This is a genomic window from Synechococcus sp. CS-1329, assembly GCF_025128055.1.
Classification (GTDB): Bacteria; Cyanobacteriota; Cyanobacteriia; order PCC-6307; family Cyanobiaceae; genus Regnicoccus_A.
Map to the genome: position 1 here is coordinate 1 of NZ_JAHLYS010000012.1, position 53,874 is coordinate 53,874.

54 protein-coding genes, 2 tRNA genes, 1 other RNA gene and 1 riboswitch are annotated in these 53,874 nt (G+C 67.9%); of the genes, 35 read left to right on the top strand and 22 right to left on the bottom strand.

Annotated elements, in window-relative coordinates; translation table 11 throughout:
* Window positions 1–115: 115 nt before the first annotated feature.
* From urtA to KQ304_RS01495, 4 genes are all read right to left on the bottom strand, one after another.
* Window positions 116–1,417, bottom strand: a complete 1,302-nt coding sequence (urtA, locus tag KQ304_RS01480; protein ID WP_259735439.1) for an urea ABC transporter substrate-binding protein — start codon at window positions 1,415–1,417, stop codon at window positions 116–118.
* Between the two features lie 148 nt (window positions 1,418–1,565).
* Window positions 1,566–2,174, bottom strand: a complete 609-nt coding sequence (gene ureG, locus KQ304_RS01485; protein WP_259735358.1) for an urease accessory protein UreG — start codon at window positions 2,172–2,174, stop codon at window positions 1,566–1,568.
* Window positions 2,175–2,195: 21 nt separating this feature from the next.
* Entirely contained in the window at window positions 2,196–2,909 is a 714-nt protein-coding gene (locus KQ304_RS01490; protein WP_259735359.1) for an urease accessory protein UreF, read from the bottom strand.
* Window positions 2,906–3,436, bottom strand: coding sequence for an urease accessory protein UreE (locus KQ304_RS01495; RefSeq protein WP_259735360.1), 531 nt, complete (start codon window positions 3,434–3,436; stop codon window positions 2,906–2,908). Before KQ304_RS01495 ends, KQ304_RS01490 begins: the two co-directional genes overlap by 4 nt.
* A gap of 113 nt (window positions 3,437–3,549) precedes the next feature.
* Here KQ304_RS01495 and KQ304_RS01500 point away from each other — a divergent pair, with 113 nt between their 5' ends.
* The 11 genes from KQ304_RS01500 (at window position 3,550) to selD (ending at window position 18,212) form a co-directional block, all read left to right on the top strand.
* Window positions 3,550–4,437 carry an urease accessory protein UreD gene (locus tag KQ304_RS01500; protein ID WP_259735361.1) on the top strand — a complete coding sequence of 296 codons (888 nt, stop codon included), beginning with the start codon at window positions 3,550–3,552 and terminating at the stop codon, window positions 4,435–4,437.
* 52 nt (window positions 4,438–4,489) lie between these two features.
* The gene (locus KQ304_RS01505) at window positions 4,490–4,792 is read left to right on the top strand and encodes an urease subunit gamma (RefSeq protein WP_255111454.1); all 303 of its coding nucleotides are present in this window, start codon (window positions 4,490–4,492) and stop codon (window positions 4,790–4,792) included.
* The gene (locus KQ304_RS01510) at window positions 4,789–5,097 is read left to right on the top strand and encodes an urease subunit beta (protein WP_259735362.1); all 309 of its coding nucleotides are present in this window, start codon (window positions 4,789–4,791) and stop codon (window positions 5,095–5,097) included. The genes KQ304_RS01505 and KQ304_RS01510 overlap by 4 nt, the downstream gene beginning before the upstream one ends.
* Before the next feature lie 51 nt (window positions 5,098–5,148).
* A complete protein-coding gene (gene ureC, locus KQ304_RS01515) occupies window positions 5,149–6,873 on the top strand; it encodes an urease subunit alpha (RefSeq protein ID WP_259735363.1) in 1,725 nt (574 codons plus the stop codon).
* Between the two features lie 134 nt (window positions 6,874–7,007).
* On the top strand, window positions 7,008–8,447 hold the full coding sequence (locus KQ304_RS01520) for a circularly permuted type 2 ATP-grasp protein (protein ID WP_259735440.1): 1,440 nt from the start codon (window positions 7,008–7,010) through the stop codon (window positions 8,445–8,447).
* Window positions 8,441–9,481: an alpha-E domain-containing protein gene (locus KQ304_RS01525; RefSeq protein ID WP_259735364.1), complete on the top strand. Its 1,041-nt coding sequence runs from the start codon at window positions 8,441–8,443 to the stop codon at window positions 9,479–9,481. Before KQ304_RS01520 ends, KQ304_RS01525 begins: the two co-directional genes overlap by 7 nt.
* On the top strand, window positions 9,466–10,356 hold the full coding sequence (locus KQ304_RS01530) for a transglutaminase family protein (RefSeq protein WP_259735365.1): 891 nt from the start codon (window positions 9,466–9,468) through the stop codon (window positions 10,354–10,356). Before KQ304_RS01525 ends, KQ304_RS01530 begins: the two co-directional genes overlap by 16 nt.
* A gap of 106 nt (window positions 10,357–10,462) precedes the next feature.
* Window positions 10,463–12,916 (top strand): glycogen/starch/alpha-glucan phosphorylase, encoded by a 2,454-nt coding sequence (locus tag KQ304_RS01535; protein ID WP_259735366.1) that lies wholly within the window; start codon window positions 10,463–10,465, stop codon window positions 12,914–12,916.
* Between the two features lie 4 nt (window positions 12,917–12,920).
* Window positions 12,921–15,056, top strand: coding sequence for a transglutaminase family protein (locus KQ304_RS01540; protein ID WP_259735367.1), 2,136 nt, complete (start codon window positions 12,921–12,923; stop codon window positions 15,054–15,056).
* Entirely contained in the window at window positions 15,053–16,093 is a 1,041-nt protein-coding gene (gene galE / locus KQ304_RS01545) for a UDP-glucose 4-epimerase GalE (RefSeq protein ID WP_259735368.1), read from the top strand. Before KQ304_RS01540 ends, galE begins: the two co-directional genes overlap by 4 nt.
* Window positions 16,074–18,212: a selenide, water dikinase SelD gene (gene selD, locus KQ304_RS01550; protein ID WP_259735369.1), complete on the top strand. Its 2,139-nt coding sequence runs from the start codon at window positions 16,074–16,076 to the stop codon at window positions 18,210–18,212. Before galE ends, selD begins: the two co-directional genes overlap by 20 nt.
* On the opposite strand, the gene KQ304_RS01555 is transcribed toward selD, so the two are convergent.
* Together KQ304_RS01555 and rimM are read right to left on the bottom strand one after the other, a co-directional pair.
* The gene (locus KQ304_RS01555) at window positions 18,176–19,660 is read right to left on the bottom strand and encodes a mannose-1-phosphate guanylyltransferase/mannose-6-phosphate isomerase (RefSeq protein WP_259735370.1); all 1,485 of its coding nucleotides are present in this window, start codon (window positions 19,658–19,660) and stop codon (window positions 18,176–18,178) included. The genes selD and KQ304_RS01555 overlap by 37 nt on opposite strands.
* 81 nt (window positions 19,661–19,741) lie before the next feature.
* Entirely contained in the window at window positions 19,742–20,290 is a 549-nt protein-coding gene (gene rimM / locus KQ304_RS01560; RefSeq protein WP_259735371.1) for a ribosome maturation factor RimM, read from the bottom strand.
* A 116-nt stretch (window positions 20,291–20,406) separates the two neighbouring features.
* On the opposite strand from rimM, the gene KQ304_RS01565 reads away from it, so the two are divergent.
* A complete protein-coding gene (locus tag KQ304_RS01565; protein ID WP_255111489.1) occupies window positions 20,407–20,610 on the top strand; it encodes an NAD(P)H dehydrogenase subunit NdhS in 204 nt (67 codons plus the stop codon).
* Here the strand turns inward: KQ304_RS01565 and rnc are convergent.
* On the bottom strand, window positions 20,576–21,304 hold the full coding sequence (gene rnc / locus KQ304_RS01570) for a ribonuclease III (RefSeq protein WP_259735441.1): 729 nt from the start codon (window positions 21,302–21,304) through the stop codon (window positions 20,576–20,578). The genes KQ304_RS01565 and rnc overlap by 35 nt on opposite strands.
* A gap of 52 nt (window positions 21,305–21,356) precedes the next feature.
* Window positions 21,357–21,765, bottom strand: an RNA gene (gene rnpB, locus KQ304_RS01575) — RNase P RNA component class A.
* A gap of 50 nt (window positions 21,766–21,815) precedes the next feature.
* Here rnpB and KQ304_RS01580 point away from each other — a divergent pair.
* The 3 genes from KQ304_RS01580 to KQ304_RS01590 all read left to right on the top strand — a co-directional run bounded on the left by KQ304_RS01580 (window position 21,816) and on the right by KQ304_RS01590 (window position 22,870).
* Window positions 21,816–21,889, top strand: a tRNA-Arg gene (locus tag KQ304_RS01580).
* An 86-nt stretch (window positions 21,890–21,975) separates the two neighbouring features.
* Window positions 21,976–22,323 carry a hypothetical protein gene (locus tag KQ304_RS01585; protein ID WP_197161259.1) on the top strand — a complete coding sequence of 116 codons (348 nt, stop codon included), beginning with the start codon at window positions 21,976–21,978 and terminating at the stop codon, window positions 22,321–22,323.
* 73 nt (window positions 22,324–22,396) lie between these two features.
* Window positions 22,397–22,870: a hypothetical protein gene (locus KQ304_RS01590; RefSeq protein WP_259735372.1), complete on the top strand. Its 474-nt coding sequence runs from the start codon at window positions 22,397–22,399 to the stop codon at window positions 22,868–22,870.
* A gap of 15 nt (window positions 22,871–22,885) precedes the next feature.
* Here the strand turns inward: KQ304_RS01590 and KQ304_RS01595 are convergent, their stop codons facing one another.
* Window positions 22,886–25,408, bottom strand: coding sequence for a glycogen/starch/alpha-glucan phosphorylase (locus KQ304_RS01595; RefSeq protein ID WP_259735373.1), 2,523 nt, complete (start codon window positions 25,406–25,408; stop codon window positions 22,886–22,888).
* Between the two features lie 275 nt (window positions 25,409–25,683).
* Between KQ304_RS01595 and KQ304_RS01600 the strand changes: the two genes are divergently transcribed.
* Window positions 25,684–27,024, top strand: a complete 1,341-nt coding sequence (locus KQ304_RS01600) for a cation:proton antiporter (RefSeq protein ID WP_259735374.1) — start codon at window positions 25,684–25,686, stop codon at window positions 27,022–27,024.
* Window positions 27,025–27,030: 6 nt separating this feature from the next.
* On the opposite strand, the gene KQ304_RS01605 is transcribed toward KQ304_RS01600, so the two are convergent.
* Window positions 27,031–27,333: a hypothetical protein gene (locus KQ304_RS01605; RefSeq protein WP_259735375.1), complete on the bottom strand. Its 303-nt coding sequence runs from the start codon at window positions 27,331–27,333 to the stop codon at window positions 27,031–27,033.
* A 53-nt stretch (window positions 27,334–27,386) separates the two neighbouring features.
* On the opposite strand from KQ304_RS01605, the gene KQ304_RS01610 reads away from it, so the two are divergent.
* A complete protein-coding gene (locus KQ304_RS01610; RefSeq protein WP_399228102.1) occupies window positions 27,387–28,268 on the top strand; it encodes an alpha/beta fold hydrolase in 882 nt (293 codons plus the stop codon).
* A gap of 6 nt (window positions 28,269–28,274) precedes the next feature.
* Window positions 28,275–29,156, top strand: coding sequence for a galactose mutarotase (locus KQ304_RS01615; protein ID WP_259735376.1), 882 nt, complete (start codon window positions 28,275–28,277; stop codon window positions 29,154–29,156).
* Here the strand turns inward: KQ304_RS01615 and KQ304_RS01620 are convergent.
* Window positions 29,134–30,114, bottom strand: a complete 981-nt coding sequence (locus tag KQ304_RS01620) for an NAD(P)-dependent alcohol dehydrogenase (protein ID WP_259735377.1) — start codon at window positions 30,112–30,114, stop codon at window positions 29,134–29,136. The genes KQ304_RS01615 and KQ304_RS01620 overlap by 23 nt on opposite strands.
* A 217-nt stretch (window positions 30,115–30,331) precedes the next feature.
* A riboswitch (guanidine-I (ykkC/yxkD leader) is annotated at window positions 30,332–30,453 on the top strand.
* 26 nt (window positions 30,454–30,479) lie between these two features.
* On the opposite strand from KQ304_RS01620, the gene speB reads away from it, so the two are divergent.
* The 8 genes from speB (at window position 30,480) to KQ304_RS01660 (ending at window position 37,976) form a co-directional block, all read left to right on the top strand.
* Window positions 30,480–31,685 (top strand): agmatinase, encoded by a 1,206-nt coding sequence (speB, locus tag KQ304_RS01625; protein WP_259735378.1) that lies wholly within the window; start codon window positions 30,480–30,482, stop codon window positions 31,683–31,685.
* Between the two features lie 4 nt (window positions 31,686–31,689).
* Window positions 31,690–32,082 carry a hydrogenase maturation nickel metallochaperone HypA gene (locus KQ304_RS01630; RefSeq protein WP_259735379.1) on the top strand — a complete coding sequence of 131 codons (393 nt, stop codon included), beginning with the start codon at window positions 31,690–31,692 and terminating at the stop codon, window positions 32,080–32,082.
* A gap of 4 nt (window positions 32,083–32,086) precedes the next feature.
* A complete protein-coding gene (hypB, locus tag KQ304_RS01635; protein WP_259735380.1) occupies window positions 32,087–32,791 on the top strand; it encodes a hydrogenase nickel incorporation protein HypB in 705 nt (234 codons plus the stop codon).
* The gene (gene glnT, locus KQ304_RS01640; RefSeq protein ID WP_259735381.1) at window positions 32,788–34,173 is read left to right on the top strand and encodes a type III glutamate--ammonia ligase; all 1,386 of its coding nucleotides are present in this window, start codon (window positions 32,788–32,790) and stop codon (window positions 34,171–34,173) included. Before hypB ends, glnT begins: the two co-directional genes overlap by 4 nt.
* Window positions 34,174–34,366: 193 nt before the next feature.
* Window positions 34,367–35,344: an ABC transporter substrate-binding protein gene (locus KQ304_RS01645; protein WP_259735382.1), complete on the top strand. Its 978-nt coding sequence runs from the start codon at window positions 34,367–34,369 to the stop codon at window positions 35,342–35,344.
* Window positions 35,344–36,114 (top strand): ABC transporter permease, encoded by a 771-nt coding sequence (locus KQ304_RS01650; protein ID WP_259735383.1) that lies wholly within the window; start codon window positions 35,344–35,346, stop codon window positions 36,112–36,114. Before KQ304_RS01645 ends, KQ304_RS01650 begins: the two co-directional genes overlap by 1 nt.
* A 1-nt stretch (window position 36,115) precedes the next feature.
* Window positions 36,116–36,883 carry an ABC transporter ATP-binding protein gene (locus tag KQ304_RS01655; protein WP_259735384.1) on the top strand — a complete coding sequence of 256 codons (768 nt, stop codon included), beginning with the start codon at window positions 36,116–36,118 and terminating at the stop codon, window positions 36,881–36,883.
* A gap of 34 nt (window positions 36,884–36,917) precedes the next feature.
* Window positions 36,918–37,976 (top strand): aromatic ring-hydroxylating dioxygenase subunit alpha, encoded by a 1,059-nt coding sequence (locus KQ304_RS01660; RefSeq protein WP_259735385.1) that lies wholly within the window; start codon window positions 36,918–36,920, stop codon window positions 37,974–37,976.
* On the opposite strand, the gene KQ304_RS01665 is transcribed toward KQ304_RS01660, so the two are convergent.
* Both KQ304_RS01665 and KQ304_RS01670 read right to left on the bottom strand, forming a co-directional pair.
* The gene (locus KQ304_RS01665; RefSeq protein WP_259735386.1) at window positions 37,933–38,793 is read right to left on the bottom strand and encodes a sugar phosphate isomerase/epimerase; all 861 of its coding nucleotides are present in this window, start codon (window positions 38,791–38,793) and stop codon (window positions 37,933–37,935) included. The genes KQ304_RS01660 and KQ304_RS01665 overlap by 44 nt on opposite strands.
* A 33-nt stretch (window positions 38,794–38,826) precedes the next feature.
* On the bottom strand, window positions 38,827–39,036 hold the full coding sequence (locus tag KQ304_RS01670; RefSeq protein WP_259735387.1) for a hypothetical protein: 210 nt from the start codon (window positions 39,034–39,036) through the stop codon (window positions 38,827–38,829).
* A 71-nt stretch (window positions 39,037–39,107) separates the two neighbouring features.
* Between KQ304_RS01670 and mgtA the strand changes: the two genes are divergently transcribed.
* The 5 genes from mgtA (at window position 39,108) to KQ304_RS01695 (ending at window position 45,733) form a co-directional block, all read left to right on the top strand.
* Entirely contained in the window at window positions 39,108–41,678 is a 2,571-nt protein-coding gene (gene mgtA, locus KQ304_RS01675; RefSeq protein ID WP_259735388.1) for a magnesium-translocating P-type ATPase, read from the top strand.
* Window positions 41,679–41,800: 122 nt separating this feature from the next.
* Entirely contained in the window at window positions 41,801–43,078 is a 1,278-nt protein-coding gene (locus KQ304_RS01680; RefSeq protein WP_259735389.1) for an ABC transporter substrate-binding protein, read from the top strand.
* Window positions 43,075–43,932 carry a carbohydrate ABC transporter permease gene (locus KQ304_RS01685; RefSeq protein WP_259735390.1) on the top strand — a complete coding sequence of 286 codons (858 nt, stop codon included), beginning with the start codon at window positions 43,075–43,077 and terminating at the stop codon, window positions 43,930–43,932. Before KQ304_RS01680 ends, KQ304_RS01685 begins: the two co-directional genes overlap by 4 nt.
* On the top strand, window positions 43,932–44,741 hold the full coding sequence (locus KQ304_RS01690) for a carbohydrate ABC transporter permease (protein ID WP_259735391.1): 810 nt from the start codon (window positions 43,932–43,934) through the stop codon (window positions 44,739–44,741). The genes KQ304_RS01685 and KQ304_RS01690 overlap by 1 nt, the downstream gene beginning before the upstream one ends.
* The gene (locus KQ304_RS01695; protein ID WP_259735392.1) at window positions 44,738–45,733 is read left to right on the top strand and encodes an ABC transporter ATP-binding protein; all 996 of its coding nucleotides are present in this window, start codon (window positions 44,738–44,740) and stop codon (window positions 45,731–45,733) included. Before KQ304_RS01690 ends, KQ304_RS01695 begins: the two co-directional genes overlap by 4 nt.
* A gap of 1 nt (window position 45,734) precedes the next feature.
* On the opposite strand, the gene KQ304_RS01700 is transcribed toward KQ304_RS01695, so the two are convergent.
* Genes KQ304_RS01700 through KQ304_RS01720 form a run of 5 tightly spaced genes read right to left on the bottom strand, consistent with a single transcriptional unit; the run spans window position 45,735 to window position 49,299 of the window.
* Window positions 45,735–46,577, bottom strand: a complete 843-nt coding sequence (locus KQ304_RS01700; protein WP_259735393.1) for a gamma-glutamylcyclotransferase — start codon at window positions 46,575–46,577, stop codon at window positions 45,735–45,737.
* 24 nt (window positions 46,578–46,601) lie between these two features.
* On the bottom strand, window positions 46,602–47,051 hold the full coding sequence (locus KQ304_RS01705) for a hypothetical protein (RefSeq protein WP_259735394.1): 450 nt from the start codon (window positions 47,049–47,051) through the stop codon (window positions 46,602–46,604).
* Between the two features lie 19 nt (window positions 47,052–47,070).
* A complete protein-coding gene (locus KQ304_RS01710; protein ID WP_259735395.1) occupies window positions 47,071–47,529 on the bottom strand; it encodes a DUF393 domain-containing protein in 459 nt (152 codons plus the stop codon).
* Window positions 47,468–48,379: an ion channel gene (locus tag KQ304_RS01715; protein WP_259735396.1), complete on the bottom strand. Its 912-nt coding sequence runs from the start codon at window positions 48,377–48,379 to the stop codon at window positions 47,468–47,470. Before KQ304_RS01715 ends, KQ304_RS01710 begins: the two co-directional genes overlap by 62 nt.
* A 41-nt stretch (window positions 48,380–48,420) precedes the next feature.
* Complete coding sequence (locus KQ304_RS01720; protein ID WP_259735397.1) at window positions 48,421–49,299, bottom strand: GNAT family N-acetyltransferase; 879 nt, start codon at window positions 49,297–49,299, stop codon at window positions 48,421–48,423.
* Between the two features lie 338 nt (window positions 49,300–49,637).
* Here KQ304_RS01720 and KQ304_RS01725 point away from each other — a divergent pair, with 338 nt between their 5' ends.
* Entirely contained in the window at window positions 49,638–50,006 is a 369-nt protein-coding gene (locus KQ304_RS01725; RefSeq protein WP_255110672.1) for an AbrB family transcriptional regulator, read from the top strand.
* 116 nt (window positions 50,007–50,122) lie between these two features.
* Here the strand turns inward: KQ304_RS01725 and KQ304_RS01730 are convergent, their stop codons facing one another.
* The gene (locus KQ304_RS01730) at window positions 50,123–50,749 is read right to left on the bottom strand and encodes a TPMT family class I SAM-dependent methyltransferase (RefSeq protein ID WP_259735398.1); all 627 of its coding nucleotides are present in this window, start codon (window positions 50,747–50,749) and stop codon (window positions 50,123–50,125) included.
* 3 nt (window positions 50,750–50,752) lie between these two features.
* On the opposite strand from KQ304_RS01730, the gene KQ304_RS01735 reads away from it, so the two are divergent.
* Window positions 50,753–51,172 carry a thiol-disulfide oxidoreductase DCC family protein gene (locus KQ304_RS01735; RefSeq protein WP_259735399.1) on the top strand — a complete coding sequence of 140 codons (420 nt, stop codon included), beginning with the start codon at window positions 50,753–50,755 and terminating at the stop codon, window positions 51,170–51,172.
* Between the two features lie 39 nt (window positions 51,173–51,211).
* On the opposite strand, the gene KQ304_RS01740 is transcribed toward KQ304_RS01735, so the two are convergent.
* On the bottom strand, window positions 51,212–51,517 hold the full coding sequence (locus tag KQ304_RS01740) for a hypothetical protein (RefSeq protein WP_259735400.1): 306 nt from the start codon (window positions 51,515–51,517) through the stop codon (window positions 51,212–51,214).
* 399 nt (window positions 51,518–51,916) lie between these two features.
* Window positions 51,917–51,988, bottom strand: a tRNA-Val gene (locus KQ304_RS01745).
* Window positions 51,989–52,029: 41 nt separating this feature from the next.
* Between KQ304_RS01745 and KQ304_RS01750 the strand changes: the two genes are divergently transcribed.
* Complete coding sequence (locus KQ304_RS01750) at window positions 52,030–52,533, top strand: metal-binding protein (protein ID WP_259735401.1); 504 nt, start codon at window positions 52,030–52,032, stop codon at window positions 52,531–52,533.
* A gap of 27 nt (window positions 52,534–52,560) precedes the next feature.
* On the top strand, window positions 52,561–53,475 hold the full coding sequence (gene mazG / locus KQ304_RS01755; protein WP_399228113.1) for a nucleoside triphosphate pyrophosphohydrolase: 915 nt from the start codon (window positions 52,561–52,563) through the stop codon (window positions 53,473–53,475).
* On the opposite strand, the gene arfB is transcribed toward mazG, so the two are convergent.
* On the bottom strand, window positions 53,432–53,866 hold the full coding sequence (gene arfB / locus KQ304_RS01760) for an alternative ribosome rescue aminoacyl-tRNA hydrolase ArfB (protein ID WP_259735402.1): 435 nt from the start codon (window positions 53,864–53,866) through the stop codon (window positions 53,432–53,434). The two genes, mazG and arfB, sit on opposite strands and share 44 nt — an antisense overlap.
* Between the last annotated feature and the right edge of the window lie 8 nt (window positions 53,867–53,874).

A 53,874-nucleotide genomic window follows, 5' to 3' on the forward strand; every position in this document is an offset into this window, starting at 1 on the left:
CCAGCGTCGCGTCAGCGACGCTGGACCAAGTGGAACGTGGTGATATATCGATCTGGATGGCGGTGGTTCCTGGAGGAACCACCGATCCTTCATCGCCTTCCAGGGATGGCTCTGATCACATCTTGAACTTGCCGGCATCAGGACGATCCTGAGTCCAGTCGCAGGTGAAGCCCTTGGTTTCGGGTACGAACTGGTTCCAGGGGAGAGGCGGAATGGCCGTCTTGCTGTCCTCGAGGATCTTGAACTGACCGTCGGCCTCAGCCTCACCGATCAACACACGCTCGGAGGTGTGGTGGTTGGGGAACATTTCGATCTCGCCCTGGGGCGCATCGAATTTGATGCCAATCATGGTCTTGCGGACCTTGTCAAGATCTTCGAAGGTGCCGGCCTTCTCAACGGCCTTCTTCCAGAGGTACACCATGTTGTAGGCCGATTCAGCCGGGTCACCGGTGACCCGATCTGCGCCATACATGGCCTGGAAGTCGGAGGTGAACTTCTTCGAAGCCGGGGTGTCCAGGCTCATGAAGAAGTTCCAGGCAGCGTAGGTGCCAGTGGTGTACTCAGGTCCGATCTGGCGAATTTCCTCCTCGGCGATCGAGAAGGACATGATCGGGTATTTGGCCGGGTCAATACCGGCGGCCTTGAACTGCTTGAAGAGGGCAACGTTGGAGTCACCGTTCAAGGTGTTGATGATGATGCCACCATCAGGGAAGGCCTTCTTGATCTTGGCGATGATCGGGGCCACCTCGGTGTTGCCGAGAGGGATGTAGTCTTCACCAACGGTTTCACCACCAAGGGCCTTCATCTGCTCCTTGATGATGGTGTTAGCGGTCCGAGGATAGACGTAGTCAGAGCCGACTAGGTAAACCTTCTTGCCTAGTTTGTCGCCGTAGGTCTTCATCAGCCACTCAACGGCCGGTTCGGCCTGCTGGTTGGGAACAGCGCCCGTGTAGAAGATGTTCCTGGAGCACTCCTGCCCTTCATATTGAATCGGGTAGAAGAGCATATGATTCTTGGCCTCATACACCGGCAACATGGCTTTGCGGCTGGCGGAGGTCCAGCCTCCGAAGACCACAGCCACTTTGTCGGAGTCGATCAGCTTCTGTGATTTCTCAGCAAAGGTGGGCCAATCTGAGGCACCATCTTCGGCAACGGCGACGATTTTGTACGATTTGCCGTCAACCTTGACGCCGCCGGCGTCGTTGATCTCCTTGATCGCCATCTCTTCGACCTCTTTGAGGGTCGTTTCCGAGATGGCCATTGTGCCACTCAGAGAGTGAAGAATACCGACCTTCACCTCGCCATCGAAGTTGCCGGCGGAGTCTCCGCCGCCACCGCCGCCGCAGGACACCAGAGTGATGCTGACGGCGGAAGCAGCGAGTCCAGCAAACAGCCGCCGAGAGAGATTCTGAACCATTGGTGCTTTGTCAAGGTGAAGGTATGCCGCGACGCTGACGGCAGCTTGGAACCTAGGGACGGTGCCCATGGCGGCATGTATCGGATCACACGAAACGTCTGTTGCTGCTGAGCCTGTGTGGATCTGCTGGCGAGTCCCGTTTTCTGAGTCAGGCCTTTGGGCTAGGCAGTTGTTCGCGCAGAAAGGATTCCACCCGATCCAGGCCTTCTCCGCTGCGCAGGTTGGTGAAGCACCATGGGCGGCCTGAGCGCATTCGTTCCGTGTCCCGCTGCATCACCCCCAGATCGGCCCCCACCATCGCCGCCAGATCAATCTTGTTGATCACCAGCAGGTCGGAGCGGGTGATGCCTGGGCCCCCCTTCCTGGGGATCTTGTCTCCTGCGGCCACGTCGATCACGTAGATGCAGAGGTCAACCAGTTCAGGGCTGAAGCTGGCCGCGAGATTGTCACCACCGCTCTCCACCAGCACCAGATCGAGGTTGGGAAACTGATTCTCCAGCTCTTCGACGGCGGCGCGATTGATCGAGCAGTCTTCGCGGATGGCTGTGTGGGGGCAGCCTCCCGTCTCCACGCCGCGGATGCGCTCGGGTTCCAGGGCTCCGGCGCGGGTCAGGAACTGGGCATCTTCCTGGGTGTAGATGTCATTGGTGACCACCGCCAGCTCCAGCTCCTGGCGCAGACGCCGGCAGAGGGCTTCCACCAGGGCCGTCTTGCCGGACCCCACGGGCCCCGCCACTCCAACGCGCAATTTGCTCATGGCGGTGGCCTGCTCTGGTGATCAACTTCGAAACAGCCTGGAGTACAACTCGGCGTGGTGGAGCTGGCTGAGGCCAGAGCCGATGCCGCCGCTCCATTGCTCGCGAGGATCCGTCAGCACCAGCTCCCGGCTGCGCTCCACCAGCAGCGGTGCCAGAGACAGCTGAAGCCGTTGCCCCTGGGTGGGTCCCAGCGGCACCAGGCGCACGGCGGCACTGATCTGGTTGGCGCACCAGCCATAGAGGTAGGCCTCCACCAGCTCCCCGAGGGGTAGCCCCAGGCAAAGCCCCGCCCAGGCCCAGGCTGCCGGCCAGGCCAGCTCAACGGCGGGCTGCAGCGGCCAGCCCAGTTGGGCCAGCAGCTGCAGCAACGACCGTCCCATCTGCCGTTGCTGGGCCCGCAGCTCGGCGGCTTCGCGCTGGGCCAGCAGCCAGCCGTCGAGATCCACCAAGGCGGCCCTGGCCTGCTGCAACGCTTCACGCCCGCAGGCGTCTCCGTGGTCTGTTGCAGCCCTGAGCTGATGCTGACGCAGCGCCTCCTGCAGCGGACCCAGGGCTGCGGCCTCGATGCCGATGCCGCCGCGCCTCAGCTCGGCCTCGAGCCACTGCTGCAGGGCCTCCGCCGTGGTGATGGCTCCGCGCTGCACGAGCACCTCGAGCCCCTCCGAGTAACTGAAGGCTCCCACCGGCAGAGCGGGGCTCACCAGTTGCAGCAGGTGCAGGCCGGCCACACTCATCGCGGCTGGGGGCTGGCCTGACCGTGGGAGTGGCCGTGGGAGTGATGGGCCGTGGCATAGGCCCCCGGCTCCGGCAGAAATGGCGCCATCTGGTGCTCGATCATCAGGCCCCTCTGGCGCATCAATCCCTCCAGCACGCCATCTTCCAGCAGCCGCAGCTCCCCTGGGCGCAGCTCCAGTGACACGTGGCGGTTGCCCAGGTGGTAGGCGGCCTGAAGCAACACCAGCGCATCCGGGCTGCGCACCACCAACACCCGCTCGGGTGCGGGCTCAACCATCACCAGCACGCTGCCATCGGCCGGCATCAGCCCCTCGCCTGGCTCCAGGGCCGGTCCCCGAGGCAGCAGCAGTTGCAGCTCGCGGCCGCAGGAGCTGCGCCGCCGCCCGCGCAGGCTGGTGCGCTCCTGGGCACTCAGGGGCAGATGCAGCAAGGGCAGACCCGTCCCCATCGCCTGACCTGGGCCCTGGCCGCGCCACTCCAGTTGCAGCGGCGGTGCAGCAGCTGGTGGGCCGGAGCTCGCGGGCATGGACACAGAAGCGTCAATCTCAGCATCAGAGTGCACCCTCTCCAGGCCACGGAGCATTCCCTGTGACCATGGCTACCAAATCAGGCCTGGTGTCCTGGGCCAGGATCCCCCAGATGGTGTCGACCCCCCCCAAGCCCTGGTGCGCCGAAGCCCAGCTGCGCTTCCATCGAGCGGCGGATCGCGGCACCCAGCACCAGGGTGGCGCCACGGCTCCCCTCAAGATCCAGCGGGCCTTCGCCCGCGCCGATGGCCGCTGCGAGCTGCCATTGCTGCACACCGGCGGTGGCCTGGTGGGGGGCGATGAGCTGAACATCGGCGCTGAGCTCGGACCCCACAGCCGTGTGCTGCTCACCAGCGTCGCCGCCCAGAAGGTGTATGGGTCCGTGGGCCGCTCCCGCCTGGCTCCCCAGGGCAGCTGGAGCCGCCAGCGGCTGAGCTTCGAGCTGCAGGCGGGGGCGGATCTGGAATGGCTGCCCCAGGAGGTGGTGGTGTTCGCCGGGGGGCTGATCGAGCAGAACTGCCGGGTGGAGCTGGCCGAGGGGGCCAGCTGGCTCGGGGCCGATGTGGTGCGCCTGGGCCGCAGTGCCGATGCCGAAACCCTGGAGGAGGGCTGCTGGCGCTCGCGCCTGGAGGTGCGCCGACAGGGGCGCTGGAGTGTGGTCGATCAACTGGAGCTGGCGGGGGAGACCCTGCGCTCCCCCCACGGGCTGGCGGGGATGCCCGTGTTCGGCAGCCTGGTGTGGGCGGCGCCGGTGCCGGTGCCCGACGCCCTGTTGGAGCTCTGTCGCGCCGATCGGGCCGGGCTGGAGGGGGAAATGGCCTGCGGTCGGCTGGATCAGGGGCTGGTGGCCCGTTACCGGGGCGGCTCCACCCAGGCGGCCCGCTGGTGGTTCACCCGCATCTGGGCGCGTATCCGCGCCGAGCGCGGCCTGGCCCCGCCGCAGCTGCCGCGGGTCTGGCCCTTTCAGGAGACGCCCCTGGTGGGCGAACGTTCCTGTTGAACCTGCCCATCGCCGCCGCCACTGCCACAGTGGAGCCGGAACGCCCTGGCCCATGTATCTCACCCCCCAGGAGAAAGACAAGCTCCTGATCGTCACTGCAGCGCTTCTGGCGGAGCGCCGGCTGCAGCGGGGCCTCAGGCTCAACCACCCGGAAGCCGTGGCCTGGCTCAGTTTTCTGGTGTTGGAGGGGGCCCGTGATGGCCGCAGCGTGGCGGATCTGATGGCCGAGGGCACCACCTGGCTCAACCGCGAGCAGGTGATGGAGGGGGTGCCGGAGTTGATCCCCGAGGTGCAGATGGAGGCCACCTTCCCCGATGGCACCAAGCTCGTCACCCTGCACGATCCGATCCGATGATCCCCGGCGAACTGTTTCCTGAACCCGGCAGCCTGGAGCTCAACGCTGGCCGGCCGGTCACCACGATCGAGGTGGCCAACCGGGGTGATCGGCCGGTGCAGGTGGGCTCCCACTTCCACTTTTACGAGGCCAACCATGCCCTGGTTTTCGATCGGGAGGCGGCGCGGGGCCAGCGCCTCGACATCCCCGCCGGCACCGCGATCCGCTTCGAGCCGGGCGATCAACGTGCGGTGCAGCTGGTGCCCCTGGCCGGCTCCCGCTGCGTCTATGGCTTCAACGGCCTGATCAACGGCCCCCTCGACTGAGCCCCCCGGGCCGCCCGGCCCATCCCCCTTTCCTTCGCCCCCGCACCAGCCATGCCCTATCGGATGGACCGCCGGGCCTATGCCGAGACCTACGGCCCCACCACCGGCGACCGGCTGCGGCTGGCCGACACCGAACTGATCCTGGAGGTGGAGGACGACTTCACCAGCTACGGCGAGGAGGTGAAGTTCGGCGGCGGCAAGGTGATCCGCGACGGCATGGGCCAGGCCCAGACCTCCCGCGCCGACGGCGCCGTCGACACGGTGATCACCAATGCCCTGATCCTCGATTGGTGGGGGATCGTCAAGGCCGATGTGGGCCTGCGCGACGGCCGCATCTGCGCCATCGGCAAGGCCGGCAACCCCGACATCACCGATGGGGTGACGATCGTGGTGGGCCCGGGCACCGAGGCGATCGCCGGCGAGGGTCACATCCTCACCGCCGGTGCCATCGACACCCACATCCACTTCATCTGCCCGCAGCAGATCGAGACCGCCATCGCCAGTGGCGTCACCACCCTGCTGGGCGGCGGCACCGGCCCGGCCACTGGCACCAACGCCACCACCTGCACCCCCGGCGCCTTCCACCTGGCCCGCATGCTCCAGGCCGCCGAGGGGCTGCCGGTGAACCTGGGCTTCTACGGCAAGGGCAACGCCAGCACGCCCGAAGCGCTTGAGGAGCAGATCCGCGCCGGCGCCTGCGGCCTCAAGCTCCACGAAGACTGGGGCACCACCCCGGCGGCGATCGACTGCTGCCTGACCGTGGCCGATCGGTTCGACGTGCAGGTCTGCATCCACTCCGACACCCTCAACGAGGCGGGTTTCGTCGAGGACACGATCCGGGCGATCGGCGGTCGCACCATCCACACCTTCCACACCGAGGGTGCTGGCGGCGGCCACGCCCCCGACATCATCCGGATCTGCGGCGAGGCCAACGTGCTGCCCAGCTCCACCAACCCCACCCGCCCCTACACCCGCAACACACTCGAGGAGCACCTCGACATGCTGATGGTGTGTCATCACCTCGATGCGGCCATCCCCGAGGATGTGGCCTTCGCCGAATCGCGCATCCGCCGCGAGACGATCGCCGCCGAGGACATCCTCCACGACCTTGGCGCGTTCTCGATCATCGCCAGCGACTCCCAGGCCATGGGCCGGGTGGGCGAGGTGATCACCCGCACCTTCCAGACCGCCCACAAGATGAAGGTGCAGCGCGGCAGCCTGCCGCAGGACAGCGCCGGGCCCGGGGCCGGCCGCAATGACAACGTGCGCCTCAAGCGCTACATCGCCAAGGTCACGATCAACCCGGCAGTCGCCCACGGCCTCGACAGCCAGATCGGCTCGGTGGAGGTGGGCAAGCTGGCCGATCTGGTGCTCTGGAAGCCAGGCTTCTTCGGTGTCAAGCCGGAGCTGGTGATCAAGGGCGGCTCGATCGTCTGGGCCCAGATGGGCGATGCCAACGCTTCGATCCCCACCCCCGGACCCGTGCATGGCCGGCCCATGTTCGCGGCCTACGGCGGTGCCCTCGCCCCCAGCTGCCTCACCTTCCTGAGCCAGGCGGCCCTCGACGACGACCTGCCGCGCAAGCTGGGCCTGAAGCGCCCCTGCGTGCCGGTGGTGCACACCCGCGGCATCGGCAAGGCCCAGATGCGCAACAACTGCGCCCTGCCCAAGGTGGAGGTGGATCCCCAGACCTATGAAGTGTTCGCCGATGGCGAACTGCTCACCTGTGAGCCGGCGGAGGTGCTGCCGATGGCGCAGCTCTACTTCCTGCTCTGAGGGCCGCTGGCATGGGCTGAGGGCCGGGTGTCGATCTGGATCGATCCAGCTCAACCCAGGGGCAATCGGTAGCGATCACCACCAGAGTTGTCAATGCCGCTGTCCATGATCAAGCCATGGCCACGCCCCCCTCGATGTTCACCGACTACAAGCCGAGCAAGGGTTACGACGAGTATTTCAGCGCCGCCTCCGAGCCGCGCTCGGCCCTGAGTCCGCTGCTCTCGTCCCTTGGTCAGCTGGGGATCGAGGAGATCAACCGCAACCATGCCGCCGCCGGCATGCTGCTCAAGCGCCTCGGGGCCACCTTCCGCCTCAACGGCTCCGGTGAGCGGGGCGGTGAGCGCATCCTTCCCTTCGATCCCCTGCCGCGCCTGATCCGCTCGGGCGAATGGCAGCGGCTGGAGCTGGGCCTGATTCAGCGGCTGGAGGCGATCGACAGCTTCCTGGGCGATGTCTACGGCGATCAGAAAATCCTCAACGATGGGGTCGTGCCCCGCGAGGACCTGGAGACCTCCCAGGGCTGGCGTCCCCAGATGCAGGGGTTCAAGCCGCCCCTGGGCCGCTGGTGCCACATTTCCGGGCTCGATCTGATCCGCGACGGTCAGGGCACCTGGCGGGTGCTGGAGGACAACCTGCGCTGCCCCTCGGGGGTGGCCTACTTCCTCGAGAACCGCCGCGTGATGAAGCGGATGTTCCCCAGCCTCTTCGCCGGTCGCACGGTGCAGCCCATCGACGACTACCCGTCGCACCTGCTGCAGACCCTGCGTGACCTGGCCCCCTGGACCGACACCCCCAAGGTGGTGCTGCTCACCCCCGGCGTGTTCAACAGCGCCTATTTCGAGCACAGCTACCTGGCCCAGCAGATGGGCATCCAGCTGGTGGAGGGTCGCGATCTGGTCTGCGAGGGCAATCGGGTGTGGATGCGCAGCACCTCCGGGCTCGAGCCGGTGGATGTGATCTACCGCCGCATCGACGACGATTTCCTTGATCCTGCCGTCTTCCGCCCCGACTCGATGCTGGGGGTGCGCGGGCTGATGGAGGCCTACCGGGCCGGGCGGGTGGCGATCGCCAACGCCCCCGGCACCGGTGTGGCCGACGACAAGCTGATTTACGCCTACGTGCCGGAGATGATCCGCTACTACCTGGGGGAGGAGCCGATCATCGAGAACGTGCCCACCTACATCTGCTCGCGGCCCGACGACCAGGCCTATGTGCTCGCCCATCTCAGCGAGCTGGTGGTCAAGTCGGTGGCGGAGGCCGGGGGGTACGGCATGCTGATCGGCCCCCATGCCGACCAGGCCGAGATCCTCTCCTTTGCGGAGAAGATCCAGGCGGATCCCCGCAATTTCATCGCCCAGCCCACCCTGGAGCTCTCCACCGTGCCCTCCCTCAGTGAAGGCGAGCTCTACCCCTGCCACGTGGATCTGCGCCCCTACGTCCTGCGGGGCAAGGGTGCCTGGGTGAGTCCCGGTGGGCTCACCCGCGTGGCGCTGCGCCGGGGCTCCCTGGTGGTGAACTCCTCCCAGGGCGGGGGCTGCAAGGACACCTGGATCGTGGATGAGAGCTCATGCTGAGTCGCGTCGCCGAATCGCTCTATTGGATCAACCGCTATGTGGAGCGGGCGGAGAACATCTCCCGCTTCCTTGAGGTGAGCGAGGCCATGGCCCTCGATTGCCCCCCCGGCAGTGCCGAGCCCTGGCTGCCCCTGATCGACGCCAGCGGCGACCGTGAACTCTTCGACAAGATCTTCCCCGGCGGCGGCCCCGAAGAGGTGGTGCGCTTCCTGGTTCAGGATCCGGAGAATCCCAGCAGCATCGTCAACTGCGTTGACGCCGCCAGGGAGAACGCCCGCCAGATCCGTGAGGTGATCACCACCGAGATGTGGGAGCAGCTCAACGACCTCCATCTCACCCTGCTCGAGAGTGATCAGTTCTGGCGTTTGCCCAGCCAGGAACAGCTGCACGAGGTGCGCAAGGCCTGTCAGCTCTTCTACGGCATCACTGACGCCACCTTGAGCCGCGACCTTTCCTGGCAGTTCAGCAAGCTGGGCCGGCTGGTGGAGCGGGCCGACAAGACCAGCCGCATCCTCGACGTCAAGTACTACTTGCTGCTGCCCAGCCCCGAGGAAGTGGGGGGCGTGCTGGATGAACTGCAGTGGATCTCGCTGCTGCGCTCCGCCGGGGCCTACCAGATGTTCCGCCAGTCGCAGCAGCAGGGCATCACCCCCCGGGCCGTGGCCGAGTTCCTGCTGCTCGATCCCATCTTTCCCCGCTCGGTGCGCTACTGCCTGGAGGGACTGAGCAAGGCGATGCGGGTGATCCGCGGCAACCCGGTGCCCGGCCCCCCCGACGACCTGGAATGCCTCACGGGGCGCATGCTGGCCACCTGGAGCTACGTGCGCATCGACGAGCTGATCTCCCAGGGGCTGCATGAGGCCGTCGACCGTTTCCAGGGCGATCTCAACCGCCTGCACGCCCTGATCGAAACCAACTACTTCGTGGTGGCCTCGCCCCAGCCGGAGTCGGACGACAGCGCCGCCACCGACGCCCTCCCCAGCCCTTACCCCAGCACCATCGTTCCTGTACCCCCGGCATGCGCGCCCGCGTAACCCACACCCTCAGTTACCGCTATACAGCTCCCGTTCAGCTGGGTCCGCACCGCATCTGCCTGAAGCCCAGGGCCCACGGCTTCCAGCGTCTGCTCAGCTTCGATCTCTACCTCTCCCCCGATCCCCATCGCCTGCACGCGCTGGTGGCCGCCAGTGGCGACGACATCCTGCGGGCACGCTTCAGTGGCGCCACCGATGCCCTTGACATCCGCTCCCAGTGTGAGGTGGAGACCCAGGTGCCGCCCCTGCTGCAGGTGTGCCTTGAGGAGAATGAGCCCTCGCTGCCTTATCCCAAGGGCCTGCTCAACGGCGATCTGCAGGGCAGCCTCGAGGGCTGGCTGCCGAACGGCCAGCACGATCCCGCCGCCGTGGAACTGGCCCAGGAGGCCCTGATGGGCAGTGACCAGCGGGCGCTGATGTTCCTGCAGCAGCTGGTGGAGATGATCCAGGACAGGGTCAAGTACACCCAGCGGCACGTTGGGCCGGCCTGGCCCGCCGGACGCACCCTCAAGGAGCGGGTGGGCTCCTGCCGCGATCTGGCGGTGCTGATGATCGAGGCTTGCCGCTGCGTGGGGCTGCCGGCCCGCTTCGTCAGCGGCTACCACCTGGTGGAGCCCAGGCCCGAGCGCTACGACCTGCACGCCTGGGCAGAGGTGTACCTGCCGGGGGCCGGCTGGCGGGGCTTCGATCCCAGCGGCATGGGGGCCGTCGACGATCGCTACATCCCCCTGGCCACCTCCTCGAAGCCCAACCTGGCCGCGGCCGTGATGGGCACCTTCAGCGGTCCGGCGGGGGTCAGCAGCGAGATGCAATGGTCGATCGCGGCTGAGCTGCTCAGCGAGGACCACACCGTTCCCAACCTGCTGCACTTCTGAGGCGAACCTTCAGGGAACCTGGAATGAACCTGAATCGGTAACCGTTCCAGCAGCGATGGGGTGGGCTCCCGCAGCATGAAGGGAGAAGTTGACACAACCCGCCTCCATGGCAGCCAGCACCGTCCCACCCACCGACCTCGGCGCGTCGCCTTCCCTGGATGGTCACGCCCTGGCCGAGGCGATGCGCCGGCATCTGTTCTTCACCCAGGCCAAGTCCCCCTCGCTGGCCACCAGCCACGATTACTACCGCGCCCTGGCGATGGCGGTGCGCGATCAGCTGCTGCAGAACTGGGTCGACACCGCCGAGGCCTACACCCAGAGCGGGGTGCGCACGGTGTCGTACCTCTCCGCCGAATATCTGCTCGGCCCGCACCTGGAGAACAACCTGGTGAACCTGGGCCTGCGCGACGTCGCCCAGGAGGCCTGCGATGAGCTGGGTCTCGACCTGATGCAGCTGATTGCCGAAGAGCCCGAGCCGGGCCTGGGCAACGGTGGTCTGGGCCGGTTGGCGGCCTGTTTCCAGGAATCGATGGCCAGCCTTGAGCTGCCGGCGATCGGCTACGGCATCCGCTACGAATTCGGCATCTTTCGCCAGCAGATCGTGCGGGGCAGCCAGGTGGAGAGCACCGATCCCTGGCTGGCCCAGGGAAACCCCTGGGAGGTGATCCGCCCGGAGTGGTCCTACCCGGTGGTCATCGGCGGCCACACGGTGATCGGCGTGGCCTACGACACCCCGATCCTGGGCTATGGGGTTCACACCGCCAACACCCTGAGGCTGTGGTCGGCCCAAGCGCCGGAATCCTTCGATTTCGCCTCCTTCAATGCCGGTGACTACACCCGGGCGGTGCTGCAGAAGATCAATTCGGAAACCCTCTCGAAGGTGCTCTATCCGAACGACGAGACCAGCCAGGGCAAGCAACTGCGCCTCAGCCAGCAGATCTTCTTCGTGAGCTGCTCCCTGCAGGACATGTTCCGCATCCTCAAGGGGCAGGGGTTGCCGGTCACGGAGTTCCACACCAAATTCGCCGTTCAGCTCAACGACACCCACCCGGCCATTGCCGTGGCCGAGCTGATGCGGCTGCTGATCGATGAGCACGGCGTCGACTGGGACACCGCCTGGTCGATCACCACCGCCTGCGTCAGCTACACCAACCACACGCTGCTGCCGGAGGCCCTCGAGACCTGGGGTGTCGACCTGTTCGAGCAGTTGCTGCCGCGCCAGCTGGAGATCATCTACGAGATCAACACCCGCTTTCTGCGCATGGTGCGCATCCGCAACCCCGGCCAGCCGGCCCTGCTGGAGCGCATGTCGCTGATTCAGGAGGGGCCCCAGCGCAAGGTGCGCATGGCGAATCTGGCGGTGGTGGGCAGCCACCGCGTCAATGGCGTGGCAGAGCTGCACAGCAAGCTGGTGCGCAAGGACCTGTTCGCCCCCTTTGTGGAGCTGTGGCCTGAGAAGTTCACCAACGTCACCAACGGCGTCACCCCAAGGCGCTGGATCGCCGTGGCCAACCCGTCGCTCTCGGACCTGCTCGATGACACCATCGGCAGCACCTGGCGCCGCGATCTGGGCGAACTCTCGCGCCTGGAGTCCTACGCCGACGATGGGGCCTTCCTGGAGCGTTGGCGCGGCGTTCGCGATCAGAACAAGCAGCGTCTCTCCAACCTGATCCACCAGCAACTGGGTGTGCTGGTGGACCCCGCCTCCCTCTTCGATGTGCAGGTGAAGCGGATCCACGAGTACAAGCGCCAGCACCTGGCGGCCCTGCAGATCGTCGAGCGCTATCTGCGCATCCGCAATGGCGAAGACCTGCCGCCGCGCACCTTCATCTTCGGCGGCAAGGCGGCGCCGGGCTACGCCATGGCCAAGCTGATCATTCGCCTGATCTGCGGCATCGCCGAGATCGTCAACATGGATCCCGCCATGGACGGGCGCCTGCGGGTGGTATTCCTGCCCAACTTCAGCGTCAGCCTTGGCCAGAAGGTCTACCCGGCCGTTGACCTCTCCGAGCAGATCTCCACCGCAGGCCTGGAGGCCTCCGGCACCGGCAACATGAAGATGGCCCTCAACGGCGCCGTCACCATCGGCACCCTCGATGGCGCCAACATCGAGATCAGGGATCTCGTGGGCCACGACAACTTCTTCCTGTTCGGCCACACCGCCGAGCAGCTGGAGGTGATCAACAGGGGCGGCTACCACCCGATGCCCTGGCTGGAGAACGATCCGATTGCCCGTGAAGCCATCGACCTGATCGGCTCGGGTCATTTCAGCGAAGGCGATCGCGACCTCTTCCACCCCCTGCTGGCCAACCTCTGCAGCAGTGATCCCTACCGGGTCATGGCCGATATCGGTGACTACCGCAAGGCCCACAACGCCGTGGATGCCGCCTGGGTGGATGCTGTGGGCTGGAGCCGCATGTCGCTGCTCAATTCAGCCCGTTGCGGGTTCTTCAGCAGCGACCGCTCGATCCGCGAGTATGCAGAGAGGATCTGGAATGTGGAGTCGATGCCCATCAACGCCTGCACGGTGCTGCCCTCGGCCCAGCCGGGCAGGCGCTGAGTCGATGCTGGTCACTGAGCCGATCCGGCCCGCTTCCGTGCAACCCGGCTGGATGGCCGTCACCGCCGCAGAGGCGGAGAGGCGGCTGGTTGCCAAGGGCATCCAGCTCACCCTCGGCGGTGAGCCCACGGTGGTGCCGATCGACCCCGAGGGGGCCGAGTGGTCGGTGGCGGCCGACGGTCCCACCAAGCTGCGCTACGCGCGCCGACTGGCCGCCGAACTGCAGCGGCGGGTCTGGCCCGGCAGCACCTTGATGTACTGCCCGGGCAAGCGCTACGACGGCGAGGTCAACCCCCGCTGGGCGCTGCGGCTGATCACGGGCCTCGATGGCACTCCCCTGGTGCCCTGGCCCCAGCAGGCGCCAGCCACATCCCCGGCGGATCAGGCCGCTCCCTCTCCCCTGCCGGCCAAGCGGGCGGAGGATTTCCTCCATGGCATCGGCAAGGCCCTCGGCCATGAGGTGCACCCCTTGCGGCTCAAGGATCCCCTTGATCCCAGCTCCAAGATCTGGGCCGTCCCCCTCTCCCACAGCACCCCGACGGAGGACGAACCCGATCTGCCTGAGGGCTGGCAGGCCGCCCGCTGGCCCCTGGCCAAGCCCCTGCGCGAGCTGCTGCCCGCCAGTGGCCCGGCCGGGCTGCGGCTGCCCCTGCAGTACTTCCCCGAGGGGGTGCTGCGCCAGGTGCTGACCCTGGAAGTGAGCCCCCGCGGTTGGAACCTCTTCCTGCCGCCCCTGCCCCGGGAGCCGCTGGAGCAGCTGCTCCATCTGATTGCCGAAGCCAGTGCCGGCTGGAGCCAGCCTGAACTCAGCGGCGTGCTCCCCTCCGACCTTGATGGCCGCTGGCATGTGCTGGGCCTGACGGCTGATCCCGGCGTGCTGGAGGTGAATCTGCCGGTCTGTCACGGCTGGGCCGACTACAACTTCTGGATCCGCACCCTCGCCGAGGCCTCGGAAGCGGTGGGGCTGCGCAGTTGGAAGCAGGTGGGGGAGCGCCAGGAGGGCACAGGCGGTGGCAATCACCTGCTCTGGGGAGGCCCCAGCCTCGAGACCAATCCCTTCTTCTCACGGCCGGCCTGGCTGGTGGCGATCCTGCGCTTCTGGCAGCGGCATCCCAGCCTCTCCTACCTGTTCGGCAACAGTTCCGTCGGGCCGGCCTCCCAGGCCCCCCGCCTCGACGAAGGCAGCGCCAGTGCCCTGGATCTGCTGCTGGCCCACCGGGCGATCGAATCCCTGCCCGAGGGGGACCAGCGCATCTTGATCAGCGAAACCCTGCGCCACCTCCATGCCGACCGCAGCGGCAACACCCACCGCAGCGAGATCAGCTTCGACAAGTTCTGGAACCCCGCCTGGGCGGCCGGCTGCCAGGGACTGATCGAGTTCCGGGCGATCGAAACCCTGCCGGATCCCGACTGGACCGCTGCCATCGCCCTGCTCTGGAGCGCCCTGGCCGCCCACCTGCTCGATCCGGCCCACCGTCCCACCCGGCTCGAGCCCTTCGGGGAGCGGCTTCACGATGCGATGCAGCTGCCCCAGGCCATCTGGTCCAACCTTCAGGTGGTGCTGGATCTGCTGGCCCGCGATGGGCTGGTGCTGGAGCCAGAGCCCTACCGCGCGATCTGGGAGTGGCGCTTCCCCCTGCTGCTGAGCTGGGAGCAGGGCGAGGCCCGGCTGGAGATCCGCCGCGCGCTGGAGCCCTGGCCCCTGCTCTGTGACACCCCTGTGCAGGGGGGCAACACCAGCCGCTTTGTCGACAGTTCCCTGCAGCGCCTGGAGCTGACGGCCAACCCGGCCTTTCTCCAGACCTGTGCGCTGCGTTTGAACGGCCGGGAGCTGCCCCTGGGCGACGGCTGGCTCGGCCTGCGCTATCGCCACAGCCGCCTTTATCCCTCCCTGCATCCCTGCATCGATCCCCACCTGCCGCTGCGGCTGGAGATCAACGGCCCGGCGGCGGCGGTCCGCTTTGAGCTGGGAGCCGAGGGCTCCGATCGGATCGCTTTCGAACCTGTCGACCTGGCCCAGGAGGGCGACGCGGTCGCGGAGGGCGACGCCCCGGAGCCCAACCATGACTGGACTCCCAATGCCGAACCATGGCCCGCCCCGGCAGACGGTCTGCGCACCCTTGATCTGAGGCTGGGATGAGCCAGCTGCTGATCACCGGCGGTGCTGGCTTCATCGGCAGCCACACCTGCCTGGTGCTGCTGGAGGCGGGCCACCGGCTGGTGGTGCTCGACGACTTCTCCAACAGTTCTCCTGAAGCCCTGCGGCGTGTCCAGGAGCTGGCCGGCCCTCTGGCCGGCCCACGGTTGCAGCTGATCGAAGGGGATCTGCGCAGCCCCGCGGATCTGGCGCAGGCCTTCGCGGCGGCTCCGATCGAGGCCGTGGTCCATTTCGCCGGCCTCAAGGCCGTGGGCGAATCGGTGGCCGACCCCCTGCGCTACTGGGACGTCAACCTGAGCGGCAGCCGCGCCCTGCTGGCGGCCATGGTCCAGGTCGGCTGCCGCACGATCGTCTTCAGCAGCAGCGCCACCCTCTACGGCTCCCCGGAGTCGGTGCCGATCGCCGAAACCGCCCGGGTCGCTCCGGTGAATCCCTACGGGTACTCCAAGGCGGCGGTGGAGCAGATGCTGGCGGATGTCTGCGCCAGTGAGCCGGGCTGGCGGGTGGCGCGCTTGCGCTATTTCAACCCGGTCGGTGCCCACCCCAGCGGCCGCATCGGCGAGGACCCGGGCGGCATTCCCAACAACCTCTTCCCCTTCCTGAGTCAGGTGGCGGTGGGGCGGCGGCCGTCGCTGCAGGTGTTCGGCTCCGACTGGCCCACCGCCGATGGCACCGGTGTGCGCGATTACATCCACGTGATGGACCTGGCCGACGGCCACAGGGCGGCCCTGGAGGTGCTGATGGCCGAGCCGCCCCAGCTGCTCACCCTCAACCTGGGCAGCGGTCGGGGCCAGTCGGTGCTGGAGGTGGTGGCGGCCTTCGAGCGGGCCTGCGGCTCCCCCGTTCCTTACGACCTCGTTCCGCGCCGGCCCGGGGATGTGGCGGCCACGGTGGCGGATCCGTCATTGGCGGAGCGGCGCCTGGCCTGGCGCACCCAGCGCGACCTCGAGGCCATCTGCCGCGATGGCTGGGCCTGGCAGAGTGCCAATCCCCAGGGCTATGGGCCGCGTGGGGACTGACGACACCCCCGACCTCCAGCAGCACCTGATCCTGGCCGGGGGTGGTCACAGCCATGCCTTGCTGCTGCGCCGCTGGGCGATGGAGGGTCCGCCCCCGGGGGTACTGATCACCCTGGTGAGCCGCGCCAGCACTGCACTCTACAGCGGCATGGTGCCGGGTCTGATCGCCGGGCTCTACAGCCGCCGCGAGGCCGCCATCGACCTGCGCCGCCTCTGCGACCGCGCTGGGGTGAGCTTTGTGCTGGCCGAGATCACCGGCCTCGATCTGGCCGGGCGTGAGTTGCAGCTGGCTGGCCGCCCCCCCCTGCGCTGGGATCGGCTCAGCCTCGATGTGGGGGCGATCACCCCAGGCAGCGGCGGGATGGCGATCAAGCCGCTGGAGCGCTTTCTGGCCTGGTGGGAGCTGCTGGTGACCGGCGGCGGCCCCTGCCGGGTGCTGGGCGGCGGCGCGGCTGGGGTGGAGGTGGCTCTGGCCCTGAAGGCCCGGGGCCTGGGGGTGGAGCTGCTGCGGCGCGACGACAGCCTTGCCCTGGGCTCGGCCGCGGCCAACCGGGCCGGCGAGCGGATGCTGGCGGCGGCGGGTGTTCCCCTCAAGAGCCCGGACCCCGGCACTGGCACCGCCACCGCTGCGCTGGCGGCTGAATCGGGGCCGCTGCTGCGCTGCACGGGCAGCCGGGCTCCGCTCTGGCTGGCGGCCAGCGGTCTGCCCTGTGACCCGGCCACGGGCCGTGTCTTCACCGAGGCCAGCCTGGAGGTGGAGGGCCATCCCGGCCTGTTCGCCTGCGGCGACTGTGGTCTGGTGCGCTCGGTGCCGCGCCCCCCCAGCGGGGTGTGGGCGGTGCGGGTGGCTCCGCTGCTGGCCGCCAATCTGCGCCGCGGCCTTCGCTCCGAACCGCTGCGCCGTTGGCAGCCCCCCCGCTGGGCCCTGCAACTGCTGGGGGATGGCGGTGCCGTCGATGGCCGGCCGCGGGCTCTGGCCCAGTGGGGGCCGTTCTGCCTGGGGCCCTCCCGCTGGCTGTGGTGGTGCAAGGCCTGGATCGACCGCCGCTTCATCAGCCGCTTCCAGGCCCTGGCGCCCATGGCCGGCGAGAGCCCCTGCCGGGGCTGCGCCGCCAAACTGGGTGCCGCTCCCCTGCGCGGGGCCCTGGGGCGGCTGGGTCTGAGCGGGGCTGATGACGCCGCCGTGCTCGCCGCTGCCCCCGGGGAGGGCCTGGTGCTGCAGAGCCTCGATGGCTTTCCCGCCCTGGTGAGCGACGACTGGCTGAACGGCCGGCTCACCGCCCTGCATGCCTGCTCCGATCTCTGGGCCTGTGGCGCCCGGGTGGAGAGCGTTCAGGCCCTGGTGACCCTGCCGCGGGGCACCGATGCGCTGCAGGAGGAGTGGTTGCTGCAGACCCTGGCCGGGGTGCGCTCCGTGCTCGATCCCCTCGATGCTCAGCTGGTGGGGGGGCACACCCTGGAGCAGCGCAGCAGCGCCGAGGGTCTCAGCCTGGCCCTGAGCGTGACCGGCCGCTGCGGGCCGGGCCGCTTCTGGGCCAAGGGCGACCTCACCGTCGGTGATCGCCTGCTGATCAGCCGCCCGATCGGCAGCGGCGTGCTCTTCGCGGGCGCGATGGCCGCGGCGGCTGAGCCGGAGTGGATCGATGGGGCCCTGGAGGTGATGGCCCAGAGCCAGCAGCCGCTGGTGGAGCTGCTGGCGGCCCATGGCTGCCACGCCTGCACCGATGTGACCGGCTTCGGGCTGCTGGGTCACCTCGGCGAGATGCTGCGGGCAGCGCCCCAGCTCCTGCGGGTGGAGCTGAAGCTGGGGGCACTGCCCGTGTTCCCGGGGGCGTTGGAGCTGCTGGAGCGGGGGTTCGCCAGCAGCCTGGCGCCGGCCAATCGCAGCGCCTGGCTGGAGCTGGAGAGCGGCAGGGTTCAGGCCGAGCCCCTCACGGCCCCCCTGCGGGAGCTGCTGGTCGACCCCCAGACCTGCGGCCCACTGCTGGCGTCATTGCCGGCGGCGGCGGCTGAGGCGGCCCTGGTGGCGGTGCGGGCTGCCGGATTCCCCCGGGCCGAGCTGATCGGCACGGTGCTGAGCCCTCAGCGAACCGGCAGGCCCACATCCGTGCGCCCGTAGCGGTCCTCGAAGCGGACGATGTCGTCTTCGCCCAGATAAGGCCCGCTCTGCACCTCGATCATCTCCACGGGAATCTTGCCGGGATTGCTGAGCCGGTGTTTGGCGCCCAGCGGGATGTAGGTGCTCTGGTTCTCGCCCACCAGCTCCTCGACGCCGTCCTTCTCCACCACGGCCGTGCCCTGCACCACCACCCAGTGCTCGGCCCGGTGGTGGTGCATCTGCAGCGAGAGGCTGGCGCCGGGATTGACCATGATCTTCTTGACCTGCCAGCGGCGGCCCTCGACGATGCCGTCGTAGGAGCCCCAGGGGCGGTAGATGCGCCGGTGGGCCTTGCCCTCGGGGCTGCCGCTGGCGGCGAGCCGGTTCACGATCGTCTTGACCTCCTGGGCGCGGTCGCGGTGGGCCACCAGCACGGCGTCGTCGGTTTCGACCACCACCAGATCCTCCACCCCCAGGCCCACCACCAGCCGGTGCTCGCTGCGCAGATAGCAGTTGCGGGAGCCTTCGCTGATCACCCGTCCGCGCAGCACATTGCCGTCGCCATCGCGGGCGCCGGTTTCCCAGAGGGCACTCCAGCTGCCCACATCGCTCCAGCCCGCCTCCAGGGGCAGCACGGCCCCCAGGCCCGTGCGCTCCATCACCGCCACATCGATCGCCACGCTCGGGCAGTTGGCAAAGGATTCCCGCTCCAGGCGCAGGAAATCGAGGTCGGCGCTGTCGTGGTCGATGGCGGCGCGGCAGCAGCTCACCACCTCAGGCGCCAGCCGCTCCAGCTCGGCGAGGATGGCGCTGGCGCGGAACAGGAACATGCCGCTGTTCCAGGTGAAGCGGCCGCTGGCCAGAAAGCCCTCCGCCGTGGCCGTGTCGGGTTTCTCCACGAAGCGGGCGATCGGGGTGGGGGCCGGGATCGCCCGTTCCTCCAGCCCAGGGGCGCTCTGGGGCAGGGGTTCCACGGCCTCGATGTAGCCGTAGCCGGTTTCCGGGGCGGTGGGCACGATGCCGAAGGTCACCAGCAGACCGCCCTCGGCGGCGGCGCGGCCCGCCTCAACGGTGGCGCGAAAGCGGGCGCCGTCGCTGATGACGTGATCGGCGGCCAGCACCAGCAGCAGGGGATCCTCCCCCCGGCTGGTGGCGTGCAGGGCCGCCACGGCAATGGCTGGGGCGGTGTTGCGCCCGAGGGGTTCCAGCAGGATTGCGCCGGGTTCCACCTCGATCTGGCGCATCTGCTCGGCCACGATGAAGCGGTGGTCCTCATTGCAGATCAGCAGGGGAGCCCCCAGCTGGTTGAGCCCCTTGAGCCGCAACTGGGTCTGCTGCAGCAGGGTTTCCTCGCCGCTGCCGCCCAGGGGCCAGTACTGCTTGGGGTAACTGGCACGGGAGAGGGGCCAGAGGCGGGTGCCGGTGCCGCCGCAGAGGATCACGGGCACGAGGGAGGCCGCTGGGCTCATCGTCGGATCGTTCCTGGGTGGGGTCACTGCCGGCCCGAATCCTATGGGGAACTTCCGGAAGCGCCAGCTCAAGCCCCAGCGTCAGCTGTCGAGCAGACCCGGCGGCGGTGTGATCTCCAGCCAGCCTCCGGCGATGTCCACCCGCGGCACGATCGCCTCCACAAAGGGAATCAGCGTCCGGCGGGTGGGCTCACCGCACAGCTCCACCTCCAGCAGGTCGTTGCCGGCATGGATCAGATCCACCACCGTGCCGATCACCTCGCCATGGGGTGCCAGGCGCACCTGCAGTCCCTGCAGATCGAGCAGGTGGAACTCCCCCTCCTGCAGCCGGGGCCGATCGCCCGCTTCCACCAGCAACTCCTGATGCACCAGCGCTTCGGCCTCTTCCCGCGTGCCGACCCCCTCCAGCCTGACCACGAACAGCTCCCGGCCGGGTAACTGACGGCCCGAGACCAGGCGCACGGCCCGCGCGGCCTCCTGGCCCCGTCGCAGCCAGCGCTGACCCGGCCGGGTGAAGCGTTCCGGGAAATCGGTGCGGGGCAGCACCCTCAGCTCGCCCTGCAGCCCCTGGGCCGCCACCACCTTGCCCACCACCAGCCACGCCTCCGCCGCGTCCGCTTCGCTCAGCATCTGTTTCCCATCGACTGAGCCGTCGCGCACCTGCGCCCCATCCTGCCGATCCACTCGCTACCGACCAACTGGCTGCCGATCGGCTCGATAATGGAGGCACCTTCTGCGCTACTGCCATGGCCGCGGCTGATTCCTCCCCAGCAGATGCAGCGCCGGTGCTGCCCGGCACCACCGTGGTGGTCCGCGATGGGCGCTCGATCTACAACGGCTACCGCGGCTTCGTGCAACGCATCAGCGGCAGCCAGGCGGCGGTGCTGTTTGAAGGCGGCAACTGGGACAAGCTGGTCACGATGCCTCTGAAGACCCTGGAAGCGGGCTGATCGCCTCTCGCTGCTCCAGGGCCGAGCGGGCCGCCTGCTGCTCAGCATCGCGGCGGGAGCCCCCCCAGCCTTCTCCCACCGGCCTGTCCTGCAGATCCACCCAGCAGTGGAAGCGGCGCGGGTCGCCGTGGCGGCGGCTGCGCTCCTCGCTGCGGTAGTGGGGCAGGCCGAGCCCTTGCCCCTGGCTCCATTCCTGCAGACCCGTCTTCCAGTTGTGGCGATAGGGATCGGCCAGCAGTTCCCTGGCGCTGCGCTGCCAGTGGGGGGTGAGCCAGCGGTGCACCGGATCCAGGCTGCCGGTGGCCTCGTAGAGCCCGCCGATCAGGGCCTCGCAGATCTCGGCGCGGATGGTCTGCCGCGCCGCCCGGTCCCCTGCCGCCACCGGGCCCAGGTGCAGGATCGCCTCGATTCCGCAGCGCTCCCCCAGCTCCGCCAGCCAGCGGTCGCTCACCAGCTGGGCCCGCAGGGCGGAGCGCTGGCCCACGTCCATGGCCCTGTGATGACGCTCGAGATACTCCGCCGCCGCCAGGCGCAGCACGGCATCGCCGAGAAACTCCAGGCGCTCGTGGTTGAGCGGTCGGCCGGCGGAACTGTGGGTGAGGGCCTCCTCGATCGGATCGAGGTCGGGCCCGAGCCCCGTGAGCCCGAGGCTGGCCAGGAACTCCACCAGGCGGCGGCGGCGCTCATCGCTCAGGGGCACGGGGGCTTCGCGGACGGCCGTGGGCCTCTGTGGGCAGACCCGAAGGGGTGAAAGCAGGACATAAGCCGGGTTCTGTTCCAGCCCGCCGAGGCGGACCGGGGTGGGCATCTGTCTGGGACCGCCGTTACCGACGGCCTCGAGCGGCGCACTTGTGTCGGGACGGGTGTCATGGCCAACCGTTGTCCCTGGGCCTTGCTCCCAGCCGGGGTTTACCGAGCCAGCACCTCTCGATGCTGCTGGTGCGCTCTTACCGCACCCTTGCACCCTTGCCTGTGCGCCGGGCGAACCCGAGGCCATCGGCGGTGTGTTTCTGTGGCACTGTCCTCACGGTCACCCGCACTGGGCGTTACCCAGCAAGCCTGGCCATTGGGGAGCCCGGACTTTCCTCAACCGAAGCCGGAGCCACCAGCCGAAACCGGCGTCACCCCTTCGATCGCGACCACCTCGCCTGCTTTCGAGATCAACTTTAGGCCGGGTGGGGATCAGGACGGATAATGGGCCCGTTGGGGCTGTAGCTCAGCCGGATAGAGCGACGGTTTCCTAAACCGTAGGTCGTGGGTTCGAGTCCCGCCAGCCCCGTCTGCCCACGTGGTAGGGAACGCTACCGGTGGTGGCCTTCCCAAACAGTGCTCCCTGGCTAGCGTGGGCGCGGCCGTGAACCCTGAATGAACGAGCTTCACGATCTCCGTCTGCGCTTGCTGGTTCAGCAGGAGGGTGAACGGATCGCCCGCAGTCAGCCCGATGAGCTCGACCTCTCCGTCGTGCAGGCCCGCTGCCTCTGCTGGCTGGCCCTCCTGGCCGAAGTGCATCAGGAGCAGTCGGTCGAGGCGGAGCAACGGGGCGACATGGAGCAGGCGATGGGCTGGTTCGCCGACTCGATGCGCCTGCGCGATGTGATCCAGCTGGTGAGCTCGATCGAAATCCCGCTGCCCAGCATCCAGGAGGACGGCGACGACAGCGACGATGACGACGACCAGCTGGACCTGCTCGGCCCCTTCGATCGTCTGGTCTGAGCCAGCAGGAGCTCTGGGCGGCGACCTTGAACATCCAATGCCATGATGGGCGTTAAGGAACCAAGGGAGCGCGGTGCCCGAAGAGCCCTGCCAATGCCCTGACTGCCAGCGGTTTTATCGGGAACACGACCGATTGATCCGCGAGAACCCCACACTGCGGCAGCAGCAGGAACTGAACTGGGCGGCTCTGCAGTCGTTCCGCACCCTGGCCGGCCGGGTGCTCGAAGAGCTGCAAAAGTCCCAGAGCGACAGTGACGCTGAGGCCGTCGCCCCTCCAGCCGCCGCCGCAGCTTCTGCAGGCGAGCTGAGCTCCCCCGAGGAGGAGAGCCAGCAACAGGCGATCGCTGATCTGGAGAACATCAATGCTCACCTGTTCTCGATTGAAGCGCTGATGGAGCGCATCTTCGATGTGCGCGTGCCTGAGGACGTGGAGCAGAAATTCCGGGAGGTGGCCGGGGAACTGGCCCCCGACCCCCTCAATGCCGATCGCCTGCGCCTGAACCGGCTGCTGCACCAGACCCCCGACCTGCCGGACCACAGGCCCTGAGGTCTGGCAGGTCCCTCAGTCGATCTCGCAGCTGATCGTCACCGGGAACGGCTCCGCCCGCCAGATGCGCTCGGCGTACTCACGGATGGAGCGGTCGCTGCTGAAGAAACCGGTGCGTGCTGTGTTCAGCAGGGACATCCGGTTCCAGGTGGTGCGATCGCCCCAGGTGGCGCTGACCGCGTCCTGGGCGCGCATGTACTCGCTGAAATCAGCCAGCACGTAGTAGGGATCCCGGCCGGTGAGGTTGGCCAGCAGGGGCTTGAACAGCTCCGTGTCGCCATTGCTGAAGTGACCCTGCTCCACCAGCTGCAGCGCCTCCGGCAGCTCCGGGATGGAGTTGATCAGCTCCCAGGGGCGGTATCCACCAGCGCGCAGGGCCTCGATGCCGTCGGTGGTGTGGCCGAACAGGAAGAAGTTCTCAGCACCCACCTGCTCGCGGATCTCCACGTTGGCGCCATCGAGGGTGCCGATCGTGAGTGCTCCGTTCATGGCGAATTTCATGTTGCCGGTGCCGGAGGCCTCCAGGCCGGCGGTGGAGATCTGCTCAGAGAGGTCGGAAGCGGGGTAGACCCGCTGCCCCAGGCTGACGTTGTAATCGGGCAGGAACACCACCCGCAGCCGGCCGTCCATGTCGGGGTCGGCGTTGACCGTTTCAGCGATGCCGTTGATAAAACGAATAATAAGTTTGGCCATGTAGTAGCCCGGCGCCGCCTTGCCGCCGAAGATCACCGTGCGCGGAGCGAGATGGTCGCCGAGGCCGTTCTTGATGCGCAGGTACTGGGCGATCACCTGCAGGGCATTCAGGTGCTGGCGCTTGTATTCGTGGATCCGCTTCACCTGCACGTCGAAGAGCGAGGAGGGATCCACCAGCAGGCCGCTCTGGCGATGGATGTACTGGGAGAGCTGACGCTTCACCGCCAGCTTGGTCTGGCCCCAGCGCTCCAGGAAGCCGGCATCGTTCTGAAAGGCCTCCAGCTTGCGCAGGTCGTCGAGGTTGCGGACCCAGTCCTGGCCGATCACCTCATCGAGCAGCTGTCGCAGCATCGGGTTGGCCAGGGCGATCCAGCGCCTCGGGGTGACGCCGTTGGTGACGTTGGTGAACTTTTCGGGCCAGAGCGAGGCGAATTCAGGAAACAGCTGCGTGCGCACCAGTTCGCTGTGCAGGGCCGCCACGCCGTTGACGTGGTGGGAGGCCACGGTGGCCAGGTGGGCCATCCGCACCGCCTTGCCGTCGTTCTCATCGATGATCGACACCCGCCGCAGCATCGTGTCGTTGCCCGGATGCTTCAGCCGCACCGTCTGCAGGAAGCGGCGGTTGATCTCGAAGATCAGCTCCAGGTGCCGCGGCAGGAGCGAGCCGAACAGATCCAGGCCCCATTTCTCCAGGGCCTCGGGCAGGAGGGTGTGGTTGGTGTAAGCCAGTGAACGGGTGGTGATGTCCCAGGCGGCATCCCAGCTCAGGTGCTTGTGATCGATCAGCAGCCGCATCAGCTCGGCCACAGCGATGGCCGGATGGGTGTCGTTCAGCTGCACCGACCAGTGCTCCGGAAAGTCGGTGATCGGCAGGTCCCGCAGCTCCAGGCTGCGCAGCATGTCCTGGAGGGAGCAGCTCACGAAGAAGTGCTGCTGCTTGAGGCGCAGGCGCCGGCCCTCATCGGTGCCGTCATTGGGGTAGAGCACCTTGGAGAGGGTTTCAGAGCCCACCTTTTCTTCCACGGCGCCGTAGTAGTCGCCGATGTTGAAGGAATAAAAATCGAAGCTCTCGGAGGCCTCCGCCTGCCAGAGCCGCAGGCGGTTGCAGGTGTTCACCCTGTAGCCCAGCACCGGCACGTCGTGGGGAACACCGATGGCGTGCTCGGAGGGGATCCAGCGCACCCGATACTCCCCCTCGCTGTCGCGGTAGCTCTCGGTGCGGCCGCCGAAGCCGACGAAGCAGGCCTGGTCGGGGTGGGGCAGCTCCCACGGCCAGCCGCTCTTGAGCCACTTATCGGTGATCTCCACCTGCCAGCCGTCGCGGATCAGCTGGTCGAAGATCCCGAACTCGTAGCGGATGCCGTAGCCGGTGGCGGGGATCTCCAGGCTCGAGAGCGACTCCAGATAGCAGGCCGCCAGGCGGCCAAGCCCCCCATTGCCCAGACCCGGCTCCTCCTCCACCTCGAGGATCTCTTCAAGGGAATCGATCCCGAAACGGCGCAGGGCCTCGGCGGCTTCGTCCTGGATGCCGAGCATCAGCAGGTTGTTGCCCAGCTGGGGACCGATCAGGAATTCAGCCGAGAGGTAAGACACCACGCGGGTGGGCGTGGCCGAGATGGCCTCGATCCCCGCCAGATAGCGGGTCATCAGCCGGTCACGCACCGCGTAGCTCAAGGCGACGTAGAGGTCGTGATGGCTGGCGGTGGGGGCGAGCTTGCCCAGTGTGTAAAAGAGGTGCTCGGTCATGCCGTCGAAGACGCCATCGGCCGTGAGGCCGTTGCGATCAGGGTCGGCAAAACAGCCCGGGGTGGGCAGCCTCAGCTGGCTGGGCGGAGCGTCGGTCATGGTCGCGGGGCGAGGAGAGGTGGAGCGGCGAAGCTGAACAGCGGCCGGCTGTGAGACGCGATGCCGTCCGGTCCGTGCATCTGATCAGTCTGGCCCAGCCACGTAGCGGGCGCTCCGCAGGCCGACCAGAGCGTTGGCCCTGCGCCGGGGTAGCCGCTTTCGGTGTGGATTCACTGATGGTGGTCAGAGATCAGTCTGGACGGATTCCAATTGCTGCCCCAGATCCCGTCTAACGTCGCGGCCAACTTCATCCAAGCGACGCGCCACCCGCCCGCATGACTTTCCCGACCCTGCTGCTTGAAATCGGCAACCACAATGTGGAGGTGGCCGAAACCCTGATCGGGGTCGGCCGCTTTCTGTTGATCTTCCTGGCTGCGCGAACCCTGGCTGAGCTGATGGTGCGCCTGCAGCTCCCCACCATCCTCGGCGAACTGGTGGCGGGGGTGCTGATCGGCCTCTCGGGCCTGCACCTGATTCTTCCCCCCGAAACCGGCGCGCAGCTGAGCACCTGGGTCACCTCCACCGTGGCCTCCCTCTCGTCACTGCCACCCAACGCGGTGGAGTCGATCTACATGGAGACCTTCCCCAATCTCCAGGCGGTGGCCACCCTCGGCCTGTTCGCCCTGCTGTTCCTCACCGGCCTCGAGAGTGAGCTCGATGAGCTGGTGGCGGTGGGAGCCCAGGCCACCACGGTGGCCATCACCGGCGTGGCGCTGCCCTTCGCCATGGGTACGTTCGGGCTGCTGTATTTCTTCCATGTGCCGCTGATCCCGGCGATCTTCGCTGGCGCGGCGATGACCGCCACCAGCATCGGCATCACCGCCAGCGTCTTCGGTGAGCTCAAATACCTCAAGACCCGCGAAGGCCAGACCGTCATCGGCGCCGCCGTGCTTGATGACATCCTCGGCATCGTCATCCTGGCCGTGGTGGTGGCCGTCGCCGGCGGCGGCGCCCTCGAGATCGGTCCGATCGTCAAGCTGCTGATCGCCGCGGCCCTGTTCGTGTCCCTCTCGCTGTTTCTCAGCCGCACCGCCGCCCCTGCCTTCGACTGGCTGCTGGATCGCCTCAAGGCCCCCGGTGAGGTGGTTGTCGCCTCCTTCGTGGTGCTCTGCCTCTGCTGCTTCGCCGCCCAGGCCATCGGCCTGGAGGCCGCCCTGGGGGCCTTCGCCGCCGGTCTGATCCTGAGCGGCTCCCGCCACACCTACGCGATTCAGGAAACGGTCAAGCCGCTGGTGTCGCTGTTCGCGACCATCTTCTTCGTCCTGATCGGCACCAGCATGGATCTCTCCGTGCTCAACCCGATGGATCCGGCCAACCGTCCGGGCCTGGTGATGGCCGCCTTCCTGCTGGTGGTGGCGATCATCGGCAAGGTGGCCTCCGGCTGGACCTACGTCAGCAAGGAAAAGACCAACCGCCTGGTGGTGGGTCTGGGGATGATGCCCCGCGGCGAAGTGGGCCTGATCTTCCTGGGCCTTGGCACCCAGGCTGGGCTGCTCACTCCGGCCTTGGAGGCGGCGATTCTGCTGATGGTGATCGGCACCACCTTCCTCTCGCCGATCCTGCTGCGGGTGGTGCTCAGTCGCGAGGAGAAGCTGCTGGCCGAGCAGATGGCCTGAGGGCCCTCAGCCTTCGTCGTTGCGGCTGGAGGAGGCCACTGCCCAGAACGCTCCAGCCAGCACCGCCATCAGCCCGAGGCTGGCGGCCCAGCTGGGGCTGAGGATCAGGCTCAGCATGAGCTGAGTGATCGCCCCCACCGCAAAGGCCAGCAGCACGCTGCTCGTCACCAGCACGATCTGACGCAACCCCTCTGAGAGCGCCCCCTCGCTGAGGGCCTCCTCCAGCCGGGCCAGCGGCACAGAGAGGGGCAGGTACAACGCCAGAGCCCAGAGGGCTGTTCCCGGCAGCAGGCTGGACACGTCGAGCACGGAGCGAAGCCCCCGAAGTGATCCCTAGCATCGACGACCAAGCCACACCTGCGTTGAACGGCCCCTGCTCTGAGCCCTGGATCCATGCAGGCCATGGAGTCCACGCCCTGGCCAGTCGACCATCGCAGCCCCAGGGCCCGGCCGTGCTGCTGGTGCATGGCTTCGGCGCCTCCACCGACCACTGGCGCTACAACATCCCTGCGCTGGGCGAGCGCCATGAGGTGCACGCCGTCGATCTGCTGGGCTTTGGCCGCAGTGCCAAGCCCGAGGGTCTGCCCTATGGCGGTGGTCTGTGGCGTGACCAGCTGGTGGCCTACGTGCGTGAGCGGATCGGCCGCCCCACGGTGCTGGTGGGCAATTCCCTCGGTGGTTTTGCGGCCCTGGCCGCCGGGGCCGCCCTGGGCGACGAGGCGGCCGGGGTGGTGCTGATCAATGCCGCCGGTCCCTTCAGCGACGAGCAGGCCGAACCCAGCGGCTGGGGCGCCATCACCAAGCGCACGATCGGTGCTGCCCTGTTGCGCAGTCCGGTGCTGCAACGGCTGTTGTTCGAGAATCTGCGCCGTCCGGCCACGATCCGGCGCACCCTCAATCAGGTCTACATCGATCGCACCAACGTGGATGAGGCGCTGGTGGAGGCGATCCGGCGGCCGTCGCTGGACCCCGGCGCCTTCGGGGTGTTCCGCACGGTGTTCGACATTCCCCGCGGCCAGCCCCTGGATGAACTCTTTGCCCAGCTCCAGGTGCCCCTGCTGCTGCTCTGGGGCATCCGCGACCCCTGGATCAACGCCGCCGGGCGCCGCGCTGCCTTCCAGCGCCATTCCCCAGCCGCCACCACGGAGGTGGTGCTCGACGCCGGCCACTGCCCCCACGATGAAGTGCCCGCCCAGGTGAACGCCGCCCTGCTGGAGTGGCTGGCAAGCCTGCCCGATGCCTGAGCCGCGATGCCCCTGATCCAGCGCACCACGCCCTATTCCCACTGGGAGTTCAGCGCCGAGGCCGGCGGCGATCTGCTGCGCTTGGTGCCGGAGCGAGGTGGGCTGCTCAGCGGCTGGTGCTGCAACGGCCTTGAGCTGCTCTACCTCGATGAGGCCCGCTTCGCCGATCCAGCCCTCTCGGTGCGGGGCGGCATGCCGGTGCTGTTCCCGATCTGCGGCAACCTCCCGGCTGATCAGCTGCCCCTCCCCCAGGGGAATTTCACGCTCCAGCAGCATGGCTTTGCCCGGGATCTGCCCTGGGAGCTGGAGGAGTTGCCGGGGGCTGAGGGCGTGCGCCTGAGCCTGGGCGAGAGCCCCGCCAGCCTGGCGATGTTCCCCTTCCCCTTCCGGTTGCAGCTGGAACTGCGCCCCCAGCCTGGGGCCCTGGCGATCGCGGTGCTGCTGCACAACCCCGGGCCAGAGCCGCTGCCCTTCGCCTTCGGCCTGCACCCCTATTTCGCCCTCAGTTCCCTGGCGGCGGCGGCGCTGGAGGGCCTGCCGGAGCAGTGCTTCGACCACGGCACCATGGCCGCCGCCGCCACCGCCCCGCTGCTGGAGCGGCTGGAGCAGGGGGTGGATCTGCTGGCGCAGCCGGGTGCTGCGGTGCGCTTGCTCGATCGCGGCAGCGGGCTGGTCCTGGAGCTGCAGGCAGAAGCTCCCTTCGATCTGGCGGTGGTCTGGAGTGATCCACCCCGCCCCATGGTCTGCCTGGAGCCCTGGACGGCACCGCGCGGTGCCCTGGTGAGCGGTGAACGGCGGCTGGAGGTGGCCCCCGCCCAGACCTGCCGGCTGGCCTGCCGCTACCAGCTGATCGAGGCTTCCGGAATCAGTCCTCAGGATCCAGCGTGATCACCACATGGCCTTTTTTGTGTCCACTGTCGACATAGCGGTGGGCGGCCACGATCTGCTCCAGGGGGTAGTGGCGATCGATCACGGGCCTGTAGACCCCGGCCTCGGCCAGTTCCGCGAGCTGAGCCACGTCGCCGGCTTTCACGCTCATGGGACCGGCGATCACGGTCTTGTTGCTGCTGACTGTCTGCCAGGGGCTGAGCAGCATGGCGCCCAGCCCCGCCTGAAGCAGCACCAGGCGACCCCCTGGCCTCAGGCAGCGGCGGCTGCGGGCAAAGGGTGCGGTGCCAGCGGTGTCGATGATCACGTCGAAGCTGTCACCGCTCTGGCTGAAATCAGTGTGCTGATAATCGATCACCTGGCTGGCTCCGAGGCAGCGGACGAGATCCTGGTTGGCGGCGCTGCACACCCCGATCACCTCGGCCCCCAGGTGACAGGCCAGCTGCACCGCCGCTGTGCCGACGCTGCCTGAGGCGCCGTTGATCAGGACCCGCTCTCCAGGCTGAACCCTGGCCTGGCGAAGGGCCGCAAGGGCCGTGGTGCCACCGAAGCAGAGAGCGGCCGCTTCACGGAAGCTGAGGTTGGATGGTTTGCGGGCCAGCTGGCCATCCTCCGGCAGGCAGATGTACTCCGCATGGCAGCCCATGGCGGCGTCGCTGAAGGCCACCAGCGGATCACCAGGCCTGAAGCGGCTCACATCGCAGCCCACCGCTTCGACGACACCAGCCAGCTCACTGCCGAGGATCGGCTGCCGGGGTCTGGAGAAGCCGAACACCAGGCGCACGATCAGCCCGAAACCGGCGGGTACCTCCAGGCTGCGGACCCTCCAGTCGCCGGAGCTCACTGTGGTGGCCTTGATCTGGATCAAGACCTCATGGGCTGCGGGGATCGGCTTGGCGATCTCTGTGAGGTGAAGCACTTCAGGAGGCCCGTAGCGCTCACAGACAACAGCTCGCATGGTTATCGCTCCCAGGGCAAGGTGTGGAGACCAAGCCGGTTGGAACTTCTAGTTTGGATGAAGTCTTTCTTGAAATCGCTCCAGAATTTAAAACTTTTTCGTGGCGCATCTGCGCTCATGGGTGCTTTCCCCCGGCCAGCTGATCCCGGCTCGGGATCCACTCCCTGGTAGCAACCGTCACAACGCCACTGCTCAGATGGGGTGAAGGTTGGAGGGCGGAAGCAGTTTCTAGGGTTCCGGTTGGCATCAGTTCGCTGCGGCGTTCTCAAGCCAATGTCTGGTCCGAGAGAAGCTCACCGGGGTCACCCGGTTGCACGGAGGGATAAAAGCCCGGGAGACCGCAACCCCCACCTCCGTGCATTGCCATGAGTGCATCTCCAGGCCCAGAAGGGGCCTTCGACCGGCGTAGAGAGGCGTCGTCAGTGGGCCGCCAGGGCGCCGAGGCCCTGGAGAAGGAGGCCCGCCTGCCGCTCACCGGCTGGCAGCAGGAGGTGGAGCAGGGCCTGCGCTATGGCCTGGAAGCCGCCGAGAGCATCGTGGATCGGCGCATCTCCACCTTCTCGCGCGGCGAGCTGCCCCACTACGCGGGCATCAACACCTTCATGAAGGCGCCCTACATCGAGGACGTGAATCGCGTCGGCGAATTCGATGTGGCGATCCTGGGGGTGCCCCACGATTCCGGCACCACCTACCGGCCCGGCACCCGCTTCGGCCCCCAGGGCATCCGGCGCATTTCAGCCCTGTACACGCCCTACAACTACGAGATGGGGGTGGATCTGCGCGAGTCGATCCGGCTCTGCGATGTGGGCGACATCTTCACGATTCCCGCCAACAACGAGAAGAGCTTCGATCAGATCTCCAAGGGTGTGGCGCACGTGTTCGCCAGCGGCGCCTTCCCGATCATCCTCGGCGGTGATCATTCGATCGGCTTTCCCACCGTGCGGGGCGTCTGCCGTCATCTGGGCGACAAGAAGGTGGGCATCATCCACTTCGATCGCCATGTCGATACCCAGGAGATCGACCTCGACGAGCGCATGCACACCTGCCCCTGGTTCCATGCCACCAACATGGCCAATGCGCCCGCCGAAAACCTGGTGCAACTGGGCATCGGCGGCTGGCAGGTGCCGCGCGAGGGGGTGAAGGTGTGTCGCGAACGGGGCACCAACGTGCTCACCGTGACGGACATCTGCGACATGGGCCTGGAGGCGGCGGCGAAGTTCGCGATTGAGCGCGCCACCGACGGCACCGATTGCGTGTACATCTCCTTCGACATCGATTGCATCGACGCCGGCTTTGTGCCCGGCACCGGCTGGCCCGAACCGGGCGGCCTGCTCCCGCGCGAGGCGCTCAAATTGCTGGAGCTGATCGTGCGCAACGTGCCGGTCTGCGGCCTGGAGGTGGTGGAGGTGTCGCCCCCCTACGACATCAGCGACATGACCTCATTGATGGCCACCCGCGTGATCTGCGATGTGATGGCCCACCTGGTGGTGAGCGGCCAGCTGCCCCGCAAGCAGAAGCCCGCCTGGTTGCACGACAGCAGCAACATGGCCGTCGATCAGAAGTGGAGATAACGCCATGCATGAAGTGGACATGACCAAGTGCCTGCTGCTCTCGATGGAGGAGTGGAAGCGGGGGCAGGAGCCCCAGACCCCCGTGGTGACGGCCGTGCACCTGCAGGTGGGTGCGTTCACCTGCGTGGAGCCCGAGGCGCTGCGCTTCACTTTCGCCGCCGCCGTCCAGGGCAGCTGGCTCGATGGCTCAACACTCGAGATCGAGTCCGTTCCCCTCAGGGCCCGCTGCCTGGCCTGCTCCAGCGCCTACAACCCAGACCCTGAGCGCGCCTACCGCTCCCCCTGCTGCGATCGGCCCATGGAGGAGATCGTCAGCGGCCGTGAGCTGCGCATTCGCTCCGTCGATTACAGCCTGCCGCACCAGATTTCAGATCCCGCCGCCGTTCCCCCGCGCTGATCCCATGCACATGCCCCTCAGCGACACCCTTGGCCTCAATCTGCTGGCCGCCAATCAGCACCAGGCGGAGCACAACCGTGAGCACTTTGAGGCCTGGAACCTGCTCTGTCTCAATGTGATGAGCAGCCCCGGCGCCGGCAAGACCTCCCTGCTGGAGCGCACGATCACCGCACTGGCCCCGCAACTGGAGATGGCGGTGCTGGAGGGCGACATGACCACCCAGCTCGACGCCCAGCGCCTTGAAGCGGTGGGGGTGCCGGTGGTGCCGATCACCACCGGCCGCGCCTGCCACCTGGATGCGGCGATGGTGAGCGGTGGCCTCAGGCAGCTGCAGGCGCGGCTCAACCCAGCCGATCTCGATCTGCTCTGGGTAGAGAACGTGGGAAATCTGGTCTGCCCGGCTGAATTCGAGGTGGGCGAGCACCTCAAGGTGGCCCTGCTCAGTGTCACCGAAGGTGAGGACAAGCCGCTCAAGTATCCGGTGATGTTCCGGGAAGCCGATTGCGTACTGATCACCAAGGTGGATCTGCTCCCTTACCTCTCCATTGACGTGAGCCGCATCGAGGCGCACATCCATGCCGTCAATCCAGAGGCGGTGGTGTTTCAGCTCTCGGCCAGCTCCGGTGCCGGGCTCGATGCCTGGCACCAGTGGTTGCTGGCCACCACTCGTGAGCGCAGCTGCCGGGCGGAGCTGGCGGAGGTGGGATGAGCACTCTGTACTCTCCGGCCTCAACAGATCAACTCACGGAACTCCAGCTCAGCTGGCAGCAGCGCAAGCTCGACCTGATCAGCCAGGGGGTGAGCTATGCCCTGGCCAGTTTCGTGGATCTGCACGGCAGCAGCAAGGCCAAGGCGGTACCCCTGGATCACTTCGAGGCGATGCTCGCCGGCTCAGAGCTCTTCACTGGTGCTGCTCTCGATGGCGTTCCCCAGGATGTCAGCGACGATGAGGTGGCCGCCATTCCCGATCTGGCCTCGGCCACGGTGCTGCCCTGGCGCCGTGATGTGGTCTGGCTGGCCAGCAGCCTGCACCTGCACGGCCAGCCGTTCGAGGCCTGCAGCCGCAACATCCTGATCCGGGCTCTCGCAGCAGCTCAGCGCATGGGCTTTCGTTTCAACCTCGGCATCGAGACGGAATTCTTCGTGCTGCGCCGGGGCGTCGATGGGTCCCTGCAGCCCGCCAGCTCCCGCGACACCCTCGAGAAACCCTGCTACGACCTCCCGAGCCTGCTCGACAACCTGCCCTGGCTCGATGAGCTGGTGCAAGCGATGAACGATCTCGGCTGGGGGGTGTATTCCTTCGATCATGAAGATGGCAATGGGCAGTTTGAAACCGACTTCGCCTATGCAGAGGCGCTCACCATGGCGGATCGCCTCACCTTCTTCCGGCTGATGCTCAAGGAGATCAGCCACCGCCATGGCTTGATTGCCAGCTTCATGCCCAAACCCTTCAGCGATCGCACCGGCAGCGGCGCCCACTTCAACATGTCGTTGGCGGATCCAGCCACGGGCCGCAATCTCTTTGTGGGTGATTCGGCGGGCAGGATCTCCCTCCTGGCGGAGCAGTTCATCGCTGGGATCCTGCGCCATGCCCCGGCGATCTGTGCGGTGATTGCCCCCACGGTGAACAGCTACAAGCGTCTGGTGGCTCAGGGCTCAATGAGCGGCTTCACCTGGGCGCCGGTGTTCATCTGCCACGGGAACAACAACCGCACCAACATGCTGCGCATCCCAGCCGCTGCTGATCGGGTGGAATGCCGTGCCGCCGACAGTGCCTGCAATCCCTATCTTGCTGCGGCGATGATCCTTGCCGCTGGATTGGAAGGCATCCGGGAAGAGCTGGATCCAGGCGATCCCAATCTCGTCAATGCCTACCGGCTCAGCGCCGAGCAGCGGGCCGAGCGGGGGTTGAAGGTGTTGCCACGAACACTGGCTGAGGCGATTGAGGCCTTTGCCGCAGATCCATTGTCGCGCACGGTGTTCGGTGATGCCATGGCAGACGCGTTCATCGACTACAAACGAGCGGAATGGGCCGACTATCACGGTCGGGTGTCGGAGTGGGAGCTCTCTCGTTATCTCGAGTTCCTCTAGAGCCACCACGGCTGCGCGTTTGTTTTCCCTCAAATCCTGATTCTTTTGTCTTTACTTTGCTGCTCAACTTATGATCTCCAATCACGATCCTGATCCCAGCTCCAACTCCAACTCCAACTCCAGCCCCATCGGCTCAGCTGCCGGTTCGCCCTCCAGTCATCAGCGTTCGCGGCAACCACGCCGGCTCCAGCGGATGGTTGGATTCGGCCTGTTGGCATTGATGGGCGGAGGCCTGCTGGCCAGCTGCCAGAGTCCGCCGCAGACAGGCGCCACGCCGGTGCGGATCGGCTACAGCGCCTGGCCCGGCTGGATCCCCTGGAAGGTCACTGAGGAGAAGGGCCTGTTCACAGAGGCCGGGGTTCCGGTGACCCTGCAGTGGTTCGATGGTTACCTCGATTCGATCAACGCTCTCAACGCAGGCCAGCTGGATTGCAACAGCCAGACCCTCAACGACACGATCAGCTCCATCGCCGGTGGCGCCGATCTGCGGGTGGTGCTCACCAACGACAACTCCACCGGTAACGACCAGGTCATTGCCGCCGAGGGCATCACGACGGTGCCCCAGCTCAAGGGCCGCAAGGTGGCCGCGGAGGAGGGAACTGTTGATCACTACCTGCTGCTGCTGGGCCTGAAGCAGGCGGGCCTCACGGCCAGTGACATCGAGTTCGTGCCCCTGGAAACTGGAGCGGCCGCGGCGGCCTTCGTGGCCGAGAGGGTGGATGCGGTGGGTGTGTTCGCTCCCTTCACCACCCAGGCTCTCAAGCGCCCCGGCAGCACCACCCTGATTTCCTCCAAGGAGTTCCCCGGCGCCATCAGCGATCACCTGGTCTGCCGCAGTGAGTTTGTGGAGAAGAACCCCGAGCAGTTGCAGAAGGTGGTGAACGCCTGGTTCGCCACCCTCAAGGAGATCAAGGCCAATCCGGGGCCCAGCCTCACGATCCTGGCGGCCCGGGCGGGGGTGAGCGAGGCCGAATACAAGGAGTACGACGCCGGCACCACGATCTTCACGCTGGAGCAGAACCGTGAGGCGCTCAAGCCCGGCAACACCATGGCTTCGCTGCCCTTTGCCGCCGCTGAGATCAGCACCTTCCTGCAGGAGGTGGGGCTGGCCAAGACACCCCCGGATCTCACCAAGCTCTTCGACGCCCGTTTCGTCGATGCGGCCCCCTGATGCGGTTCTCTGAGCGACCTGCCCTGCGCTCCCCCTGGTTGCTCGGTCCGCTCGGGATCGCTGCGGTGCTGCTGGCCTGGTCCCTGATCAGCCTCAGTGGCGCGGTGGATCCTCTTTTCCTGCCCAGCCCGCCGGCGGTCTGGCAGGCGGTGGTGGAGCAGTTCCAGGAGGGGATCCTGGTGGCCGATGCGATCGCCAGCATCCGGCGAGTGTTCCTTGGCTTTGCGCTCTCGGCGGCTCTGGCCCTGCCCCTGGGCATCGCCATGGGCAGCAACCCGTTGATCTGCCGCCTGCTGGAGCCCCTGCTGGGGTTGATCCGCTACATGCCGGCGCCGGCCTTCATCCCCCTGCTGATCATCTATTTCGGCCTGGGGGAATTGCCAAAGGTGCTGCTGATCTTCATCGGCACCTTCTTCTTCAATACGCTGATGATCATGGATGCGGTGAAGTTCGTACCCCAGGAGTTGCTCGAAACCGCCCTCACCCTGGGCGGCCGGGGCCTGCCGATCCTCACCCGTGTGGTGGCCCCCTACATCGCCCCCCAGGTGATTGATGCCTACCGCATCAACATGGCCTCAGCCTGGAACCTGGTGATCGTGGCGGAGCTGGTGGCCGCCAACGAAGGTCTGGGCAAGCGCATCAGCCTGGCCCAGCGCTTTCTGCGCACCGATGAGATTTTTGTGGGGTTGATCGTGATCGGCCTGATCGGCCTGCTGATCGATCTGGGGTTCCGCGCCGTGCTGCGGCGCAGTTGTCGCTGGGCCAGCTGAGATGCATCTCTCCGTGCATGGCGTCAGCAAGAGCTTTGGTGAAGGCCGTCAGGCCAAGTTGGTGCTCGACGACATCAGCTTTTCGATCAAGTCCGGCGAATTCGTGGCTTTGGTGGGCAGCTCCGGTTCGGGCAAGTCCACGGTGATGCGCCTGATCGCCGGCCTGGAGCGCCCCAGTGCCGGAGTGATTGCCCTCGATGGCCAATCGGTGCGTGGGCCCGGCTCTGATCGGGGCATGGTCTTCCAGAAATACAGCCTCTACCCCTGGATGACGGCGGCCCAGAACGTGGCCTTCGGCATGTCGCTGCAGGGGTTGCCCAGGCCCCTGGTGCGCGAGCGCACCGCTTACTTCCTGGAGGTGGTCGGTCTACAGGATGCCGCCCGGCGCCTGCCGAAGGAACTCTCGGGGGGCATGCAGCAGCGGGTGGCGATCGCCCGCGCCCTGGCCGCCGACCCGAAGGTGGTGCTGCTGGATGAACCCTTCGGCGCCCTCGACCTGCAGATCCGCGAATCGATGCAGGAGTTCCTCTATCAGCTCTGGCAGCGCTCCGGCCTCACGGCGCTCTTGATCACCCACGACCTGGAGGAGGCTTTGCTGCTGGCCCAGCGGGTGCACATCATGGCCCCGCGCCCGGGGCGGATCGTGCGCACGGTGGAGGCCGATCTCGACCGCTCCAACCTGCCCCACCTGCGGATGTCAGCGCCGTTCCTGGAGCTGCGGGAGGAGCTGGTCACCACCCTGCGCAATCTCGATGCCGCCGCCAGTTGAGGGGAACGCCATGGCAGCCGACGGGGCCCCAGTCGTGAGTCGCCAATTCCTCAGCGCTGATCACTATCGCTCGCCTGACGCCGCTGAGCGGGAACGGGCGATCTACGCCCCGCACTTCTGGCATCCACTGGTGCCCCTCTCCAGCCTGCCCGAGGGTTCGGCCCTGGCCCTGGAGTTGCTGGACCTGCCCCTGCTGCTCAGCCATCCCCCCGGCGGACCACCCCAGGTGTTCCTCAACCGTTGCCCCCACCGCGGGGTGGCGCTCCTCTCGCCCGCTGCCGAGGCCCAGGCCTGCCGCCGCCTGGTGTGTCCGTACCACGGCTGGACCTACGGCCTTGACGGCCTCCTGCGCGCCGCCGCGCGGGAGGGGGAGTTCGCCGGAGCCTTCTCACGCCAGGACTGGCCCCTCGTCGCGCTGGCCTCTGCCGTGCGTGGCTCGATGCTCTGGGTGGCGGTCGGGCCCGATCCCCTGCCCCTGGAGCAGCAACTGGACCTGATGGAGCAGGAGCTGGGCGCGGAGCTGGAGCGGCCGCGAGTGTTGCTGGCCAGCCTGGAGCGCGAGCTGGCCTGCAACTGGAAGATTGCCCACGACAACACCCTCGACGACTATCACGTGGCGATCGCCCATCCCACCACCCTGCATCGGCAGCAGGGGCCGGTGCGCCACTACCGCCATCGCTTCGCCATGCACACCAACCTGCTGGCCACGCCGGTGGTGAACCCGGGCCAGAGCGGCTCAGGGGCCAAGGAGTTCCTCACCTTTGGGGCGCCGCCCTGGATCCACTGGCTGGTCTGGCCCGATGGCCGCCTGGCCCTGATCAGCTTTCCGCCCCTCGATCCCGGCCGCTGCCGCCTGCAGGTGTGGCTGCTGGGGGACCCCTCCCAGCAGCCCCGTGGCCAGGAGTGGATCGAGGAGCTGGGCAACTTTCTCGAGGAGGACCGGGTGTTGGTGGAGGCGGCCCAGCGGGGCTACAGCAGTGGTCTGACGCCTGGCCCGGCCCATCGCCTGGAGGCGCGCATCCTGCATCAGCAGGCGCTGTACGCGCGGATCATGGGCCTGGTGGAGCCGCCGGCACCGTCAGCTTCCGCCTGAGCCAGGCGGCCATGGCCGTGTTGATCTCCAGCAGATCGGCCACCGGCTGGTGGGTGAAGGGAAGGGTGGGCAGGTAGCCGTCGGGGCCGAATTCAGGTGTGAGCGTGAAGCAGGGTTCGCCGCGCGCTCGGGCCCGCTGCAGGAACAGGTCCCAGCAGGCCCAATGGGCCGCCAGGGCCTCGGCGTGCTCAGGCGCCATGGGGTGGCTCACCTGAGGACCCTGGGCATGGCCCACCCGGGCATGGATGTGGTCGACCCGATCGGCGATGGCCTGGATCGGTGCCAGCTCCGGAGTCATCAGCCGCTCGCAGGCGACGCACCAGTGGCTCAGATCAGCGCTGAGGCGCAGGCTCGGATAGCGCTCCAGCCAGTGGTGAAGAAGCCAGGGGTCCGCCAGGCTGCGCGAGCGGTGGGTTTCGAAGCTCAGCGGTGCCGGCGCGGCGGCGGTCAGCTCCAGGGCCCGATCCCAGAACCACTGCTGATCGGCCCAGTTCCAGCTGTCGCTGCCGCTGATCACGGTGATGCGCAGGGGATTCAGCCCGCGGCAGCGCTCCAGCTGGTCGGCCAGCTGCCGGAGATGATCGGCTGGTGTCAGGGCGAGATCGGGCACGTAACCGTTTCCCGTCACCAGCTCCAGCACCAGGGCCAGGCCGGCGGCAGAGAACTCAGCCGCCACGGCCTCGGGATCTGGGCCCGAGAGCACCGGATGGTTGAGATTGCTCTCCAGGCCATCAAAACCGTGACGGCGAGCCCGATCGATCACCGCCTGGCGCTGGCCCTCCACTCCCCAGAGGCTGTGCAGGATCAGGCAGCGCATGCCGAGGAGCCCCCCAGGATCTGGGGTCGGGCTTCAGTGGCCGCCGCCGGAATCGCTGACGGAGGCTGTGTTTGACGCGTTCTGCTCCGGCTCCAGCAGGCTGGGTTGGATGCCCAGATACACCGCCTCACGGAAGAGGGCCTGGTGGGTCTGGGCGTCGCCGTTGGCGCGGGCTGCGGCCATGCGCTGGCGCAGGGACAGCACCAGGGCCTGCTGACGCGGTTCCAGGGTGGTGGGAGCCATGGCGGTCAATCCTGCGCCGGTCTTGACCGGGCCTTTGGACCCATCAGCCTATCGAGAGATGCAGCTGCTGGATGGATCCCATCGACAGCCCCGGGAGCGGTGAACCGCAGAGCGCCGACGCCTTCTGGAGCGTGCCGGTGGAGGAGCTGCTGGGGCTGCTCTGCAGCGGCGAGGAAGGCCTGACCAGCGCAGAAGCGGAGCGGCGGCTGGCCAGCCACGGCCCCAACAGCCTCAGGCCACCGGCCCGGGGGGGCGCGGCCCTGCTGCTGCTGCGCCAGTTCACCAGCCCGATCATCTTGATCCTTGCGGCCGCGGCCCTGCTCTCCTTCCTGCTGGATTCCCCCACCGATGGGCTGATCATCCTGGCGATCGTGCTGATCAGCGGGCTGCTGGGGTTCTGGCAGGAACAGGGAGCCGCCGGAGCCGTGGCCCAGTTGCTGCGCAGCGTTGAGACCACAGCCCGGGTGCGGCGCGATGGCATCGAGCAGGCCATTCCCGTGGCTCAGGTGGTGCCCGGTGATCGGCTGGTGCTCTCGGCCGGGGCCGGCATTCCCGCCGACTGCCGCCTGCTGGAGGAGCGGGATCTGAGCCTGAACGAGGCCTCCCTCACTGGGGAGAGCTTTCCGGTGAGCAAGCATCCGGGGCGGCTGCCCGCCGAGGTGCCGCCCTCCCGGCGCAGCAACATGCTGTTTCTCGGCACCCACGTGGTGAGCGGCAGCGGTAGGGCGGTGGTGGTGCACACCGGAGCCGCCACCCAGTTCGCGGCCATCGCCGAACGCCTGCGCGAGCACAGCCCCGAGACGGAGTTCGAGCGGGGCGTGCGTCGCTTCGGGGCGCTGCTGCTGGAGCTGACCCTGGGGCTTGTGTTCGCGATCTTCGCGGTCAATGTGCTGCTGAGGCGGCCCGTGGCCGACTCCATCCTCTTCGCCCTGGCCCTGGGGGTGGGCCTGACGCCCCAGCTGCTGCCGGCGATCATCAGCGTCAACCTGGCCCAGGGGGCCCGGCGCATGGCGGCCCAGCGGGTGATCGTCAAGCGGCTCTCCTCGATCGAGAACTTCGGCAGCCTCTCGGTGCTCTGCTCCGACAAGACCGGCACCCTCACCGAAGGCCAGGCGGTGGTGCAGCGCAGCTGTGGCATCGATGGCGGCGAGAACCCGGCGGTGTTGCTGCACGCGGCGGTGAATGCCAGCTTCGAGACGGGGTTCAGCAACCCGCTCGATGGGGCGATCCGCGCTGCGGCCTGCGCGATCGATCTCTCCGCCTGGCGCAAGCTCGATGAGATCCCCTTCGACTTCAACCGCAAGCGGCTGAGCGTGCTGGCCTGCGCCGATGGGGCCCCGGTCCTGATCACCAAGGGAGCCTTCCTCAAGGTGCTGGAGGTGTGCGACCGCGCTGAAACCGCCGACGGCGCCGTTGTGCCGCTGGCGGCCGTTCTGCCGGAACTGCAGCGCCTCTATGCCGCCTGGAGCGCCGAGGGGGTACGGGTGCTGGCGGTGGCGGTGCGGCGCTGGGAGGCCGAGGCGACCCTGGTGCCCCGGGCGATCAGCCGGGCGGATGAAACCGGTCTGGCGATGCTGGGCCTGCTGGCGCTCTCCGATCCGCTCCGTCCTGGGGTGCAGGCCACGGTGGCCGAGCTGGAGAGGCTGGGGGTGCGCCTGAAGATGATCACCGGCGACAACGCGCTGGTGGCGGCCCGGGTGGGACGGGAGGCCGGCCTGCGCAATCCCGAGGTGCTCAGCGGCTCCCAGCTGCAGTTGCTCTCCGACGCCGCCCTGCCGGTGCGGGTCGAGCAGGTGGATGTGTTCGCGGAGATCGAACCGAGCCAGAAGGAGCGGCTGATCCTGGCCCTGCGCCGCAGCGGCCATGTGGTGGGGTATCTCGGCGATGGCATCAACGACGCGCCTGCCCTCCATGCCGCCGACGTGGGCCTCTCGGTGCAGGGGGCGGTGGATGTGGCCCGGGAAGCGGCCGACATCGTGCTGCTGGAGCCCGACCTGGCGGTGCTGGTCACGGGCATCCGCGAGGGACGGCGCACCTTCGCCAACACGCTCAAGTACGTCTTCATGGCCACCAGTGCCAACTTCGGCAACATGGTGTCGATGGCGGTGGCGTCGCTGGTGCTGCCGTTCCTGCCGCTGCTGCCCAAGCAGATCCTGCTCACCAACCTGCTCACCGATCTGCCGGAGATGACCATCGCCTCCGATCGGGTCGATCCGGAATGGATCAGCAGCCCGCACCGCTGGAGCATCCCCTTCATCAAGCGCTTCATGGTCACCTTCGGCCTGGTGAGCTCCGGCTTCGACCTGCTGACCTTCGTGGTGCTGCTGCACGTCCTCCATGCCGACGCCGCCCAGTTCCGCAGCGGCTGGTTCGTGGAATCGGTGCTCTCGGCGGCCTCGATCGTGCTGGTGATCCGCACCCGGGGGCCCCTGCTGCACAGCCGCCCCTCCCGGGCGCTGGTGGCGGCCACGATTGCTGTGGCCGCCCTCACCCTGCCCCTGCCCTGGACTCCCCTGGGGCGGCTGTTCGGATTCGTGCCCCTGCCGCCGGCCTTTCTGCTGCCGTTGGCCCTGATCCTGGCGGCCTATGTGGCCAGTGCCGAGCTGGCCAAGGGCTGGTTCTACCGGCGCTGGAGTGGCTGAGGCAGGCCAGCCTCCAATCCCCACCTCGGTAGGGTGATTGCAGGTTCCAGCCTGAGCGGGCGGGGCTGAGTCTCTGAGGTGCCGTCGGGCCCCCGGTGCATTGATGTTGGCGGAGGACGGGCATGGGGCTGCGCAGCACCCTGCGATATGCCGCCCTGGCTCTGCTGCTGGTGGGCCTGGTCTGTGCCGGAGGGCTGCGGGCCCAGCGGCAGGAGCCCGTGGTGGTGACGGCGCTGATGCCGGCGCCGTTCGCCCAGGCCACCGCGCCGATCGTGGAGCGCTTCAACCGGCGCCACCCGGGCCTTGAACTGCGGGTGAACCGGGGACCTTTCGAAACCGAGGCCATCTCCGATCTGGCGATCAGCAGCCTGCTGCTGGGGGACAGCCCCTACGACCTGCTGCTGATGGATGTCACCTGGACGCCGAAGTATGTGGCCGCCGGCTGGCTGACGCCCCTGGAGCCGCTGCTGGGGGAGGACGCCCTCGCCGGGGTGGTGCCGGGTGCCAGGGAGGGCAACCGCTTCGATGGCCACCTCTGGCGCATCCCCCTGGTGGCTGACATGGGACTGCTCTACTGGCGCACTGATCTGATGGCGGCGCCCCCGCGCAGCCCCGCTGAACTGATGGCCACCGCCGGCGCCCTGCAGCGCGCTGGCCGGGTGCGCTGGGGCTACGTCTGGCAGGGGCGCCAGTACGAAGGGCTGAGCTGCGTGTTTCTGGAGGTATTGCGTGGTTTTGGGGGTCAGTGGCTCAGCGATTCCGGTGACCGGGTGGAGCTGGCCAGTCCGGAGGCGGTGGCCGCGGCCTCCTGGCTGCGGCAGCTGATCGATCAGGGCATCACCCCCCGGGCGGTGGCCAATTTCGCCGAACCGGAGGCGCTGCAGAGCTTTGGGGCCGGTGATGCCGCTCTGATGCGCAACTGGCCCTATGCCTGGGCGGAGCTGCAGAAACCGGGCAGTCCGGTGAGGGGCAAGGTGGGGGTGACCACGATGGTGGCCGCCGCCGGGGGCAGCCCAGCCGCCACCCAGGGCAGCTGGGGCTTCTCCCTGGTGAGCCAGAGCCCCCATCCCCGCGAGGCCGCGCTGGTGATCGCCGCCCTGACGGCACCGGAGGTGCAGAAGGATCTGGCCCAGCGGCTGGGCTACACCCCCACCCTCTCGGCCCTGTTCGAAGACCCGCAGCTGGTGGCGGCGAACCCGGTGCTGCCGGAGTTGCGCCGGGCGCTGGAGGCCACGGTGCTGCGTCCGCTCAGCCCGCTCTATGCCCAGCTCAGCGACATCCTGCAGCGGCAGCTCAGCGAGGTGATCACCGGCGAGCGGGAGGCCGCCGAGGGCATGGAGCGGGCCCAGAGCCTCAGCAACCAGGTGCTGAGGGCCAGCGGCGTGGGGGCGAGGTCATGACCCTGCTGCTCACCCTGCCAGCCCTGCTGCTGCTGGCGCTGGTCTTTGCCGTCCCGCTGCTGCGTTACGGCTGGCTCAGCTTCCACGCCGACTCGGTGATCACCGGCCTGCAGCCGCTGCCCAACGGCGGCGCCAACTGGCTGCGCCTGATCGAGGACGAGCGCTTCTGGCAAGACACCGTTCAGACCCTGCGTTTCGCTGGGTTGTCGGTGGCGCTGGAGCTGCTGCTGGGGCTGGCCCTGGCCTTGCTGCTGCACCAGAGCTGGCGTGGCCGCACGGCGCTGCGCACGATCACCCTGCTGCCCTGGGCCCTGCCCACCGCGGTGATGGCCCTGGGCTGGCGCTGGATCTTCAATGATCCCTACGGACCGATCAACGGCCTGCTGCAGGTGCTGGGTCAGCCGGCGCTGCCCTTCCTGAGCAGCCCCGCCAGCACCTGGCTCGTGGTGGTGCTCGCCGATGTCTGGAAGACCACCCCCTTCGTGGCGCTGCTGCTGCTGGCCGGGCTGCAGTCGATTCCCACCGACCTCTATGAGGCCTTCGCCCTGGAGGGTGGCACGCCCGCTCAGGCCCTGCGCCGGATCACCCTGCCGCTGCTGCTCCCCTATGCCTTCCTCGCCGTGCTCTTCCGCCTCGCCCAGGCCCTGGGGGTGTTCGATCTGGTGCAGATCCTCACCGGCGGCGGCCCGGCGGGGAGCACCGAAACCCTGGCGCTCTATTCCTATCTCTCAGCGATGCGCTTCCTTGATTTCGGCTACAGCGCCACCGTGATGCTGGGGATGTTCGTGCTGTTGCTCGGTCTCACTGCTGTGCTGCTGCTGGGCCGGCGCTTGCTGGCGGGGGGGAGGGCCTGATGCGGTTCAGGCGTCTGGCCGTGCTGATGGTGCTGCTCTGGAGCCTGCTGCCGCTGCTCTGGCAGCTGTACACCTCCCTGCGCACCGGTTCGGCCCTGATCAGTCCCCAGCCGGGGCTCTCGGGCTGGACCCTGGACAACTACCGCCAGATCCTCTCGGGAGATCCGCCCTTCTGGCGCTTTCTGCTCAACAGCACGGTGGTGGGGCTGGCCAGCACGGCCCTGACCCTGCTGCTGGCGATCCCCTGCGCCTACGGCCTGCAGCGCCAGCCCGCCAGGACGCGGGCGCTGCTGAGCGGGGCGCTGCTGGCGGCGGCGGTGTTCCCCTACGTGCTGCTGTTTCTGGCGCTGCTGGAGCTGGCCCGACGCTTCGGCCTGGCCAACCACCTGCTGGCGCTGAGCCTGCCCTATGCCGGCCTCTCCTTGCCCCTGGCGGTGCTGCTGCTGGGGGCGGCCTTCCGGGATCTGCCGCCCGAGCTGGAGGAGTCGGCGCTGCTGGAGGGCCTCAACACCTGGCAGCGGCTGCGCTGGGTGCTCCTGCCGCTGATCGCCCCCGCCAGCGCCAGCACCGGCTTGCTGGTGTTTCTGTTCAGCTGGAACGAATACCCGATCGCCCTCACCTGGATCAGCCGCCAGGAGCTGCTCACCCTGCCCATCGCCATTGCCCGCATCGCCGGATCCTCCGTGTACACCGTTCCCTATGGCGCCTTCGCGGCGGCCACCGTGCTGGGCAGCCTGCCGCTGCTGGCCCTGGTGGTGATCTTCCAGAAGCCGATCGTGGCGGGTCTCACCCAGGGGGCGGTGAAATGAGCGACGTGGAGCGGCCGCAGGGCCTGGTGCTCGAGGGCCTGCAGCGGCGGGTGGGCAACACCCTGGTGCTCGACCACCTCAGCCTGCGGGTGGCACCGGGGGAATGCCTGGCCCTGCTGGGGCCCAGCGGTTGCGGCAAGACCACCACCCTGCGCCTGATCGCCGGACTCGATCAGCCCAGCGCCGGCCACATCCGCCTCGATGGCGACGACATCACGCGGCAACCGCCCAGCCGCCGGGAGGTGGGGATGGTGTTCCAGAGCTATGCCCTCTACCCCCACCTCACGGTGGAGCGGAACCTGTCGCTGGGCATGGAACTGCGCGGTCTGCCCCGCGAGCGGATCGCCGCGCAGATCAGTTCGGTGCTGGAGCTGTTGCAGCTGGAGCCCCAGCGCCGGCGGCGGCCGGCGGAGCTCTCGGGTGGCCAGCGCCAGCGGGTGGCCCTGGCCCGGGCCCTGGTGCGCCAGCCACGGCTGTTTCTGCTCGATGAGCCGATGAGCAATCTCGATGCCCAGTTGCGTGAAGATCTGCGCGCTGAGCTGCGCCTGCTGCTCTGCGGCGGCCCCCAGCCGGTGGTCTATGTGACCCACGATCAGCAGGAGGCCATGGGCCTGGCCGATCGCATCGCCGTGCTGCACCAGGGGCGGCTGCAGCAGATCGGCAGTCCGCGCGAGCTCTACGACCAGCCCGCCAACCTGTTCGTGGCCGGCTTCATCGGCCGCCCGCGCATCAATGTGCTACCCGCAGAAGCCGGATGCATCCGGGCGGTTCGCCCGGAACACCTGGAGCCGCTGGCGGAGGGGGGGCTGCCGGCCCGGGTGCTGCTGCGGGAGTGGCAGGGGGCCAGCCAGCTGCTGCAGCTGGAAACGCCCCACGGCCGCTGGCGGATGGTCTGTGATGGCCGGGTGGAGCTGGCTGAATCCTTCGGCCTGGGCTGGCCGCCGGCGCGGGAACTCCGCTTCGAGGCCGGCAGTGGCCGGCGGCTGCTTTAACTCAGCTCAGCTCTGCTTCCAGCTGCTTCAGCCAGGCCTGGGGCAGCTGCCAGTGGCGGGCTCCGCGCCGGATGGCCGCGGCGTAGCAGTCGCTGGCGCTCAGCCCCGGGTCGCGCCAGGCGGGGGTGGGCACGTAGGTGAGGGCCTCGAGGGATTCGCCGGTGCTGGTGATCAGCTGAACCGGCTGGTGGCGGTAGTGGCCAGCCGCCACGCCCTCGCAGCGATCGAGGCTGGCGCGATCCTCCGGGCTGTGATGGTGCACCACCCCCCAGCAGTGGGCGCCGCTGTGGCGCACGAGCCCGGCGGCGCCTTCGCCTGGAGCGCGGCCCAGCCGCCGCTTGTTGATCCCCCAGCGCCAGCCCTCCAGCCGCGCCACCAGGCCGCTGCCATCCCAGCGGGGGCAGCGCTGCGCCAGCTGGGTGGGGCAGAGATTCGAGCCGTAGCTGAACACCGGGGTGCTGCCCCAGTCGCCGTAGGGCACCAGCGGCAGGCTGATCACCTGCTCGGGGCGGCCCAGGTAGGCCCAGGCCCAGCTGCCGTCGCTCAGCCGCCAGCGCTGGCGTCGGTACTCGCGGGGCACGTCCTCAAGTTGATCGAGCCGGGACAGGCCGCTCGCCTCTAGGGCATACAGCTCGCCATGGATCAGCGCGGGTTCCGGTGGTTCCCGGGGATCATCCGGTTCCGGCTCAGCGGCGTTGGCGGCCACCGCCATCGGGTAGGGCCCGAGGTCGTACAGCCGGGCTCCCACCAGGCGGCGCCGCCCGAGGAAGCGGCTGCCATCGAGCCAGGGGTGGTTGGGCTCCCCCCGCTTCAGGCTCCCGTAGACGAACACGTGCTCCGGCATCGGGCGCTGGTCTGCTCTCTTGCCTCAGCCGGAGGGCGGCTCGGCGGGCTCGATGCCCCACTCCAGGCGGATGGCCGGGTTGCTCAGCTCCCAGGCATGCTCCTGGGCGGCCAGTGGCGCCGTGCGGTTGCCGTGCTCCAGGCCACGACGTTCCAGTTCTCCGCGCACTTCAGCCTGGAAACAGCGGGTTTCGCGCAGGAGATCGGCCACCCGCTGCGGCCCCCCCAGCACCTTCTGCATCGACCCCTGGCCGCTGGAGAGCTGGAGGGTAGCGAGATGGTCCTCGAGCCAGGCCCATTCGTAGGGGAGCATGGCGTCGCTGCAGCTCTTCAGGCACTGGCGGTAGCTGTGCAGATGCTCCTCGAGCACCCGTTCACTCAGGGGGCTGTAGGCAACACCGGTCGGCTCGCGGCCGGATTCGCTGGCTCCGGAGCGCTCCCGCAGCCGGTGCATGATCTCGCGCAGATAGCTCATGGCGCCGCGATCGCTGACGTCAGAGGCTAAGCCGGGCGGTGTCATCCGGATCGAGCGGCAGCCCCCGCAGGGCCAGGGCGCCACGGCGGGCGGCCAGCAGCAGGGGGTAGAGCCTGCGGCTGCGCTCCTCTTCGCCGAACACCGCCGTGAGCAGGCTCAGCAGGGTGGAACTCGGCCGCAACTGGGCGCAGAGCCGCTGCACAGCCTCGGCCCCATGCCAGCAGTGCTCTCCCTCGATCAGCACCGCTCCCCTGGCCAGATCGAAACCCCGTGCCTTGAGCTGCCGGCGCAGGGCGTGATCGGCGCGGCCATCGATGATCCGCAGCTGAGGCAGACCCCCGCGCAGTTCGCCCATGGCGGCAAAGGCGCTGCAGAAGGGACAGCCACCGTCAAACACCAGCTGGATGGTGCCGGGTTCAGCGCTGGCGGGTGTCGTTGAAGCGGCTGAAATCAAGACAGCGAAACTCGCTCTGGTCATCTCTGAAGATATCCACGAAGGTTTCGTCGAAGCGGATCCGGCTGCTGTTGTAGGCGGCTCGTTTGTACACCGGGCTGCGCACCGTTTCATCCACGCCCTCAAACGCCACAAGCACCTCCCCGTGGGCGGTGCGCAATTGGGCTTCGCCCAGGCCATGCAGGGGACTGTCCGGGCCGATCGGGTGCATCACCGTCCACATCAGCTGGAAGAGGAAGGCCTCGCTGCGCACCAGCTCCAGCCGGTGCAGGCGGCGCATCGTTTCGCCCTCGGCGCTGCGTTCATCGATGGCCAGATAGGCCTGCACCTGGGCACTCACCAGGTTGTTGTGGTGCACGTTGGCAATGCGGAAGGTGAGACAGGGTCTGCCATCCCAGGGCTGAACCGTGGCCACCTTGCTGAAGCAGATCTCTGCCCTGCTGCGGGAGAAGCGGGCGAACACCAGGCCCGTGGTCATGGCGGTGAACACCAGGCTCACGAAAGCCTGCAGGGTGACCAGTCCATTCACCAGCGGAGAGATGGGGTGCAGCACGCCGTAGCCGATGGAGCCCAGGGTCTGGACGCTGAAGAAGAAGGCATCGCTGAAGCCCGCCAGCTGGCCCTGGGGCAGGCCGCCGATGCCGGGAGCATCCAGCAGATAGAGCAGAGCGAAGACGACGTTGGTGCCCAGGTAGGCCAGGGCGATCAGCAGCAGGAAGCCCGGCCAGGGCACCTTGAGCATCAGCCGGTAGGGCTCCCGCCACTGGCTGATCAGGCTGTCGATGTTGTCGGCCCGGTAGACGCCATCGAGCTTGAGCAGGCGTACGGGGCGCAGGCGGCTGGTGCGGGATCGCAGCGGGCGGAAGGGACTCATGGTTGCGCTGCCGGTGAGGCAGGTTAGTCAGAGCTTTTGTCTCAGCCCAGCTCCAGGCAGGCCAGGCCGTAGATGTCCTGCAGAGGCAGCTCGGGAGGGGTGCCGCGGTACATGCGCACAGTGCGCCCGGCGATCTGGAAGCCGCGCTGCTCCAGCAGGCGATGGGACCTGGGATTGGCCTCGGGGGCGTCGATCAGCACCGGTCCGCTGCGCTCCGAACAGAGCCGATCCAGCAGGGCGCCCGCCAGCAGGGGGGCATCCGCCAGCAGGGGCCCAAGCCGCCAGCCCACGGCGCCGCCGCCATCGGGCAGCAGGCAGGGCCTGATCCGTCCGAAGCCGCGGCAGCAGCCCAGTTCATCGCGCACCAGCTCCACGGTGCCGTTGTCCTGGCGCAGCCATTGCCCAAGGAAGTGGGGGCGCGGTGTGGCTTCGTGACGGGCGTCGTAGCGGAGCACGAGTTGATTGGAGCCGACATCGGCGCCCAGCTGCGCCGCCGCCACCACGGCATAGCCCGGCGGCAGCTGAGCGTCGCTGCAGCGGGCACGGCTGGCGGAGGGAAGGCGCCAGCGCAGGGTGTCGTAGGCCGCCTTGAAGCCCCAGTGGCCGTAGTCGATCAGCCGCTCGGGTGCCGCCTCCAGGCCGATGCAGGCCACCCCATCGAGGTGGGCGAGGGCCTGGCGCCAGAGCGCCACCCCGTAGCCCCGTCCGCGGAAGGCCGGTCGCACAAGGAAGAGGCCGATGAATCCATAGCGCTCGTCGTAACGAATTCCCGCCACACATCCCACCGGCTCCTCGCCCAGGACCCCCACCCAGAGGCCAGTGGCATCGGTCTGGCGGTACACACCGGCATCGCCCAGTCCGGGGCAGAAGCCCTCCTGCCGGGCCCATTCCGTCACCAGGGGCAGGTGTGATTCGGCCATGGGCCGGATCGTGAAAGCAGGACTGGCGAGCAACGCGGCGACCCCTGGGATGCCCGATCACCGACATCCTGACTGATTTGTTGTGCTCAGGCCTGGCTCTGGTGATGGCCCCCAGGGGGATGGCTGGGCCGCTGGTGAGTCGGTCGGGCTTGAAGATCCAGCCTGACGGTGAGACCACCCCTGGGAAAGCGTTGGGATGATGTGGCCTTCCGTCAAGCGGCTTGCGGCTTGCATTCGGTCATCAGTTTGCGGGGGTTGTTGGGTGGAACTGGGGGCTGTTTGCTGGCCAAGGCATCTGTTCGATTGCTATGATTCGGCTGTTCTTAGAAATGAACGTCATGCTCACCGGACCTGACCTGCTCGCCAAGGTGAAGGAGATGGGTGATGCCTCCAAATCCGACCTGGTGCGCAGCTGCGGCTACGTGAGTTCGAAAAAAGACGGCAGCGAGCGGCTGAATTTCACGGCGTTCTACGAAGCGCTGCTGGAGGCCAAGGGCGTCAGCCTCGGCGTCGGCGGTGGCGGTGGTGCCGGCAAGAGTGGCCGCAAGCTCAGCTACGTCACCAAGGTTCAGTTCAATGGCAACCTGCTGATCGGCAAGGCCTACACCGCCCTGATCGACCTCAAGCCCGGCGATGAGTTCCAGATCAAGCTCGGCCGCAAGCAGATCCGCCTCGTGCCTGTCGGCAGCGACGACGAGGATGAGTGATCGCCTGAGCGCGGCGGCCTGCCATCGCCTTGCCGCAACTGGGGTTTAGCCCCTTTTATCACATTGCAAAGAGCTGCTGCCTTCAGCCGAGGGTGGCAGCATTTTTGTGCCTCGTCTCAGCCTCTGCGGCGCCAGAGGCCGAGCCATTCGTTATCCCGGCTGGGCACTCCGTGCTCGGCAGGGCCCCACACTTCGGCATCAAAGCCGGCGCCCTCCAGCAGCGCGCTGATCTGCTGCGGTTGAGCGCCGAAGGGTGGGCCGCCGCTGCGGCCATGGCACCAGAACAGGCCCAGCAACCAGCCCCCCGTTGCCACTAGCTGCGCCATGCTGCGGGCATAGGCGCCACGCAGGGCTGGATCGATCGCGCAGAAGCAGGTGTGCTCCACCACGCCGATCATGCTGGCTGCTGTCAATCCCGCCTGCTGGAGTGCCGCCGGATCGAGGGCATCCAGCTGCAGCCACTCAGAGGAGGCCTCGGGCTGATCCAGCCGGCGGGCTTCGCTCAGGGCTTCGGCGCTGATGTCGATTCCGGTCACCGAGAAGCCGAGCTGCGCGAGCAGCCGTGCGTCATGGCCGCGGCCGCAACCGGGCACCAGCACCCGCCCCGGTGGCTGCGGTGCCAGCGGATGCTCCTGCAGAAAGTGCGCCAATGGCGGGGCGGCCTGGCCAAGGTCCCAGCCATCACGACCCTGCAGATAGCGTTGATCCCAGGCCGATGGCGTCAGCTCATTCCCTAGGTTCAAGTGATGACAACAGCCGAGCTCACCCTTCTCTACGACGGAGCCTGCCCACTCTGCAGGCGTGAGGTGGAGATTCTCCGCCGCCGTGATGGCGGCCGCGGAGCGATTCGCTTCGTCGATATTGATGATCCCCTCTACGATCCCGCCGCCTTCCAGGGCATCAGCTACCGGGAGGCCATGGGTCGCGTCCATGGCATCAAGGCCGATGGCCTGGTGCTGCATGACCTGGCGGTGTTCCAGGACGCCTACCGCCTCGTGGGGCTCGGCTGGATCTACGCCCCGATCAACTGGCCGCTGATCGGCCCCCTGGCCCGTGCCCTCTATGGCCTCTGGGCCCGACTGCGGCTGCGCATCACCGGCCGCCCCGACCTCGACTCGCTCTGCGCCGGGCGAGGCTGCAGCTGTGAGCTGACGACTGGCCAGTGAGGGGCCTGGTTCAACGCGAGCTGGAGTGGGGGTGACGCATCAATATTGAATGTTGATCATTCTGCCGAAGCTGAAGGGAACTTTCTCTTCGGGTTTCTTGCCCAGTTGTTTGTTCAGCTTGATGCTCTCGGCTTCCAGGTCGTAGCCCGTGGCCTGCGGGTCGCAGTTCTGGGTGCGCAGCACCTGGCGTTGCTGCTCAGCCCTGGCCTCCAGGGTTTGGCTGGGGCCAGTGCCCAATTGCTTCAGGAGCTGCTCCGAAAGCCGAGTGCAGGCCAGGGTCTGTGCGGCCGCCGGCAGGCCCGAGGCTGCCACGGCGGCACTGACGATGAGCGCGATGGAGTTCATGAATCGAGGACCAGTGATGGATCCATTAAAACGCGATGTGGATCTGATCGGCCGGCCGGCAGGGGCCTTGCAGGTGCATGAACTCCAGCTGCAGCAAGGGGGCTGCGGCAGTTCAGGAGTGATGACGTCGGCTGGATTGGAGCTGATTCTGCTGAGGAATGGGGAGGTTCAGTGTCTTCTGGGTTTGGCTTCTTTTGCCTCTCTACTGTTATTCAAGTTGGGCTCGATTTCTGTCAATGGGGATCATTCTGAACGATCAACCTTGACCCTGTTGCCGGCTGCGGGTCATCCATTGATGTCGGGAGGTCGAGATCAAGCCGCGCCAGTGGGCCTGGCTGGCCCCAGCCGGGCCGACGTGATCAGCCCGACGCTCCGAGATGACGGCCACTGGCTGAGTCATGCGCGATGCCGGGTTCGAACCAGCGACATCCTGCTTGTAAGGCAGGCGCTCTACCGCTGAGCTAATCGCGCGTGGGGGCATTCTGCCTGCACACCAGCCGTCTGCATCCGCCATGGCCGATGGCCGCAGCCATGACCGCGCCACCTGGCTGTTGAGCCTGCCCTTCGCTCTGCTGTGGTGGCCGTGGCTGGGGCTGGCGGGGGTGGCGAGCGCCGCCGCGGGCTTTCTGCTGGGTGGCCTCTGGCTCTCTCCCGACCTCGACACCCGCTCCAACCCCAGCCGGCGCTGGGGTCCGTTCGCCTGGCTGTGGTGGCCCTACCGCCGCGGCCTGAGTCACCGCTCACTGTTATCCCACAGCCCGCTGCTGGGTACGGCGCTGCGGCTGACCTATCTGGGGGTGATGGTGTTGGCGCTGAGTGCGCTGCTCGCCCCCCTGGGCGCTCCGGGCCCCGGGCGGCTGCTGGAGCTGGGCCGTGGGCTCTGGAGCCAGCAGCGGCCCCTGGTTCTGGCGCTGCTGCTGGGGGTGGAGGCCAGCAGCTGGCTGCACCTGCTCCAGGACGGTGATCCACTGCCGCGTCTGCCCCGGCTGCTGCGGCGGAAGCGTAGACGGCGTTAGGACGGGGGGCCTGCGGCCCAGTGGCCCGTGACTGGACCCGACGCGTCCTTCGATCCCGCTGAGCCGGGCCCCACGCTGGAGGCCCTCGCCGGGCTGATCGCCGTGGTGGAGCAGCTGCGCGACCCCCAGGCCGGCTGCCCCTGGGACCTGGAGCAGACCCACGCCTCGCTGGTGCCCTATGTGCTGGAGGAAGCCCACGAGGTGGCGGATGCCATCCGCCATGGCGACGACCGGCACCTGGCCGAGGAACTGGGCGACCTGTTGCTGCAGGTGTTGCTGCACGCCCAGATCGCCAGCGAGGCGGGCCGCTTCGATCTCGCGCAGATCAGCCGTGGCCTGCACGACAAGCTGGTCCGACGTCATCCCCACGTGTTTGCGGAGCCCGCTGCCCAGCCAGCCGCCAACCGCGGAGTGACCGGCGACAGCGCGGCGGTGAAAGTCAGCTGGGAGGCGATCAAGGCCGAGGAGGCCCGCGCCCGTGACGGATCCAGCAGCCCCCTCAGCGATCGCCTCGCCGGCAAGGTGCGCGGCCAGCCCCCCCTGGCCGCCGCCATGACCATCTCGCGCAAGGCCGCCGCCGCCGGCTTCGAGTGGGAGTCGATCGAGGGGGTGTGGCAGAAGGTGGAGGAGGAACTCGATGAGCTCCAGCAGGCGGTGGCCAGCGGCGATCGGGCCCACGCCCAGGAGGAGCTGGGGGACGTGCTCTTCACCCTGGTGAACGTGGCCCGCTGGTGCGCCCTCGATCCGGAGGCCGGCCTGGCCGGCACCAACCACCGCTTTCTGGATCGCTTCTCCCGCGTCGAGGCGGCCCTGGGCGGCAGCCTGGAGGGGCGGAGCCTGCCGGAGCTGGAGGCCCTCTGGCAGCAGGCCAAGGCCCAGATCCGCCGCTCCCAGGAGCTCAGTCGTCGGGCAGGGGGGGACGCGAGCGGCGCTGGCCCTTGATCGCACCCCGTTGCTTCTTGGCGCTCAGGCGCCGCTCCACCGAACCGCGGGTGGGCTTGGTGCGCCGGCGCGGCGGGGGCGGCGGCTCGATCGCGGTACGCAGCAGCTCCGCCAGCCGGCGCAGGGCGGCCTGACGGTTCTGCCACTGGGAGCGGTGCTCCGATGCGGTGAGCACCAGCGTGCCCTCCAGCAGCCGACCCTCCAGCCGGCGCAGGGCCCGGGCCTTGAGCAGGGGCGGCAGCACCGTGGTGGCCGCCAGATCGAACACCAGCTCCACCCTGGAATCGGTGGTGTTCACCCCCTGGCCGCCCGGCCCCGAGGAGCGGGAGAAGCGCCAGCTCAGCTCGGCCGCCGGGATCACCAGCCGCTCGTTCAGGGGCAGATCAGGCATCGATGGTT

Excerpts from the sequence above, each read along its gene's own strand:
- urtA (WP_259735439.1), bottom strand. The coding sequence starts at position 1,417 with ATGGTTCAGAATCTCTCTCGGCGGCTGTTTGCTGGACTCGCTGCTTCC.
- ureG (WP_259735358.1), bottom strand. The coding sequence starts at position 2,174 with ATGAGCAAATTGCGCGTTGGAGTGGCGGGGCCCGTGGGGTCCGGCAAG.
- KQ304_RS01490 (WP_259735359.1), bottom strand. The coding sequence starts at position 2,909 with ATGAGTGTGGCCGGCCTGCACCTGCTGCAACTGGTGAGCCCCGCTCTG.
- KQ304_RS01495 (WP_259735360.1), bottom strand. The coding sequence starts at position 3,436 with ATGCCCGCGAGCTCCGGCCCACCAGCTGCTGCACCGCCGCTGCAACTG.
- KQ304_RS01500 (WP_259735361.1), top strand. The coding sequence starts at position 3,550 with ATGGTGTCGACCCCCCCCAAGCCCTGGTGCGCCGAAGCCCAGCTGCGC.
- KQ304_RS01505 (WP_255111454.1), top strand. The coding sequence starts at position 4,490 with ATGTATCTCACCCCCCAGGAGAAAGACAAGCTCCTGATCGTCACTGCA.
- KQ304_RS01510 (WP_259735362.1), top strand. The coding sequence starts at position 4,789 with ATGATCCCCGGCGAACTGTTTCCTGAACCCGGCAGCCTGGAGCTCAAC.
- ureC (WP_259735363.1), top strand. The coding sequence starts at position 5,149 with ATGCCCTATCGGATGGACCGCCGGGCCTATGCCGAGACCTACGGCCCC.
- KQ304_RS01520 (WP_259735440.1), top strand. The coding sequence starts at position 7,008 with ATGTTCACCGACTACAAGCCGAGCAAGGGTTACGACGAGTATTTCAGC.
- KQ304_RS01525 (WP_259735364.1), top strand. The coding sequence starts at position 8,441 with ATGCTGAGTCGCGTCGCCGAATCGCTCTATTGGATCAACCGCTATGTG.
- KQ304_RS01530 (WP_259735365.1), top strand. The coding sequence starts at position 9,466 with ATGCGCGCCCGCGTAACCCACACCCTCAGTTACCGCTATACAGCTCCC.
- KQ304_RS01535 (WP_259735366.1), top strand. The coding sequence starts at position 10,463 with ATGGCAGCCAGCACCGTCCCACCCACCGACCTCGGCGCGTCGCCTTCC.
- KQ304_RS01540 (WP_259735367.1), top strand. The coding sequence starts at position 12,921 with ATGCTGGTCACTGAGCCGATCCGGCCCGCTTCCGTGCAACCCGGCTGG.
- galE (WP_259735368.1), top strand. The coding sequence starts at position 15,053 with ATGAGCCAGCTGCTGATCACCGGCGGTGCTGGCTTCATCGGCAGCCAC.
- selD (WP_259735369.1), top strand. The coding sequence starts at position 16,074 with ATGGGCCGCGTGGGGACTGACGACACCCCCGACCTCCAGCAGCACCTG.
- KQ304_RS01555 (WP_259735370.1), bottom strand. The coding sequence starts at position 19,660 with ATGAGCCCAGCGGCCTCCCTCGTGCCCGTGATCCTCTGCGGCGGCACC.
- rimM (WP_259735371.1), bottom strand. The coding sequence starts at position 20,290 with ATGCTGAGCGAAGCGGACGCGGCGGAGGCGTGGCTGGTGGTGGGCAAG.
- KQ304_RS01565 (WP_255111489.1), top strand. The coding sequence starts at position 20,407 with ATGGCCGCGGCTGATTCCTCCCCAGCAGATGCAGCGCCGGTGCTGCCC.
- KQ304_RS01585 (WP_197161259.1), top strand. The coding sequence starts at position 21,976 with ATGAACGAGCTTCACGATCTCCGTCTGCGCTTGCTGGTTCAGCAGGAG.
- KQ304_RS01595 (WP_259735373.1), bottom strand. The coding sequence starts at position 25,408 with ATGACCGACGCTCCGCCCAGCCAGCTGAGGCTGCCCACCCCGGGCTGT.
- KQ304_RS01600 (WP_259735374.1), top strand. The coding sequence starts at position 25,684 with ATGACTTTCCCGACCCTGCTGCTTGAAATCGGCAACCACAATGTGGAG.
- KQ304_RS01615 (WP_259735376.1), top strand. The coding sequence starts at position 28,275 with ATGCCCCTGATCCAGCGCACCACGCCCTATTCCCACTGGGAGTTCAGC.
- KQ304_RS01620 (WP_259735377.1), bottom strand. The coding sequence starts at position 30,114 with ATGCGAGCTGTTGTCTGTGAGCGCTACGGGCCTCCTGAAGTGCTTCAC.
- speB (WP_259735378.1), top strand. The coding sequence starts at position 30,480 with ATGAGTGCATCTCCAGGCCCAGAAGGGGCCTTCGACCGGCGTAGAGAG.
- KQ304_RS01630 (WP_259735379.1), top strand. The coding sequence starts at position 31,690 with ATGCATGAAGTGGACATGACCAAGTGCCTGCTGCTCTCGATGGAGGAG.
- hypB (WP_259735380.1), top strand. The coding sequence starts at position 32,087 with ATGCACATGCCCCTCAGCGACACCCTTGGCCTCAATCTGCTGGCCGCC.
- glnT (WP_259735381.1), top strand. The coding sequence starts at position 32,788 with ATGAGCACTCTGTACTCTCCGGCCTCAACAGATCAACTCACGGAACTC.
- KQ304_RS01645 (WP_259735382.1), top strand. The coding sequence starts at position 34,367 with ATGGTTGGATTCGGCCTGTTGGCATTGATGGGCGGAGGCCTGCTGGCC.
- KQ304_RS01650 (WP_259735383.1), top strand. The coding sequence starts at position 35,344 with ATGCGGTTCTCTGAGCGACCTGCCCTGCGCTCCCCCTGGTTGCTCGGT.
- KQ304_RS01655 (WP_259735384.1), top strand. The coding sequence starts at position 36,116 with ATGCATCTCTCCGTGCATGGCGTCAGCAAGAGCTTTGGTGAAGGCCGT.
- KQ304_RS01665 (WP_259735386.1), bottom strand. The coding sequence starts at position 38,793 with ATGCGCTGCCTGATCCTGCACAGCCTCTGGGGAGTGGAGGGCCAGCGC.
- KQ304_RS01670 (WP_259735387.1), bottom strand. The coding sequence starts at position 39,036 with ATGGCTCCCACCACCCTGGAACCGCGTCAGCAGGCCCTGGTGCTGTCC.
- mgtA (WP_259735388.1), top strand. The coding sequence starts at position 39,108 with ATGGATCCCATCGACAGCCCCGGGAGCGGTGAACCGCAGAGCGCCGAC.
- KQ304_RS01680 (WP_259735389.1), top strand. The coding sequence starts at position 41,801 with ATGGGGCTGCGCAGCACCCTGCGATATGCCGCCCTGGCTCTGCTGCTG.
- KQ304_RS01685 (WP_259735390.1), top strand. The coding sequence starts at position 43,075 with ATGACCCTGCTGCTCACCCTGCCAGCCCTGCTGCTGCTGGCGCTGGTC.
- KQ304_RS01690 (WP_259735391.1), top strand. The coding sequence starts at position 43,932 with ATGCGGTTCAGGCGTCTGGCCGTGCTGATGGTGCTGCTCTGGAGCCTG.
- KQ304_RS01695 (WP_259735392.1), top strand. The coding sequence starts at position 44,738 with ATGAGCGACGTGGAGCGGCCGCAGGGCCTGGTGCTCGAGGGCCTGCAG.
- KQ304_RS01700 (WP_259735393.1), bottom strand. The coding sequence starts at position 46,577 with ATGCCGGAGCACGTGTTCGTCTACGGGAGCCTGAAGCGGGGGGAGCCC.
- KQ304_RS01705 (WP_259735394.1), bottom strand. The coding sequence starts at position 47,051 with ATGAGCTATCTGCGCGAGATCATGCACCGGCTGCGGGAGCGCTCCGGA.
- KQ304_RS01710 (WP_259735395.1), bottom strand. The coding sequence starts at position 47,529 with ATGACCAGAGCGAGTTTCGCTGTCTTGATTTCAGCCGCTTCAACGACA.
- KQ304_RS01715 (WP_259735396.1), bottom strand. The coding sequence starts at position 48,379 with ATGAGTCCCTTCCGCCCGCTGCGATCCCGCACCAGCCGCCTGCGCCCC.
- KQ304_RS01720 (WP_259735397.1), bottom strand. The coding sequence starts at position 49,299 with ATGGCCGAATCACACCTGCCCCTGGTGACGGAATGGGCCCGGCAGGAG.
- KQ304_RS01725 (WP_255110672.1), top strand. The coding sequence starts at position 49,638 with ATGCTCACCGGACCTGACCTGCTCGCCAAGGTGAAGGAGATGGGTGAT.
- KQ304_RS01735 (WP_259735399.1), top strand. The coding sequence starts at position 50,753 with ATGACAACAGCCGAGCTCACCCTTCTCTACGACGGAGCCTGCCCACTC.
- KQ304_RS01740 (WP_259735400.1), bottom strand. The coding sequence starts at position 51,517 with ATGAACTCCATCGCGCTCATCGTCAGTGCCGCCGTGGCAGCCTCGGGC.
- KQ304_RS01750 (WP_259735401.1), top strand. The coding sequence starts at position 52,030 with ATGGCCGATGGCCGCAGCCATGACCGCGCCACCTGGCTGTTGAGCCTG.
- arfB (WP_259735402.1), bottom strand. The coding sequence starts at position 53,866 with ATGCCTGATCTGCCCCTGAACGAGCGGCTGGTGATCCCGGCGGCCGAG.